The 43,404-nt window shown below is 28.3% G+C and carries 37 protein-coding genes (1 of these 37 cut by a window edge); 23 read left to right on the forward strand and 14 right to left on the reverse strand.

Annotation, left to right across the window (positions count from 1 at the left end):
• Both C4S76_RS11900 and C4S76_RS11905 read right to left on the reverse strand, forming a co-directional pair.
• Positions 1 to 149 carry the beginning of a dihydrofolate reductase family protein gene (locus C4S76_RS11900; protein WP_221404984.1) on the reverse strand. It extends 217 nt beyond the left edge of the window, so only the first 149 of its 366 coding nucleotides appear in the window; the start codon lies at positions 147 to 149; its stop codon lies beyond the left edge, outside the window.
• Positions 150 to 215: 66 nt separating this feature from the next.
• Positions 216 to 470 (reverse strand): hypothetical protein, encoded by a 255-nt coding sequence (locus C4S76_RS11905; protein WP_221404985.1) that lies wholly within the window; start codon positions 468 to 470, stop codon positions 216 to 218.
• Between the two features lie 813 nt (positions 471 to 1,283).
• Between C4S76_RS11905 and C4S76_RS04480 the strand changes: the two genes are divergently transcribed.
• Entirely contained in the window at positions 1,284 to 1,598 is a 315-nt protein-coding gene (locus tag C4S76_RS04480) for a CD225/dispanin family protein (RefSeq protein WP_181044055.1), read from the forward strand.
• Positions 1,599 to 1,613: 15 nt separating this feature from the next.
• On the opposite strand, the gene C4S76_RS04485 is transcribed toward C4S76_RS04480, so the two are convergent.
• Positions 1,614 to 2,021, reverse strand: a complete 408-nt coding sequence (locus tag C4S76_RS04485) for a DUF2752 domain-containing protein (RefSeq protein ID WP_105193076.1) — start codon at positions 2,019 to 2,021, stop codon at positions 1,614 to 1,616.
• Positions 2,022 to 2,112: 91 nt separating this feature from the next.
• Positions 2,113 to 2,466 (reverse strand): CD225/dispanin family protein, encoded by a 354-nt coding sequence (locus tag C4S76_RS04490; protein WP_105193078.1) that lies wholly within the window; start codon positions 2,464 to 2,466, stop codon positions 2,113 to 2,115.
• A gap of 124 nt (positions 2,467 to 2,590) precedes the next feature.
• Here C4S76_RS04490 and C4S76_RS04495 point away from each other — a divergent pair, with 124 nt between their 5' ends.
• From C4S76_RS04495 to C4S76_RS04510, 4 genes are all read left to right on the forward strand, one after another.
• Complete coding sequence (locus C4S76_RS04495) at positions 2,591 to 3,520, forward strand: dihydroorotate oxidase (protein WP_181044056.1); 930 nt, start codon at positions 2,591 to 2,593, stop codon at positions 3,518 to 3,520.
• A gap of 57 nt (positions 3,521 to 3,577) precedes the next feature.
• The gene (gene udk, locus C4S76_RS04500; RefSeq protein WP_105193080.1) at positions 3,578 to 4,198 is read left to right on the forward strand and encodes a uridine kinase; all 621 of its coding nucleotides are present in this window, start codon (positions 3,578 to 3,580) and stop codon (positions 4,196 to 4,198) included.
• Positions 4,199 to 4,211: 13 nt separating this feature from the next.
• The gene (locus C4S76_RS04505; RefSeq protein ID WP_105193082.1) at positions 4,212 to 4,568 is read left to right on the forward strand and encodes a septum formation initiator family protein; all 357 of its coding nucleotides are present in this window, start codon (positions 4,212 to 4,214) and stop codon (positions 4,566 to 4,568) included.
• A gap of 245 nt (positions 4,569 to 4,813) precedes the next feature.
• A complete protein-coding gene (locus tag C4S76_RS04510; protein ID WP_105193084.1) occupies positions 4,814 to 5,908 on the forward strand; it encodes an AI-2E family transporter in 1,095 nt (364 codons plus the stop codon).
• A 13-nt stretch (positions 5,909 to 5,921) separates the two neighbouring features.
• On the opposite strand, the gene C4S76_RS04515 is transcribed toward C4S76_RS04510, so the two are convergent.
• The gene (locus C4S76_RS04515; RefSeq protein ID WP_105193086.1) at positions 5,922 to 6,854 is read right to left on the reverse strand and encodes a DMT family transporter; all 933 of its coding nucleotides are present in this window, start codon (positions 6,852 to 6,854) and stop codon (positions 5,922 to 5,924) included.
• Between the two features lie 329 nt (positions 6,855 to 7,183).
• On the opposite strand from C4S76_RS04515, the gene C4S76_RS04520 reads away from it, so the two are divergent.
• From C4S76_RS04520 to C4S76_RS04540, 5 genes are read left to right on the forward strand one after another with little or no spacing between them, the layout of a single operon-like run.
• Positions 7,184 to 9,940: a TonB-dependent receptor plug domain-containing protein gene (locus tag C4S76_RS04520; RefSeq protein WP_181044057.1), complete on the forward strand. Its 2,757-nt coding sequence runs from the start codon at positions 7,184 to 7,186 to the stop codon at positions 9,938 to 9,940.
• 6 nt (positions 9,941 to 9,946) lie between these two features.
• Complete coding sequence (locus C4S76_RS04525; protein ID WP_105193090.1) at positions 9,947 to 11,206, forward strand: DUF4876 domain-containing protein; 1,260 nt, start codon at positions 9,947 to 9,949, stop codon at positions 11,204 to 11,206.
• 28 nt (positions 11,207 to 11,234) lie between these two features.
• Positions 11,235 to 12,425, forward strand: a complete 1,191-nt coding sequence (locus tag C4S76_RS04530) for a DUF4876 domain-containing protein (protein ID WP_105193092.1) — start codon at positions 11,235 to 11,237, stop codon at positions 12,423 to 12,425.
• Between the two features lie 6 nt (positions 12,426 to 12,431).
• Positions 12,432 to 13,958, forward strand: a complete 1,527-nt coding sequence (locus tag C4S76_RS04535; protein ID WP_105193094.1) for a DUF6850 family outer membrane beta-barrel protein — start codon at positions 12,432 to 12,434, stop codon at positions 13,956 to 13,958.
• Positions 13,959 to 13,971: 13 nt separating this feature from the next.
• Positions 13,972 to 15,108 (forward strand): cytochrome-c peroxidase, encoded by a 1,137-nt coding sequence (locus C4S76_RS04540; protein ID WP_105193096.1) that lies wholly within the window; start codon positions 13,972 to 13,974, stop codon positions 15,106 to 15,108.
• Between the two features lie 940 nt (positions 15,109 to 16,048).
• Here C4S76_RS04540 and C4S76_RS04545 read toward each other — a convergent pair.
• Positions 16,049 to 16,978, reverse strand: coding sequence for a hypothetical protein (locus C4S76_RS04545; RefSeq protein ID WP_146105682.1), 930 nt, complete (start codon positions 16,976 to 16,978; stop codon positions 16,049 to 16,051).
• A gap of 338 nt (positions 16,979 to 17,316) precedes the next feature.
• Positions 17,317 to 17,775, reverse strand: a complete 459-nt coding sequence (locus tag C4S76_RS04550; protein WP_105193100.1) for a DUF4268 domain-containing protein — start codon at positions 17,773 to 17,775, stop codon at positions 17,317 to 17,319.
• A gap of 104 nt (positions 17,776 to 17,879) precedes the next feature.
• On the opposite strand from C4S76_RS04550, the gene C4S76_RS04555 reads away from it, so the two are divergent.
• From C4S76_RS04555 to pafA, 9 genes are all read left to right on the forward strand, one after another.
• Entirely contained in the window at positions 17,880 to 19,055 is a 1,176-nt protein-coding gene (locus C4S76_RS04555) for a class I SAM-dependent methyltransferase (protein ID WP_245915791.1), read from the forward strand.
• A 102-nt stretch (positions 19,056 to 19,157) separates the two neighbouring features.
• The gene (locus C4S76_RS04560) at positions 19,158 to 20,462 is read left to right on the forward strand and encodes a serine hydrolase domain-containing protein (RefSeq protein WP_105193102.1); all 1,305 of its coding nucleotides are present in this window, start codon (positions 19,158 to 19,160) and stop codon (positions 20,460 to 20,462) included.
• 361 nt (positions 20,463 to 20,823) lie between these two features.
• Positions 20,824 to 22,272: an asparagine--tRNA ligase gene (asnS, locus tag C4S76_RS04565; RefSeq protein ID WP_105193104.1), complete on the forward strand. Its 1,449-nt coding sequence runs from the start codon at positions 20,824 to 20,826 to the stop codon at positions 22,270 to 22,272.
• A 417-nt stretch (positions 22,273 to 22,689) separates the two neighbouring features.
• On the forward strand, positions 22,690 to 24,156 hold the full coding sequence (gene rpoN / locus C4S76_RS04570) for an RNA polymerase factor sigma-54 (RefSeq protein WP_105193106.1): 1,467 nt from the start codon (positions 22,690 to 22,692) through the stop codon (positions 24,154 to 24,156).
• Positions 24,157 to 24,296: 140 nt separating this feature from the next.
• Positions 24,297 to 25,091 (forward strand): thymidylate synthase, encoded by a 795-nt coding sequence (locus C4S76_RS04575; protein WP_105193108.1) that lies wholly within the window; start codon positions 24,297 to 24,299, stop codon positions 25,089 to 25,091.
• A gap of 227 nt (positions 25,092 to 25,318) precedes the next feature.
• Positions 25,319 to 25,912 (forward strand): DJ-1/PfpI family protein, encoded by a 594-nt coding sequence (locus C4S76_RS04580; protein WP_105193110.1) that lies wholly within the window; start codon positions 25,319 to 25,321, stop codon positions 25,910 to 25,912.
• Between the two features lie 380 nt (positions 25,913 to 26,292).
• Positions 26,293 to 26,631, forward strand: coding sequence for a translation initiation factor (locus C4S76_RS04585; RefSeq protein WP_105193112.1), 339 nt, complete (start codon positions 26,293 to 26,295; stop codon positions 26,629 to 26,631).
• A 57-nt stretch (positions 26,632 to 26,688) separates the two neighbouring features.
• Complete coding sequence (locus tag C4S76_RS04590; protein ID WP_105193114.1) at positions 26,689 to 27,573, forward strand: nucleoside phosphorylase; 885 nt, start codon at positions 26,689 to 26,691, stop codon at positions 27,571 to 27,573.
• 86 nt (positions 27,574 to 27,659) lie between these two features.
• Positions 27,660 to 29,288 (forward strand): alkaline phosphatase PafA, encoded by a 1,629-nt coding sequence (gene pafA / locus C4S76_RS04595; RefSeq protein ID WP_105193116.1) that lies wholly within the window; start codon positions 27,660 to 27,662, stop codon positions 29,286 to 29,288.
• 814 nt (positions 29,289 to 30,102) lie between these two features.
• Here the strand turns inward: pafA and C4S76_RS04600 are convergent.
• From C4S76_RS04600 to trxB, 3 genes are all read right to left on the reverse strand, one after another.
• On the reverse strand, positions 30,103 to 31,524 hold the full coding sequence (locus tag C4S76_RS04600) for an amino acid permease (protein ID WP_105193118.1): 1,422 nt from the start codon (positions 31,522 to 31,524) through the stop codon (positions 30,103 to 30,105).
• Between the two features lie 96 nt (positions 31,525 to 31,620).
• Positions 31,621 to 32,241 (reverse strand): recombination mediator RecR, encoded by a 621-nt coding sequence (gene recR, locus C4S76_RS04605; RefSeq protein ID WP_105193120.1) that lies wholly within the window; start codon positions 32,239 to 32,241, stop codon positions 31,621 to 31,623.
• A gap of 24 nt (positions 32,242 to 32,265) precedes the next feature.
• Entirely contained in the window at positions 32,266 to 33,219 is a 954-nt protein-coding gene (gene trxB / locus C4S76_RS04610; RefSeq protein WP_105193122.1) for a thioredoxin-disulfide reductase, read from the reverse strand.
• A 454-nt stretch (positions 33,220 to 33,673) separates the two neighbouring features.
• On the opposite strand from trxB, the gene C4S76_RS04615 reads away from it, so the two are divergent.
• Positions 33,674 to 34,612 carry an HAD family hydrolase gene (locus C4S76_RS04615; RefSeq protein ID WP_221404986.1) on the forward strand — a complete coding sequence of 313 codons (939 nt, stop codon included), beginning with the start codon at positions 33,674 to 33,676 and terminating at the stop codon, positions 34,610 to 34,612.
• A gap of 1,104 nt (positions 34,613 to 35,716) precedes the next feature.
• On the opposite strand, the gene C4S76_RS04620 is transcribed toward C4S76_RS04615, so the two are convergent.
• Positions 35,717 to 36,895 (reverse strand): M14 family zinc carboxypeptidase, encoded by a 1,179-nt coding sequence (locus tag C4S76_RS04620; RefSeq protein WP_105193125.1) that lies wholly within the window; start codon positions 36,893 to 36,895, stop codon positions 35,717 to 35,719.
• A 303-nt stretch (positions 36,896 to 37,198) separates the two neighbouring features.
• On the opposite strand from C4S76_RS04620, the gene C4S76_RS04625 reads away from it, so the two are divergent.
• Positions 37,199 to 37,717 carry a helix-turn-helix domain-containing protein gene (locus C4S76_RS04625; RefSeq protein ID WP_105193127.1) on the forward strand — a complete coding sequence of 173 codons (519 nt, stop codon included), beginning with the start codon at positions 37,199 to 37,201 and terminating at the stop codon, positions 37,715 to 37,717.
• Positions 37,718 to 37,762: 45 nt separating this feature from the next.
• Here C4S76_RS04625 and rplS read toward each other — a convergent pair whose 3' ends face one another.
• The 3 genes from rplS to ychF form a co-directional block, all read right to left on the reverse strand.
• Positions 37,763 to 38,122, reverse strand: coding sequence for a 50S ribosomal protein L19 (rplS, locus tag C4S76_RS04630; RefSeq protein ID WP_105193129.1), 360 nt, complete (start codon positions 38,120 to 38,122; stop codon positions 37,763 to 37,765).
• A 167-nt stretch (positions 38,123 to 38,289) separates the two neighbouring features.
• The gene (locus C4S76_RS04635) at positions 38,290 to 39,078 is read right to left on the reverse strand and encodes a M48 family metallopeptidase (RefSeq protein WP_105193131.1); all 789 of its coding nucleotides are present in this window, start codon (positions 39,076 to 39,078) and stop codon (positions 38,290 to 38,292) included.
• Positions 39,079 to 39,326: 248 nt separating this feature from the next.
• The gene (ychF, locus tag C4S76_RS04640; RefSeq protein ID WP_105193133.1) at positions 39,327 to 40,418 is read right to left on the reverse strand and encodes a redox-regulated ATPase YchF; all 1,092 of its coding nucleotides are present in this window, start codon (positions 40,416 to 40,418) and stop codon (positions 39,327 to 39,329) included.
• Between the two features lie 125 nt (positions 40,419 to 40,543).
• Between ychF and C4S76_RS04645 the strand changes: the two genes are divergently transcribed.
• Together C4S76_RS04645 and C4S76_RS04650 are read left to right on the forward strand one after the other, a co-directional pair.
• On the forward strand, positions 40,544 to 42,295 hold the full coding sequence (locus tag C4S76_RS04645) for a VanW family protein (RefSeq protein WP_105193134.1): 1,752 nt from the start codon (positions 40,544 to 40,546) through the stop codon (positions 42,293 to 42,295).
• 245 nt (positions 42,296 to 42,540) lie between these two features.
• On the forward strand, positions 42,541 to 43,404 hold an 864-nt coding region (locus C4S76_RS04650), incomplete at its 3' end, for a phage late control D family protein (protein ID WP_181044058.1).

The following is a 43,404-nucleotide window of genomic DNA, read 5'->3' on the forward strand; positions in this document are numbered from 1 at the left end:
GATAACATCAGGGTTTCGATGCCGAAAAGTTCATATAGCTTTTCGGAAGCAAGAGCACAATCAAGGTTTTCATCTCCGGCAATGATATAGGAAATATTCAACCGTCGAAGAAAATCCTTATAGGCGTTCGACGATTTTCCGGTCAGCACCTCGATGATGTGAGCGGTTGGTCGGCCTTCGTCTTCGAAATCGCCGGATTCCCATCCGATTCTTCCCTAAGCATCCACCGACACATAATACATCGGAGCGTCTTTTACGGCTACAAAGTCTCCTTCGGAAACGACCGGAGCATTTCGGTCCAGATTCGGTTTATGATAAAAAGTAAAATTCTCATTGGTAGTAACCCGTCCGCACAGCCATACCTGCGGATTGTAGAAATTGTTGGTACGTTCGTACTCATGGTTTACGCCATTTGCGGCATCTGTTTCCATAAACGGCCCCGTAATCTTTCCGTCCACCGCCGTCATCATGTGGCAAATAATCCTCAGTCTCATATTCTCTGATTTTATTTATGTATCTCACTATAATGCAAAGAAAATGCAAAAACCATAAAGTAATTTTGTCTTTCAGCTCAATTTTATTTGCTGAAAAGATCTTGTACAAAAAGGCTTCATATTTGATGCAATCTTTTCTTATATGCCCAAGTACCTATGTTTTATTTGACGGTCAGTCCAAGCACTTTACCACTCCATTCGGTTTGCCGAAAAGCATTTATTCCTGCTTTCATCAAACAATTGCCGAATATATCGGATTTTTTGAATTATAATGTAGGTATCTTATCATAAAAGAGTCAGAATAAATTCCGGAGAAGTGAATGTTCGTTCTGATGAGATAAATGAATTGATAAATAAAGCCGAGGTTATTTTACAAACTCTGAACTCTAAATATTTATTTTAATAAGCATGTGATTTATGATTTTACTGATGTGCAATTAGGATACGATATTTTTAGAAGGGTTGATGAATGGAAAGAATATTGGCAAATTATGGATTTCTCAAACAAAAATAACTACAGATAGGTGATTTATCTAACTCCAAAAATTGAAGAAAGATAGTTACAAAATTTATTGCATATATTTGTCTTAAGAACTATTTGAATCTATGAAAATTAAAGCTTAACAAGGTTTTATGGTTATTTTTAAATCGTTTATGTTTCTCTTTTTACTCTTTCTTATTGATTGATAATCAATTAAATTCTATTTTTCTATATGGTTTACTTTACAAAAGTTAAAAAGATAAGAGATATTTTACTTTAATTAGTATCTTTACATAAATTTCATGATTATGAATCATAGTTCTTTTAATTCTGATAATTTTCAATTGAAAAGAATTCCTTACCTAAAAATCATTTTGTGTTGCTTATTATGTCTTCCTATAGGAATCTTATCTATTATTTTATATACTAAGTCCAAAATTTATTGGAAAAAAAATAAATATGAAAAAGCCTTAGAATTAAGTGATAAAGCTAAAGAATGGGCTATTAATGGTATAATGATAAGTGTAGTTTTATTTTTTTCTTATATTATACTTTCTTCTATAAATGTATTACCTAATTATGAGAAATATTTATTAGAATTAAAAGATATATTTTATAAATAAAATAAATTATAAAAATTATGGAGGTGGGGCTAAATAAATAAATGGTTTATAAGGAATATTTCTTAAAATTGTAAATAATATAACTATAACTAAAACTATAGTCCCTAAATCATTTGAAAACATAAATTTAGGTATATGATTATTTTCTTTTAAAATATATACTTTTATTACTACATAAAGAAGATATATAAAAAAAGGAAAGAAAATAATTAAAAAATTATATCGTAATGCCTGTAAAAATTCTCCGTGTAATAGGAGATGTAAAGCTCTTTGCCCACCACACCCTGAACAGTTATAACCTGTAACAATTTTAAATGTACAAGGAACACCCGAATGTGTATGTACTGGATCAGTAGAATAATAAAAGATTAGAACAATAGAACTTACCATAATTAGAAAGCTCCATACCCATATCCTTTTCATATTTCTTTTTTACTTTAACAAATAAAAGCTGGGATATCTTATAAATACTCCCAACTTCTATAAATTTTTAATTAACCTTTTAAAAAATTAATTATTTAAATTGATTAAAATAATTTTCATAGTAAGCTATTCCGTAAATAGAATAGATAACTAACTGAATTATTATATTTATAACCACTAAACCTAAGGATATAAAAGAAAAAATTTTCACATTTTTTGCAGCCTTCTGAGCACCATCATAATCTTGAGCATTGTATTTTGTTCTTACCTGAGAGGAATATACAATAGCAATAATCCCTAATATTAAACCAATCCAACAAGGAGAACAACAACCCAAAATTGTTGAAATTATCGCTAATGGAAGATTATTACTAGGCATAGGTGGCATTCCTGTAAAAAGATCTTCAGATGATTGAGACGGTTGCTCATAATTTTGATTTTCCATATAATTTAATTTTTGGCAAATATAACTTTTTCATTTATTTTATTTTATACAAAAATTAATAATTTAACTCCTGGTAACTTAATTTTATAATTTAAATTTTTAGATATTTGTAAAAATTTAATCCATGATATCCGTTGAGACTAAAATATCTAATAAAATTTTTGACAATTGTTTAATGAATGCTTCCGGTGCTAAGTGTATGACTTTTGAGGATCTTTCAAAACTTAAAAATTCAGAATCCGGAACCTGGATAACAAAAAGTTGTACAATCTCTTCTAGAGAGGGTAACCCCTCTCCTCGTTATGTAGATTTAAAACTAGGTAGCATTAACTCTATGGGGTTACCTAATTTAGGGTTTCAATTTTACTTAGACTATGTATTAGAAGAACATAAATTGGGTAATGATCATTTATTTTTCTCTATTGCGGGATTATCTTTGGAAGAAAATATGGAAATGCTTAATAAGATTAACAGTTCTGATTTTCAGGGTTGGGTTGAGCTAAATTTATCTTGTCCCAATATTCAGGGAAAACCTCAAACGGGTTATGATTTTGAACGAACAGAAGAAGTTTTAAATAAAATATTTTCATTTTATTCTAAACCTTTAGGTGTAAAACTTCCTCCATATTTTGATATGGTCCATTTTGAAATAGTAGCTGATATACTCAATCAGTATCCACTACAATTTGTAACTTGTATTAACAGTATCGGAAATGCATTATATATTGAAGATGAATCTGTAGTGATTAAGCCAAAAAATGGTTTTGGGGGAATTGGAGGCGCATATATTAAACCTACTGCTTTAGCCAATGTAAGAATGTTTTATAAATTATTACGAAATGATATTTCTATTATTGGCTGTGGTGGGGTTGAAACAGGTAAAGATGTTTTTGAACACCTTTTATGTGGGGCTTCTATGGTACAAATAGGAACACAGCTCATGAAAGAAGATATTTCTGTATTTTCAAGACTTTTAACTGAACTAAAAACAATCATGAAAGCCAAAAATTATAAGTCTTTAAAGGATTTTAAAGGAAAATTGAAAGAACTGTAACAATATTTTTTAAAATTCCATTTATAATTGTAAATTTATCATAAAATATATTTTTTAATGTTAACTATAGGTATTGCAGGAGGAACAGGATCCGGAAAGACAACAGTAGTAAATAATATTTTAAAACAACTAGACTCTAATCAAGTCAATGTCTTAACACAGGATAATTATTATCATTATAATCCTAATTTATCTTTCGATGAAAGAGTCAAACTTAATTATGATCACCCAAGATCTATTGATTTTGACTTATTACTTAAACATGTACAACAATTAAAATCAGGACTACCGATAAATGAACCTCTTTATTCTTTTATTACACACTCCAGAACAGAAGATGTAACAATGATTCAACCTAAGGAAATTTTAATCGTTGAAGGTATTTTAGTTTTGGCTGATACAGAACTGAGAAAAGAATTTGATGTAAAAGTTTTTGTTAATGCTGATTCTGATGAAAGACTCATCCGAAGAATACGAAGAGATATTCAGGAAAGAGGTAGAGATTTAGAAGAAGTAATAGAACGATATCAAACTACGTTAAAACCTATGCATGAAGAATTTATACAACCTTCTATGGCCTTTGCTGATATTATAATTCCAACAATGAAAAAAAATACTGTAGCTATTAATGTTTTAAGTTCTGTAATTAAAAATACTTTAAAAGTAACTCATAATTAATCATTAACCCACGATGTCACAGATTAATAAATCTACGAAAAAAATTACAATACTGGGTAAAAACTGGTATTCCAGTATGTATTTTATTATTTCCGTGATCTTTATTATCTGGATGTTATTTTTTGATACTAACTCTTATCTTACGCATAAAGAATTAAATAGTGAAATATCAAAACTGGAACATGAGAAAGAATATTATAAAAATAAATTAGACTCTGAAAATATACAATACAAAAATCTAAAATACAATAAAGAAGCGCGAGAAAAATATGCTCGTGAAAATTATTTTTTTAAAAAAAATAATGAAAATATTTTTATTATTATTAACTATGAGGATACTATAACCCCAAAAACCAAACCTAAAAAATAAATTTAGGTATGTATTATAAATCGAACCTTTTCTGATTTATTCGCGGAAAGAAAGATAAAAAAACAAAAGTAGATTAAAAGTCAAAAAAATAAATCATCAAGATTAAATTATAAAATAACATAAAACAAATCATAATTATATTAGACTTAATGGAATTATTAAAAAATGATTAAACTACTTTTAATAAAATAAAAACAAAACTTAAAAATTACTAGTGAAAACTTAAAAAGTTTTATTCAAATATAATGAATTACAAAGAATTAAGTAAGGGTATTATTAGTGCAGTAACTGTTATAGCTTTGACGGTCCTATTGGTATTTCTTCTATGGAAAATACGTTTTATTCTAGGTTATTTATTTATTGCCTTTGCTCTTTCTCTTATGGGCAGACCTATTATGAATTTTTTAAATGGAAAAATTAGAATTTCTAAAACTATTTCTGCTTTTATTACTATATTATTAATGTTCAGCATATTTTTTGCTTTTCTTTCTTTAATTATCCCTTTAGCTATTGAGCAAGCAGGTAATCTATCTTTACTTGATACTAATAAACTGCAGGCATCTATCACTGAACAAATTAAAATTATTGATGAGTCATTAAAAAACAAACATATCTATTTATTTGATGGAAATTATGCTAAATTGCTAACTCCGAAATATAAATTCAAAATTCATCAGGACACAATTCAAATTGGTTTTTCCATATTATCCAAAATAGGTATTTCTATATTTTCTATAGTTTTCATAACATTTTTCTTTCTTAGAGAAAAAGATTTATTCAACAAAATAATTGTTGGTGCCGCTCCGACAAAAGATATAAAAAAAGTAATTTTAGCCCTTTCTAATATAAAAAATTTATTAACCCGTTATTTTTTGGGTATATGTTTACAAATTTTTGCCATGTTTATTTTATACTTAATAATATTAGGAAGTTTCCGCATAGAAAATATGATTATTATAGCCATATTTTGTGCATTTTTTAATCTAATTCCTTATTTAGGTCCTTTAGTAGGTTTTTTTATTATAAACATATTAAGTATGAGTAGTATGTTTACTTTAGGTATGGATCTTAATTTACAAATATTTCCTAATATTATATGGATCAGTATTTTATATTTAATAGCTCAATTAATTGATAATGCTGTTTTTCAACCACTCATTTATGCAAAGAGTGTAAAATCACATCCATTAGAAATATTTTTAGTTATGTTAATATTCGGGGTTTTATTTGGAGCTATTGGAGTGATTTTTGCCATTCCGGGATATACAGTACTCAGAGTTATTCTAAAAAGTTTTTTCAACCGATTTAGGATTGTTCAAGCAATTACAAAAAATATTTAAAAATTTTTTACCTTTATTTACTCCGAATAATTTTTCTATTATTCAGATTAAGATAAATAATAGATCCTAAGAGCAAAACAACTGCAAAAATCTGTAAAGATGTTAGATAATACTTATTAACAAAGGTATCTATTAGAACAACCGTAAAAGGATAAGTCAGTTCAAATATAGAGGTTAATAATGCAGGGGTATTTTTTAAACCGACATAATAAACAAAAACTTCTGTCAATCCCCAAAACGAACAAAAAACAGCAAATAATAATAAAGATCGATTATCCAAAAAATAATTGATATCACTAATTAAATTACCGGATAAAATTACTAAAACTCCTACAATGATTGTTGTAAAGAAAAAACGATAAAAAGTACTAGTAAAAAAATCGTATTTATGTAAAATTTTTTTACCAAATACCAAAGAACTTCCATAAGAAAATGCAGCAAGTAATGAATAACAAATAGCTTGGATATTATTACTTTCCAACATCATGGGACTTTGAAATCCGAAAGCTAATAGGTAACTGGCTACCAAAGCCACCAAAGCAACTATAAAAAATTTGAGATTTGGCTTTTCTTTTAATATTATAATAGACATAGCTATAGCAAAAACAGGCTGCAATTTCTGCAATAATATAACTATACTCACTTTACTAAAGCCACTAAGTTGTAATGCTTTTACTATTGATAAAGTGCCTATAGTTCCTCCGAATAAAGCAATCAAAAATAAATATACATAATCATTCCAAGAAAATATTTTTAACATTTTATATTTTCTAAAACAAAAAACGGACAGAAATAAGGTAGGTATAAGATGAGCTACGAATACAATAAATTTAACATTATAAAAATGAAATATTTTGTAATACAAACCAATTAATATTCCTCCATCTATACCAAGCATTACAGAAGCTAGGATTATGAAAAAGGAACCTAAATATTTTTTATCCACTCCTATTTATTATAATTAAAATGAGTGCAAAATTACTCTAAAATATCAAAAAATAGAACAGAATAATTTCATAAAATTTATCTCAAATAATAAAAAATAAATTATAAAGTACTAATAGTAATGTATAGTTACTTAATAAAAAGAAATACAAATAAATATTATTATAATAATTATATTTTATATTATATATATGTTCTTTAGAAAAGGAATTTCAATTATTCATAATTTATTCATTTTTTTTGATTTTTTTTTAATAATACCTCATTTTAGAATACAAAATTTATATATTTGCTAATACTTATTTAGACTAATTAAAAGTAATGAGTTGTTTGAAATATATTTTTTTACTAATTTTTTTTCCTGGATTTATTTTCTGTCAGGAAATTAAAATAGAATTAAAACTAATAATAAAAGATGAAGAAAACAATTTGATCAATAATGCTAAAATTATTATCCAAGGTAAAGAAAATAAAACTATAACCTTTTATACCGATGAAAAAGGAAAAGCTGACATTCAAATTATTAAAGGTAAATATACATTATTCATATCTCATTCCAGATATGCTTCCTACAGCTCAGAGATTCAACTAAACGGAAATTTAACTCAAGAAATAAAATTAAAAACAAAAGAAAATGAATTAGAAACTATTATCGTAACAGCAAAAGAGTCAAAAGGTATCACTACAAAATCAATTATAGACAAAAAAGCTTTAGAACTTTTGCAACCTTCCAGTTTTACGGATGTATTGGAATTATTACCCGGAGGATTAGCAAAGGATCCTGAATTTACTTCTGTAAACCCTATTCAACTCAGACAAGCTAGTTCTGTTTCCGGATATAATACAAATTCTTTGGGGACGCTTTTTATGATTGATGGCATTCCTATCAATACAAATGCTGACCTTCAATATTCTCCCGATCCTTTGAATCAAACCATTACAAACGGACAGCGTTTTTCCAATCAAAGAAAAAAAACTACTTCTATCGGAATCGATATGAGAACGATTTCTACAGATGACATAGAAAAAGTTGAAATTATACGGGGAATTCCTTCTGTAGAATATGGAGATTTAACCTCTGGGGTTGTGAATATAACAAGAAAAAAAGGAGGAAATAAGTGGGAAGGAAGATTTAAGGCTGATGGGTATAGTAAACTATATTATATAGCGAAGGGATTTGAAATTCCTAAATATCAATGGAACATAAATGCAAGTATGGATGTACTTGATGCTAAATCAGAGCCTAGAAATACTTATGATACTTATAAAAGATATACAGCCTCACTCCGAAGCCAAAAAATATTCTCATTAACTTCTTCTCAACTAGTATGGGATCTTAATTTAGACTTTACCGGCTCTATAGATGACGAAAAATTTGATCCTGATACCGGTTATGATAAAATAGACCGATACAAATCCACTTATTATAAATATGGAATATCTAATAATTTTGAACTCTTATTGAAAAAAAAATGGATTAAAGATATTCAGTTAAGTACCTCAATTAGAGAAGAAGTTGACAAAATTGAGCAAATAAAGTTTATACAGCTGCCAGCTGTGGCTCCCCTACCCATATCTATGGACGAAGGTGCCTTTGACGGAATTTATCTAGATAAGAACTATGCATCTAATCTATATGTAGAAGGAAAACCCTTAGATGTATTTCTTAAACTAATATCAAATATGTATGCCAAAACTTTAGGTTTTAAACATAGCATATTAATTGGAAGTGATTGGACCTATTCTAAAAATAATGGTAGAGGTCAAATCTATAATCGTCTACAACCCCCTAATCTAAATATGGGTTCTTTCCCAAGAAGATATAAAGATATTCCGTCTATGTCTAAACTATCCTTATATGCAGAAGATAAAATAGGCTTCAATATTAATAAAAATCATTTCATTTTGAGTTTAGGATTACGATCTTTTAAAATGACTAATATGGATCATTCTTATAAACTAGCCAAAAGCTTTTTTTGGGAACCCAGAGCTAATTTCCAATGGTCTATGCCTCAAATGTTTATTCATAATAAAGCCTTTACTGTGGATATAACCTTAGGATATGGAGAACACAAAAAAGTGCCTACTTTAGAGTTATTATATCCGGATCTTCATTACATAAACTATACACAATTAAATTATTTTCATAACAATCCGGAGTATAGAAAATTAAACTTTCAAACTTATATTATTAATAAAGAAAACAAAGACTTAACGGTAGCTAATAATAATAAAAAAGAAATAAGATTTGATTTTAGTTATGATAACAACAACTTATCAGTAACAATATTCCGTGAAAAAATGACTTCCGGTTTCCGAACCATGACTTATTATAAACATTTTATTTATAAGAAATATATTACTGATAATATTGACCATATAAATATTACTGCTCCTCCTGATCTTACTAATCTGTCTTACGAAATAAAAAATGATTTTGCTACTTATACGAAAACAGAAAATGGAAGTACCACTGATAAAAAAGGAGTAGAATTCCAATATTCTTCTAAAAGATTTTCTATAATCAATACACGTTTCACCTTTAGTGGTGCTTGGTTTAACACTATTTACCGTAATAGTGTTCCCATGTATAAATCTTCAGATGTTATATTGAATAATGAAAAAATTCCTTTCGTAGGCCTATACAAAGATGATGACGGATATGAGTTGGAAACTTTTTCCACTAGTTTTATGGCAGACACTTACATTCCTATATTAAAAATGAACTTTTTAACATCTGTACAATGTTCATGGTATAATTTAACTGAATACATGAAAAAAGATCGATCTCCACTGTATTATATGGGATATGATGAGGTTTTACATCCTTATACGGAAGCTGACAAAAATGACACCTATCTGAAATGGTTATACAGAGATAACAATAATTTAGATTCTCGCAGAGTACCTCTTTCACTTAATATAAACCTAAAATTTTCAAAAAAAATGTATCATGAAAAAATAACCGTTTCCATGTTTGTTAATAAACTATATAACTATAATAAAAAATATGAAATATACGGAGTTGTACAAAGAAGATCTTCCTATTCCCCCTATTTTGGAATGGAAATTAATTTTAAACTATAATAAAATATGAAAAAATTCAAATATGGAAAAGAAATATTTGCTTTATTCTTAAGCATGCTTTTCTTGTTATACAACTGTTCAAATGATGACAGTTATACAGAAACAGAACAAAACAATTTTACAACCCATCTTTTATACCCTGAAGGTATAAAAGATGATGCTAAAGGAAACTTTACCCTCTTATTAAAAGAGAAAAACTCGGGAACTGAATACAAATTTGAAAATGAAACTGAAAAAAGCATTACTAAACACATTATTTCCGGAAATTATCAAATAAATATAGAAGGATATGTTGTAGTTGAAAATGACACTTTAAATGTTTATGGTCTAATAGAAAACATCCAAATAAACACTACAAACAATAACCTAACTATACCTCTTTATCTTAAAAATATCAACAAAGATGGAGATTTTGTTATTCAGGAAGTTTTTTTTACAGGAACAATATACCCTACCGGTAAAAAATACGACTCAGGAAAATATTTTAAAATCTATAATAACAGTAACCGAACCTTATATGCTGATGGTTTATTAATTTGCCTATCAGAATTTAACCCCTGGACTAAACGTGATGTAACCCCCAATATTTTTAGCAGTTCCTTTCCTGTTTCAGCCATACTAATGCTACCCGGGAAAGGAAAAGACTATCCGGTAGAACCAGGAAAATCCATAGTTGTTTGCGACAATGCCATAAATCATAAAACTACAAATCCTAATGCCTATAATCTGACTCCTGCTGCTGTTATTGGAAAAGCAGGTACTCAATATCTTTTTGAGTTTCCTAATACAGATAATCCAAAATTAGGAGAAGTAGATAATCCGGAAGTTCCCAATGCAAAAGTTATTTTCACCACCATGAAACTTAATACAGTTTATTTGCATAATAGAGGGGCAGAAACCTATGCCATAGCCCGGTTGGGAGAAAACATTTCCCTAAATGAATATCTGAATCAATACAAATATGATTATTCTTATTTAAATGAAGCAGGGAATATATTTAAAAGGTCAGTATATAAAATACCTAATGAATGGATTGCAGATGCGGCAAATGTAAGTACTCCGGGAAAACATAACTGGCTGGTTATTTCTCCCTCTATAGACAGAGGTTGGACCTATTGCTCTTTAAATGATAAAGATATTACAAGATTTGATACATGTATAAAAAGAAAAATTAAAGAAAAAAATGCTAATGGAATAGATATTTTACAAGATACAAATAATTCAACTGAAGATTTTATTCCCAGAGCTAAACTTTTTCTAAAATAATAATATATAACATTAAATAAATAAAACAATGAAATTAATTAACAAAATACTATTTAATATAGTAATTATTTTACTTTTTTTTTCCTGTTCTTCAGATGATGATATGGATATTTCTTCAAATAGCAAAACAAAAGTAGAATTAAGACTATCTTATCCTCAAGAAATAGATATTTCATCTCCTGTAAATTTTATTGTCTCATTTAAAGAAATAAATTCAGGAATAGAAACCCAAGTAGAAAGTAAATCTCCTATTTTAAATATCGATCTCATCAGCGGAAATTATAAAATATCCGTTGAAGGAGTTATTGACAATGATAAAGCCCCAATTAAACTAACCGGCATATTAGAATCCATATCTATTACAGGAGAAAATCAAATAATAGAACTTTCTGTACATCAATCCATAACCCAAAAAGGAGATTTAATATTTGAAGAAATTTATTATACGGGTAGTAAAAACTCGCTAACAGGAATCCCATACTTTGGCGACCGATACTTTAAGCTATACAACAATTCGGATTATGTAGTATATGCTGACGGATTACTTTTAGCTGAATCAGAATTTACAACTAATGATAAAAATGACTATTCTCCTAATATTATGGAACAAAAATTTGCGGCCGGAGGCATAATTATTTTACCTGGTAAAGGGAAAGATTATCCTATTCCACCAAGATCTTCCATAGTAATAGCAGAAAGTGCTAATAATCATAATGCAATAGATAAAAATTATATCAATTTAAGTTCTGCAAATTTTGAAATGTATAGTCCTTATGATGATGAAAGTGTAGACAATCCACAAGTACCTAACACTTCGGAATTGTTTAATTCTGTATCTATTGATAAAAAAGGAGTTAGGAGCTACGTGATTGCTCGTCTACCGGAAAATATGTCCAAAGAAACTTTTCTTGCAGAAAATAGTTACCATTATACATATAATGAATTTGGTTTTCTTATGGATGGAGATGCTATGGCCATTCCCAATAATTGGATTATAGATGCTGTTAATTTAAGTAATGGTAAAGATCCAGATTGGATTTTAACATCAACTTCTTTAGATAGCGGATGGACAACTTGCAGCCTTCATGAAGGAGATGAATCCAGATACGGAAAGAGTGTAAACAGAATAGTTACTACCCAAATACCTTATAAAATATTACAAGATACCAATAATTCTAAAAAAGATTTTAAATCAGGAAAACCATCATTAAAAAAGTAAACAAATATGACATATAGGAATAAAACATATTTTGTTATTTTATTATTGGTAAGTATATCTTGCTTTGGGCAAGTTATAGATACTTTACAACTTACTTTGACTGATAAATATGACTTCCGGAGCAATTTTTACAGATATCAAATAGAAAAAAATCCGGCCAATATGTTTTATTACAGGAATTTTTCTTTCTCAGAAATATTTAGCGAATATCACATTCAAAATTCAAATAAATATTATGAAGTTAATAAAGGAAAAGGTTTAGAAGGCATAAAAGTAGAAGTAGAATCATACCAAATACTATCTCCCCAAAAACATATAGTTTGGGGAAAAGCCTTTTATTCCAAAAATGTTATAAAAAAAGTAGTTTTAAATGAAAATTCCGACCTAGAAAATATATATCCCTATATATCAGCAGATAGCATTGGAGGAAATTTAAATAACGAAACTTATTTTTTTGAAGGTGGCTATTCTTATAAATCCGGAAAAAATATACTAGGTATTTTCGGACGTTACAAAGCACAACAAGAATATAGAGATATAGATCCCAGACCCAAGAATCTGGTGTCAGATTTAGATATTGATTTGGGGTACAGTAGAAATATCTTACATCAATATACTGTTTCGGCTAATATGGGATTTAAAAATTATACCCAAAACAATGATGTTAAATTTGCCAGTCTTGTAGGTAAACCTGTACTTTACCAGATGCTAGGACTGGGCAACTATAGTTATCTCTTTACAGGAAAAGTTTTTAATACTAGTTTTAGTGGTAATACATACAGAGGTGGAATTCAATTTTTTAATTCCGAAAAAAAGAATTTTTTCTTTTCTGCAAATATTGAAAGATTCAACAATAAAAAAGTAGAAGAAAACACCAATAGTAAACTAACACTTTCTAAGATTAAAGAAAATCTATACTATATTTCCTTAATAAAATTATTTGACCCAAGTAGTAATTATACCTTAGGGATTAGTATAAACGGTACTTACAAAGAAAGAAGCGGTACAGAATTTTATTACATAGATTTAGGTTCGCACATGGATTGTATAGATAAAAAACAACAATATTCTCATAAAAAAAGCGACCTAAATCTATCTTTTTTATATTCAAGAAAAATTGTTAACGGCTCCTACTCTATCAGCCCCTTCACTAATTTAATAAATGAAAAAGAAAAATATGTTTACCCCTATTCTTATCAAGAATTTTCCGACATATCTTGGGGTATAAACCTGGGACTAAATAAATCTTTTTCTTCGGGAACTCATTTTTTTATTTCATCCGCTGTAAGCTGGAAAGAATCTTTAAGTTCCGAAAATAAATTAAAAATGACAGGAATCCAAGATAGTTTTCAAAAACAGCTCAAAGATAATTTTGAATTTAAATCTTCAAATTATTTCAAAACAAACTTACAAGTAAAAGTATATTTCAAAATTTCTAATCTAAACTTGTTCGTAGACCAATCCTTACAATATACATTCTATCACCAAAAGCCTAATTATTCACAATCAATAAGTTTAGGATTAGTTTTTTAAATGTAAAACAGACATGAAAAACCTAAAGAGCATATTCTTAAAAATATTTTTATTAATAGTTATCCTTTTCTGCTTTTATAATTATAAAAGTCATACAGTTGATATAAAAGAAATCATAGAAAGCTATAAACAACCTTTGGAAAAATGGCCTTCACCTTTTATAGATAAAGGTATTCCATGGAAAGAATTTGAACCGCTTGAAATGGACACACTTTTCTATGAAACTCAGGAACAACCGGAAGTTATTTTAGGTAAAATGCTATTTTTTGATCCTAAACTTTCTTCCTCCAATCAAATTTCTTGTAGCAGTTGCCATGATCCGGAATTAGGATGGACAGACCATCGTAGTGTTTCTTTAGGGCACGACCATCAATTGGGAAGAAGAAATGCACCTTCTCTATACAATTCTGCTTTCAAAGATAAAATGTTTTGGGATGGTAGAGCTTCTAGCCTGGAGGAACAAATAGCGGGTCCTTTGGAAGCTCATAATGAGATGAGCTTTAATAAAGATCTAGTGGTAAAAAAACTTTCTAAAATAAAAGGGTATAAAAGTCTTTTTAAAAATGCTTACGGAAATGAAAAAATAACTTATGAACGTATCACTAAAGCCATAGCAGCTTTTGAAAGAACTATAAAAAGTCAACCCGGCAGGTTTGATAAGTTTATAAATGGTAATTATTCTACACTTACAGATAAAGAAATATATGGTATGCATATATTCAGGACTAAAGCAAGATGCATGAACTGCCATTATGGTAAATATTTTACTGATGAAAAATTTCACAACATTGGTCTTACTTATTATAAAAGAGAATTTGAGGATTTAGGGTTATATGAAACCACAAAAGATCCTAAGGATGTTGGTAAATTTAAAACCCCGTCTTTGAGAGATTTACTACTTACTCGCCCCTGGATGCACAATGGCTTTATGGATAATTTAACAGGCATCATTAATTTATATAATAATACTCTATTAATAAATAATCCTACTAAAGAACAAAAACTTAAAGATCCTATGTATCCGGTAATTGACTCTCTTATAATTCCTTTAAATTTAAAACAGGACGAAATTGAAGCTTTAGAATCTTTTTTAGAAGTCCTCTCTTCAAGTAGATATAAAATGCAAAGACCGGATTTTCCTAAAAAATAAATAAGTATTAATAATTAAATTAAAACCAAGATTATATTTTTAATATATTTTGTATTCCTTTTCTACGAAAAACGAAAAGTTACATAATTTTTAATTTATATACACTAAGTATAAAATTGATTAATTTTTTTGGTGATAAATACACAATATCAATTTCGATTTATGGTAAGTATGTAAAAATTAAACCAATGTGTTCGATAAAAAACTTTTGAAAGAACAATAGATTTTTTTTATTGTTATTGTATCCTTTTCAAGATTTTTTTCAAAGTATATATAGATAAAATAAATTAAAATATATATAATATAATAATGATATATTTTACATTTAAATAATATAAATACGATGTTAAAAAAGATATAGATATTATTTATATTCGATTTAATACACATTTAAGATCAAATTTATTTAATTATATTTCAAAAAATAAATAAAATAGAAAATGAATCTTTCTATATGAAAATAAAAATAATTACATTTGATGGGTTTTTAAGGAAATATATTGAAAATAAGAAGTGCCTTATTTAGTTAAAATTGCATGATTTTAAACAATTAGATATTCACAGCCTTACTAAAAAATTTTTAAAATATGTGTTCTCATCTTTATGTATTCTGGTCCTTAGCGATAATTACTAAATATGGATGCAACTCGCTTCCTTTTTATTTAATAACAGCTTCTTTGGTTGCAAGAAGAATATAAATGTAAAAATATGAGCCAAATTGGTTTTATTGTTGGTATCGTTATTGTGATTGCGATATATATGGTATATCGTAAAAAAAATAAGCAAGATGAGGAGAAATAACATTACCAAATTTCTAACAAAGGGGAACTTCTCCCCTTTTTTAACTTTAACTCTCATAAAAAATTAAAAAAATCTCCCAAAAAATATTTTTTAGGAGATTTATCTATCTTTCTTTTAAATATTTACTTATAGCATACTTTTATTTAACAATATAAGCATTCATCTCTCCAAATGAAGGTTTGCGCTTTGTTAGCATATCAATTTTATTAAAATCACAAGATTGCTTATTCTGCCTAATGACTCCAATTCTTACATCATTAAAGCGATTGTTTAACTCATAAGATATTAATTTATATGCACGTGCCTTATCTGTCATTATCTGAAGGGAATCAAAGCTGGATTTGATATTCATCAGTTCATTTTTAAATAATGGACAAGAGTCAATTATATCTTGGGGTATAAATTCATAAGCTGGTAAATTACTAAGTTTATATTTTTCTGATTTTATGAAACCTTCAGGTAAGTCTATTCCTTTATCTTTCACATACTCAAGAAAATCATGCTCACGAAATATTTTAGATTTGAATAATGTTTTTATATACTCTTCCATTAATTTCTTTTCTTTTTCGTCTACTTTACTATTAATATCGACAAAAGGATGATCCATATCAAAATGCCAATAATATTGATATTGCTCTATAAATAATGTATTACTGATTAAGAGGAAAGGTACATTTATAGTATCTCCATTTGGTTTAACATAAGGGTATAAATAATCATCTGTATATTTCAATTTATCTTCAGTTACATTTTCAGCACCTTTTACCAAATAAATTTCATGATAAAGATAATAATTACTCAATGTAGGGTTTATAATACAATTTTGATCATTGGGCTTTACAAAAAAATTAACTTTCTCACCATTGTATGTCATTGAATGTTTTCCAAAATCTAAAGTTGTCGTAACTGATGAATTACTTGGAATCTTATAATCTTGTTCATCTATCTTTACAGTGATAGTAGCAGAGGTTGGATTGTCTATTATAAAAGATTTTGAGCTTACTTTGGGGGTTGTATCGCAACTTACCAAGAATATAATAATAGCTAAGTAAAAGAATGAATTTTTCATGAGCATATTTTGTTTTTTTAAGTATAGAATAGTTGTTTTGTACAAATAGAAATACAAAGGTAGTTTTTTTATTTCTATTCATCCATGCTCTTTATTCCATTAATTAAAGCAATATTGATAATCTTGCTGATTAAATTTCAGATAAGTCGATAGATTGAGTTTATATATATTAAAGTAAAAAATAATATAAAAAGAATTAAAATGTATGATGTTTTTAATAACTAAACATATATCAATAAATTAATTATTTAATCTATTTTTATGGAATGATTAAACTTTAATACTTAAACTTTTAACAGAAAAAATACCCTTATTTAGCATAATACTTTATTTGCGATTTATTCCAACAGAAAAGCCTCTTTATAATTACTCCAAAAATTATCGAGGGCCAATAAATTTTCTTTGCAAAATGAAATAATTTCCCCCCAATCTGTTTCTCTGAAAATACTTATATTTTCTTTAGTTATTCCTATAGTACTTATAATTTTTCCTTGTTCATCATAAACTCCAAAATTCCATATCCATTTTTCATGCAAATATGTAGTTAAAATATCTTGAAACATTTCAAACTTTTCATAAATTTTTTGTTGAATTTTTGTATCTTTTGAAGAAATTTCTATAAAAACAGAGGCAGAATGATTATTTACTTTAATTCTGAAATATAAATCTTTAATACCAGTTTTATAATTTAACCAGTTAACTTTTGCTCCTCTATTCGAGGGTTGTAATGACATATATTGTCCAAAAGATATCCAAAATCTTTTTTTTCTCTGATATGCTTCTTCCTTAGAATACATAAAAAATAAAATCAATTAATAAAAACACAAATATATAATATCTCTCATTTATTAAATTAGTGCCTAAATATATAGTATTTTAGCAAAAAATTCAGATTAAAAAAGTGATAAATAAAAATTTATTGGATAAAGAGGTGCAAAAATATATAACAAATAACCTTTCTTCAGATTTATCAGAAATTAGGTTAAAAAAATCTCCATTTAAAAATGTTACCTCTCTGGAAATTGTTCAACAAATACAAGGAAAAAAAATTGCCCTAACCAAATTTCCTTTCTTAAATAAACAGAAAAATATTATCTATCCACCACATATTAACCTAGAACAAGCCTCATCTCAAAGCACAGCTTTATTTAAACAAAAAATAATAAAAGGCGAAAAAGGAATTGATTTGACTGGTGGAACCGGAATCGATAGTTATTTTATCTCAGAATATGCAAAAGAATTTTATTTTATAGAACCTGATGTTAATTTAATGGACCTTGTTATTCATAATTTTCATGCTTTAAATCGAGCTCATATTAACTTTATAAATAATACAGCTGAAAATTTTCTAAATCAAAATCAAGATTTTTTTAATTTTATTTATTTAGATCCTTCGCGTAGAGACGAAAATAAAAATAAAAAATTTTTATTGGAAGATCTCTTTCCAAATATACTCCAAATACGTGATATTTTAACTAATAAATCCACTAATGTATATATTAAATTATCACCTCTATTGGATATTCAAAAAACCATTGAACAACTTAACCTTTCAGATATTTATATACTGGCAGTGAAAAATGAAGTAAAAGAATTACTGGTTAAATTAAACCCGCAAACCTCTTTCAATACAAATCCCCATATACATTGTTTTAATTTGGAAACTTTTCAACCTGAATTTTCTTTTTATAAAGATGAAGAAAAAAATATAACTAATGTTGTTTTTTCTTCGCCAGAAAAATATTTGTTTATGCCTAACAATTCTATTTTAAAATCTGGAGCTTTTAAACTTATAAGCCTACGTTTTAATCTGAAAAAACTACACCCAAATACACACCTGTATACTTCGGATAATTTTATTGAGAATTTTCCAGGAAGATTTTTTGAAATAATTGAAACTGATTTTTCACCTTCAAAAAACATTCACAATAAATATAATATTATTAATCGTAACTATCCGTTAAATACGGAACAAATTAAAAAAAAATATTCTATAAAAGAAGGTGGAGAAAACTATATTTTTTTTACCCGTACAATTAATAAAAATATTTGTTTTCTTGCTAAACGAATTATTTAATAATGAATGATCATAGATATAATAAATTTATTTTTTTTTATAATTTCATTAGTAAAATATTAACATTTTAAATTATAACTTGCATTTTTTAAAAGAAAATCCATGCACAAAAAAAACTTGTTATTATTTATTTGTATTTGTATACTTAATTTAACTTTTTTTAGCTGTAAAAAATCAACAAATAAAAATATTAATACTTTAAATACTACTTTTCCTGGATTTCATAATATAAACTTCAATACTATTTTTACCCAATCTGAAAACCATGCCTCTAATGATAACTTAATTAAAAATCGCCTTAATAATTACTTTTCTCAAATATGGGAAGGAAAAAAGCTAAGCGGAGGAGTTTTAATAGCCAGGGGAAATACAATATTATTAGAAAAATATACAGGATATACCGATGTTAATTTAAAAAATCCTATTACCTCTACTACCCCCATGCATATAGCATCCGTAAGTAAAGTAATTACTTCTTTAGCTATATTGAAATTAGTTGAGGCAAAAAAATTAACTTTAGATCAAAAAGTAAATACTATATTACCCTCATTTCCCTATTCCGAAATTTCTGTTAAAGATTTACTTTCCCACAGAAGCGGATTACCTAATTATGCTTATTTAGTCGATGATCCTAAGATATGGGACAAGAAAAAAGAACTTACAAATAATGACATATTACAAATATTCACTACATATAAACCAGAGCTTTTATCACAACCAAACACCCATTTTTCATACTCAAATACCAATTTTGCTTTATTAGCATTAATTGTTGAAAATATTACTAAAAAGAAATTCCCTGAAGCTTTGAGCTTAATGATTTTTAAACCTCTAGGTATGAATCATTCATATGTCTTTCAAAAAAAGGACTTTGCTACAGCTACCCCTTCCTACTATGCTAATGGAAAAGCTTATAAATTTGATCATTTGGATTTAATATATGGCGACAAAAATGTATATACCACTCCCGAAGATTTGTTCAGATTAAGCCAGGCTATGTATGCCCCAAACTTTTTAAATAAAGATTTACTAAACCTTATGTTTACTCCTTACAGCAAAGAAAAAGATGGGGTAAAAAACTATGGGTTAGGTATGAGAATGAAGATTCTTAAAAATGGAAAAAAAATTACTTATCACAATGGATGGTGGCATGGAAGTAATGCTGTTTTTGTTCATCTTATTGATGAAAAAGTAACCATAATAGCTATAGGTAATAAATTTTCAAGTTCCGTTTATTCTGCTTTTAAATTAACTAGCCTATTTGGGGACTATCCACTCCCGATGGTAGAAACTGATACTTATAAATCTGATTCTATTAATATCTTATTAAATAAAATATTGGATACAAAAGATAATTCAAGTCTAGGAAATACGAATGAAGATACAATTTCCATCATACATAAATAAAAATATTTCATACTTTCTAAATGTGCAAAATAAGCATAACTTTATGCTAAAAATAGAACATTTATGATATACTGAAATTTATGTAGCTATAAAATTTGTGTATAATTTTAAATTATAAATATTAAAATAAAAAATCCGTTTTTAGACCTAATGCTTTACCAGTTATAAATGCTTTAACAAAAAGGAATTTAAAACAAAATTTTAATAACTGTATTTTATTATTTAGAATAAAAATTTATCTAATGGAAAGTTTTTATTTATAACTACTCAACATAGCCAAATAATCATTCAATCTTTTCTTTATATCTAAAAAATAACACAAAAATATTTATCTTTGCACCTTAAAATATATAAAAATTCCATGAAAATTTATAGTATCAAACAATTGTTATCTAAAGGAAAAAAAGCCCTACACGAAGAGGTTACGGTTAAAGGATGGGTACGTTCATTTCGTTCTAACCGATTTATCTCTTTGAATGACGGTTCAGGAATAAATAATCTTCAAATAGTTATAGATTTCAATAATTTTGATCCTACTATTTTAAAACAAATTACAACCGCATCCTCAATTCGAGTAGAAGGAACTGTTACAGAAAGTGAGGGTGCTGGTCAGGAAATTGAAATAATTGCAAAAAAAATAAAAATTTATGGATATGCAAATCCTGAAGAAGTTCAGGAAACAATTCTACAACCTAAAAGACACTCATTAGAAAAATTGAGAGAACAGGCTCATTTAAGATTTAGAACCAATACTTTCGCAGCTATAATGAGGGTCAGAAATGCACTGAGTTTTGCCATTCATCAGTATTTTAACCAAAATGGATTTTTTTATATAAATACACCTATTATAACAGGATCTGATGCTGAAGGAGCTGGAGAAATGTTCACCGTAACCAATTTTGATTTAAACCACCTGCCTAAAGACAATCAAGACAAGGTAGATTTTTCTCAAGATTTTTTTGGTAAAAAAACCAATCTTACCGTATCCGGACAATTAGAGGGTGAAACTGCCGCTATGGGGCTTGGGAAAATATATACTTTTGGACCTACTTTCCGGGCTGAAAACTCTAATACTACAAGACACTTAGCTGAGTTTTGGATGATAGAACCGGAAATGGCTTTTTATGACTTGGAAAAAAATATTGACCTTGCTGAAGATTTTTTAAAATATTGTATACAATATGCTGTTGACCATTGTAAAGACGATTTAGATTTTCTTAATAAAAGATTTGAAGAAGAACAAAAACAAAAACCTAAAGAAGAAAAATCCGAACAAAATTTACATGAAAAATTAGAGTTTGTACTTAATAATAAATTTATAAGATTAAGCTATACGGAAGCTGTAGAAATTCTTAAAAAATCAAAAGCTAATCAGAAAGGAAAATTCAAATATCCTATTGACGAGTGGGGAGTGGATCTACAATCTGAACATGAAAGATATTTAGTAGAAAAGCATTTTAAATCTCCAGTAGTTCTATTTGATTATCCGGCTAAAATTAAAGCTTTCTATATGCGACTAAATGAAGATCAAAAAACTGTTCGAGCAATGGATGTATTATTTCCTGGCATTGGAGAAATAATTGGAGGTTCGCAAAGAGAAGAACGTCTAGAAATTCTAAAGCAAAAAATGAATTCATTAGGAATGGATGAAAAAGAACTAAACTGGTATCTCGATACACGAAAATATGGAACAGTACCCCATTCCGGTTTTGGACTAGGATTAGAAAGACTGATTTTATTTGTGACAGGAATGAGCAATATCAGAGATGTTATACCTTTCCCTAGGACTCCAAATAACGCTGATTTTTAAAGAAACAATAAAAAAAAGATGTTCAAATTGAACATCTTTTTTTATGAGTTTTTTTACAATAATAGATTGTTAAGATAACTTAATTTTTACTTCAATTTTTAAAGAACTTTCCATTAAAATTTTTCATCAAATTATATTATTATCCTCTATTCTCTGTTAAATAAGTATAATATAAGTACTACATATTAATCTTATAATTATTAACTTACTCTATACTATTAATGAAAATTACTTTTAAATATATAATTATAAATTCAAAATATTAATTTTTATCTATTTTTAATAATATACCATCAAACTAAAAATAAAATTGATATAAAATAATTTATTAATACAATAATTATACCCGTATTTGTATCTTATCATTTAATAATGTAAATTTGATTTAAATTATTACTCAATATAAATAATAAGTCTATGTTAAAACAGGATTTAAGACTAAAACAATTATTAAAATTATCTCCGCAACAAATACAACTAATGAAGCTGGTTCAACTTCCTACTTTAGCTTTTGAAGAAGCTGTAAAACAGGAAATAGAAGAAAATCCGGCTCTGGAAAATGATGCGCAAGATGATTTTTATGATTCTGATGATCCATATGATACAAATGATTATGATGAATCTTCTGAAAATGAAATAATTGAAGCTCCTTATATCAATATAGATGATTATTTAAGCGATGATGAAATTCCATCTTATCGAACTCATTCTAATAATTATAGTGATGATGATGATGAAAAAGAAATACCTTATGCTCAGTATGAATCATTTCATGAACATTTAGAAAATCAATTACATACATTCAGATTAACAAAAGAGGAACAAGAAATTGCTGATTTTATTATAGGTAATCTGGATGATGATGGATATTTAAGAAGACAATTAAGTTCTATAGTAGATGATCTTGCTTTTACCCAAAGCATTTATACAGATATAAAAACCGTTGAGAATTTATTAATTAATTATATTCAAAAATTAGATCCTACCGGAGTTGGTGCAAGAGATTTACAGGAATGCCTTTTATTGCAATTAAAATCTCGCAATCAAACTAAAAGCGTCATGCTTGCCTATAGAATTATTGATGAAATGTTTGATGCTTTTTCTAAAAAACATTACAACAAAATACAACAGAAATTTTCTATTTCTGAAGATGAATTAAGGGATGCCATTACAGAAGTTGAAAAACTTAACCCTAAACCAGGTAAAGCTTTTACTAATAATTCAAAAAATACAGATCAGATAATACCTGATTTTACTATTAAAATTGTAAATGGTAAATTAGAATTTTCCCTAAACGGAAGAAATGCTCCTGAATTAAAAGTCTCCAGAGAATATTCTGAGATGTTTGATACATACAAGAACACAGAAAATAAATCAAAAGAACAAAAAGATGCTGTAATGTTTGTTAAACAAAAACTTGATTCTGCAAAATGGTTTATTGATGCAGTAAAACAACGTCAACAAACTTTGTTTGTTACTATGAAAGCCATTATGGATTATCAAAAAGATTATTTTTTAACCGGAGATGAAGAATTAATTAAACCTATGATTCTTAAAGATATATCTGAAATAACCGGATTAGATATTTCTACTATTTCCCGTGTAGCAAATAGTAAGTATGTAAATACTCCTTATGGTACTTTACTAATTAAAGATCTCTTTTCTGAAAGCCTCACAAATTCTGAAGGAGATGAAGTATCTACTCGAGAAATTAAAACTATATTACAAAACGTCATTGAAAAAGAAGATCCTAAAAAACCATTAACAGATGATAATTTAATGAAAATTTTAAATGACAAAGGATATAATATAGCGCGAAGAACTATTGCAAAATATAGAGATCAACTAAACATTCCGGTGGCAAGACTTAGAAAAAAAATTTAAACTTTACTTACTCAAAAATATATAATACAAATTAAATTGGTAAATATTTCTAAATATTGTATATTAAATTACACTATAATTTAAAAATAATACAAAAATTATTCACATAAATAATTTTTACATTACTTAATAATATCATTATGCAAGCCTATTTAAATCTTTTACATCATATATTAGATCATGGTACAGTTAAAGAAGACCGAACCGGAACCGGTACAATAAGTACTTTCGGATATCAAATACGCTTTAATCTACAAGAAGGATTTCCTTTAATTACTACAAAAAAAATACATCTTCGTTCTATTATTTATGAATTATTATGGTTTTTAAAAGGTGATACTAATATAAAATATTTACATGAACATAAAGTGCGAATTTGGGATGAATGGGCTGATGAAAATGGTGATTTAGGCCCTGTCTATGGACATCAATGGAGAAGCTGGGGAGCTCCTGATGGTAAACACATAGATCAGATTTCGGAAATTGTTAATCAAATAAAAAATAATCCAGATTCCCGAAGAATTATTGTTTCTGCCTGGAATGTAGCAGATATCCCTAATATGGCTTTAGCACCTTGCCATGCCTTATTTCAATTTTATGTTGCTCAAGGAAAATTATCTCTTCAACTTTATCAAAGAAGTGCAGATGTGTTTTTAGGCGTTCCGTTTAACATTGCTTCTTATTCATTATTATTACATATGATGGCACAAGTTTGTAATTTAGAAACAGGTGAATTTGTACACACTTTTGGAGATGTACATATATATAGGAATCATATAGATCAGGTAAAATTACAATTAACCCGTGAACCAAGACCTTTACCAATTTTAAAAATAAATCCTGAAGTCAAAGATATTTTTGACTTTACCTATAATGATTTTTCAATTGAAGGTTATAATCCTCACCCTCATATCAAAGGTAAAGTAGCTATTTAAAATCAAAATTTATTTTTTTTATATAATATCTATTAATTTTATTTTATATGAATTTTATCACATTTTAATTTTTAAAAATTATATTTCGTAGATTTGCCATGTGTGTTAAAATTCAGCTAAAAAACTCCAAAAGAAATGCTAATTAAGATAAAAAGGCTCATATCTTTTAGAATGAGCTTTTTTTATTTAAATCATATAATTATAATAAACATATAATTTTCGATTTTATGAAAGAAGTTTCTATTTTACTTTTTAAGGATTTTGAAACCTTAGATGTATTTGGTCCTGTTGAAATTTTTGGAAGGCTTAAAGATGTTTATTCTGTTACTTTCTATTCGTTAAATGGCGGAATCATACAAAATTCACATGGAGTTAGTTTAGAAACAGTTTCTTTAGAAAAAATATTACAAGGTACAGATATATTTTTGATTCCCGGTGGTAGGGGAACTCGTAAAGAAATAAATAATATACCATTGCTTGATATAATATTACAAATATCTCAAAAAAGTCAATTCATTCTTACTGTATGTACCGGAAGCGCTTTATTAGCAAAAACAGGTCTTCTCAATGGAAGAATTGCAACATCCAATAAAAAAGCATTTCAATGGGTAATATCAAATAATTTAAATGTCAAATGGTTAAAAAAGGCCCGCTGGACTAAAGATGGGAAATTCTATACTTCATCCGGAATAAGCTCCGGAATGGATATGGTTTTAGGCTTTATTTCTGATTTACACGGAGAAAAAATAGCAGATACTATAGCTTCTGAAATTGAATATAATTGGCAAAAAGATAAGACTATTGATAATTTTTCTATATAGTTGTTTTACGATATTTAATTCTAAACTTCATAATTTTTATTTAATGTATTTTTTTAGATATTTGGTCTAAAATAACAATTTTCATTATATATTCTTTTATAATATAATTTTTTTTATGATTTATAGCTTCTAAATCCCTGAAGTGATTTTATATAATTAAGAATAATTTTAAGTATTCTTTATTTTCTCATAAATCATTAAATGAAAAAATCTTAATTTTAACTTACTTGGAAACAAATTTAATTTTGTGAAAAATTACTTCAAAATAAAAAAAATAATCATTACTTTATGAATATGATTACATTTATTAAAACACTTTCTTTCAAAAAGAAACAATACAAAAAATAATAAATTGTAAATTCGCATTAAAATATAATACAATGGACTTGCAAGATCAGCTTAAAAAATTATTTCCTGATCATCAGTTTCAGGAAGATCTTCCTGAATTACAAGCAGAAGAAAAAAAAATATTTCTTCAGAAAGAACCTATTCTTTGCAAATATGAAAAAAAAGGAAGAAATGGAAAACCGGTTACAATTCTTGAAAATTATAATGGTACAAATGAAGATTTAAAATTATTGGCTAAAGATATCAAATCAAAATTAGGAGTAGGTGGATCTGTAAAAGAAAATTCAATTGTTATTCAAGGAAATTACCGAGATAAAATTATGGATATACTAAAAAATAAAGGTTTTAATGCAAAACGTGTTGGTGGATAACTTGAATATCTCCCCTCTATTTTATAATTATTTAAACATACAATATCTAATAAAAAAATGGCAAGTAAATTATCGAGTTCTGAATTGGTATTAAATCCTGACGGAAGTATTTATCATTGTAATATAAAACCCGAAGAATTAGCAGATACTATCATTCTAGTTGGGGACCCAAACCGTGTTTCTAATGTATCAAAATACTTTGATACGATTGAAACTCGTTCACAAAAAAGAGAGATCATCGTTAATACAGGTATACTCAATCATAAAAGGTTAACTGTTATATCCACAGGTATGGGAACTGATAATATTGATATAGTCCTTAACGAACTGGATGCTTTAGCCAATATTGATTTGAAAAAAAAGGAAATTAAACCAATTCGTAAACCATTAACATTTGTACGTTTAGGAACTTCCGGTGCAATTCAGAAAGATATTCCTGTTGATACAATAGTTGCTTCCACTCACGGACTAGGTTTTGATGGGTTAATGAGCTTTTATGCAAATACAGAATCTTTTTATGAGAATCCTATAGCTAAGGAGTTTATTATACAAACAAAATGGAATCCAAAAAGAGCTTTACCCTATTTAGCAGAAGGATCTGAAGAATTACTGCATTTAATGACAGAAAATTCTAAAGTTATATTAGGGATTACAGCTACAGCCATTGGGTTTTATGGACCTCAAGGAAGAATATTACGTTTAAATTTAGATAATGAATCTATGAATGAGCAATTAACTAAATTTACATATAATAATAATCGCATTACAAATTTTGAAATGGAAACTTCGGCTATTTATGGATTATCGCATCTTATGGGACATAAAGCCCTTTCTTTAAATACTATAGTAGCTAACAGATATTCGGGTACTTTTAGTAAAGATCCCTATTCAGCCATTGATTCAATGATTCAATTTGCCCTTGAAAAACTCACAAAATTTTAATATATATTAATTTTATATTTTTTAACCATTAGTTTTATTTCATTTAAAATTTAATTATTAATTTTTTCCAAAAACAAAAAAATATAATGAACATAAAAAAAATAACCGTTTTATTACTTCTTAATTTTACATTATATTCATATGCTCAAATTGAAAGACCTAAATTGATTGTAGGCATTGTTGTTGATCAAATGAGAATGGAATATTTATATAGATTCGGTCCTTATTTCTCAAAAAATGGTTTTAATAGATTAATAGATAAAGGGTATTTATATACTAACATGCACTATAATTATGTACCTACACATACCGCCCCCGGACATGCCTCTGTATATACCGGAACTACACCTGTAAATCATGGGATATTGGGCAATAGTTGGTACATAAGAAATTCCAAAACAAAAATATATTGCACAGAGGATTCTACAGTAACCCCACAAGGTAATCCTGAGAAACCAGAGGAAGGATTAATGTCTCCAAAAAATTTACAATCTACAACTATAACAGATGAATTAAGATTAGCCACAAATTTTCGAGGAAAAGTATTTGGAATTAGTATGAAAGACCGAGGAGCCATATTACCTGCAGGTCATTTTGCTAATAGAGCATATTGGTTATCTAATAATGGAAATTTCATTTCCAGTTCTTTTTATGGGAAAGATTTTCCCCAATGGGTTAATTCATTTAATAATGAAAAAAAATATATGAAATATATTAATGAAGGATGGAAACTACTGAAAGATCAAACATTTTATCAAGAAAGCTTAACCGATGAAAATCCTTATGAAATTTTATCCATAAATAAAGATAATAAAGCTATTTTCCCTTATAATTTAAAATCTGCTTATGAAAAAGATGGAGCTAAAGTTTTAAAATCTACTCCTTTTACTAACAATATGATTGTTGATTTTGCCAAGGAACTTATACAAAAAGAAAATTTAGGACAGGATAATGATACAGATTTTTTAACTCTTAGTTTTTCCGCTACAGATGTTATTTCCCATCAAACGTCTCCCAGATCAATGGAAACTGAAGATACATACTTGCGTTTAGACCTTTTAATCGCTGATATTCTTTCCTATTTAGATACAAAAGTTGGAAAAGAAAATTACTTACTTTTTTTGACGGCTGACCATTCCGGAGCAGAAAATCCTTTATATCTTCATGATAAGGGATATGAGGTATTTTCTTTAAAAAGAAAAGAAATAGAACAAAAATTGAAAGATTTTTCTTTAAAAACTTATGGTAACGATTTTATATCAACATATTATAACCAAAATGTGTATTTTGATGAAGAAGCAATCAAAAAAAACAGTATAAACAAAGAAGATGTATTTGAAACATTTGCTGATTATATAGAAACTTTTCCGGGAGTAAAAAGAACCTATACCGAAAAACAAATACTTAATGCTTCTGCTACTGACGAACATGGTTCTATGATTTTCAGAGGATATGACAAGACACAAAACGGACAAATTTATGTGTTATTAGATCCTGCCTATATGGAATATATGATACAAGGTACTTCACATGGAAGTTCTTATACTTACGATACTCATGTTCCGGCTATATTTTATGGTTGGAAAATACCACATGGAATTAATCATAACAAAAAATACATTACTGAAATAGCTCCTACTATTTCACAAAAAATAAGTATTACTTTTCCTAATTCAACATCTGCACAAATACTCTCAGAAATTTTAGAAAAATGATTAAAATAACATAAATTAAAATCAACTACTTCATTTTGAGAAGTAATCGTTAACAAATGGTTCTCACTATTTTGATTAAGGAAAATTGTGCTAACATTGCCATAATTTCAGGTTCAGGTATCTCAAAGGTATAATCTTCTTATGTTTATCCTAAAAAATTAATCCAGAAGGCAAACCTACCATTGGTTACAAGTTTATGTAAGTCCATTAGAAACCTGAAATAAGACATATTTATCATTATTAAGGAGCTTTAATATAAATTTTAAAAAGCTTAATAATGTAAATCTGTATGCGTTTCTTGCATTAGAAAAATTTCCTCCATTTACTAAATAACCTAAAAAACAAACTTATACTTTCTATTAAATCGATATAGAAATTCATATATTTATCTGTAGAAGTACCAAATTATACCAGCAACTGTTCTTACCTCATGGACAATTGCGAAGTTGTTCCTACACCTTTAGTATCAGATAGTATCAGAGGTTAACTCTTACAAATCACTCTGAGTTCTATATATAATTTTATATAACCATTAAACATTTCATTATTTATATGTATTTTATAGAGAGATGATTCAAATACTTATACTCCTCCTATTAGATGAAACTAAGTAACCATTTATTTACTGATCCAGTGTTAATAAATAATCCTTATTCCTTTTTTCCGCCTCTAAATAAAGAATTTGTTATGAACTATGCATATAATTACTGACTCGGAAATAATATCCTCATGATATACAAAAATTCTATAATATTTGAATTTCTTTTTATTATAAATTAAATTTAAAAATCAAAATATAAATCAAATAAAAAAATTACTTTTGTTTTTTATTTTGTTGAACAAATTTATAACCTATAAATAAGATAATTAACCAAACAGGAATTAATTCTACAGATAATTTCATACCAGTAAGCCACATAATTATCAATATACCTATTAGAAATATTAAGCATATATAATTTGTAACAGGATAGCCGAAAGATCTAAATTTCGGTATTATTCTATCTTTATTTTTAGATTTCCTGAAAAATAAGTGGGTTAAACTTATCATTATCCAGTTAATAATTAAAGTGGATACAACGAAGGACATTAAATATTCTAGTGCTTCTTGAGGTATTAATTTATTAATAATAACACATATAGCAGCAAAAACAGCTGATATAAGAATAGCCATGATAGGAACATGATTTTTATTTAAACGAGATAAAAACTTCGGAGCATTACCTTGAATAGATAATCCATATAACATTCGGCTATTGCAATATACACTACTGTTATATACTGATAAAGCAGCAGTTAAAACTACTAAGTTTAAAATATTTGCTACAATATGGGTGAAATAAATTGTAAATCCGGCAATTGTAAATCGAAAACCTTTTAAAGTATTAAAAACAGTAACAAAAGGGCTACTGTCAATTGTAATTTCTCTCCAAGGAGAAAGTGAAAATAAAATTATTAAAGCACCTACATAAAAAATCAAAATTCGATATATAACTTGATTAGTTGCTTTAGGAATGGTTTTTTCCGGATGTTCTGCTTCTGCAGAAGTAATACCTATAAGTTCCAAACCACCGAATGAAAACATGATTATAGCCATAGCCGCCAACAATCCCTGATATTTTCCATTTTCATTCATTGAAAAAAAACCTTTTGGAAAAAAACCTTCATCATTCCAAAGATTGGCTATAGAAGCATGGGGTCCGCCTGTACCGCTAAGTAATAAATAACAGCCAAATACTATCATTGCAATAATAGCTATAACTTTTATTATTGCAAACCAAAATTCGGCTTCTCCATATATTTTAACATTTGCCAAATTGATAGCATTTATTATCAAGAAAAAAAATAAACTGGAAACCCATAATGGTATATGAGGCCACCAAAATTGTACATAAGTGCCTATAGCTGTTAATTCAGCCATACTTACGAAAATATACAATATCCAATAATTCCAACCAGAGATGAATCCTGCAAACGGTCCCCAATATTTATAGGCAAAATAACTAAAACTTCCTGATACCGGTTCTTCGACTACCATTTCCCCCAATTGGCGCATAATCATAAAGGCAATAAATCCGGCAAAAGCATAGCCTAAAATAACCGAAGGTCCTGCCATAACGGCTGCAGGTCCAATTCCTAAAAATAATCCTGTACCTATAGCACCACCCAAAGCTATTAGCTGAATGTGTCGATTAGTAAGTCCTCTTTTTAAATTTTTTTTTTCTTTTGTTTCCAAATGCTGTCAAATAAATTCCTACAAATATAAGCATATATAGGAGGTTAAAAAATTAAAAAAACCTGAAGTAATCACTTCAGGTTTTTTTAATTTAAATCAATCTTTTTTTATATTTTGATGATAAGGAATTCTATTTTGAATCGATCTTATTAAAGTAAGTTCATCTGTATATTCTAACTCTTCACCTATACCTATTCCTCTTGCTATGGTTGTAAATTTAATTTCGGTATCTCCTAAAATTTTGTAAATATAAAACATAGTTGTATCTCCTTCTATAGTAGCACTTAAAGCAAATATGATTTCTTCTACCTTTTGTTCTTTTATTCGTTTTAATAACGGAGTAATACACAAATCGGCAGGGCTTATTCCTTCCATAGGAGATATCTTTCCTCCCAGCACATGATATTTTCCTGTATATTGATGTGTACTTTCTATAGCCATTACATCCCGTATATCTTCAACTACACATATAATTTTATCATCACGATATATATTAGAACAAATATGGCAAATATCTGTATCAGAAAGGTTATTACAAATTTTACAATGTTTTATTTCATTTACTAAATTAGACAATGCTTTTGTTAAATTTTCTGTCTGAATTATGGGTACATCCAACAAATGAAGTGCTAACCTTAAAGCTGTTCTTTTTCCTATTCCGGGTAATTTTGAAATTTCTTCTACAGCCTGTTCTAATATTTCACTGGAAAAATTCATGAAGTTATGAAAACCTTAAACAATTTAATGGTTATTAAGTATTAAATATTTTTCTGCATCCAAGGCTGCCATACAACCAGAACCAGCAGCTGTAATAGCCTGTCTGTAATGTTTATCTGCTACATCACCTGCCGCAAAAACTCCGGGAACATTCGTTTCTGTTGAAAATGGTTTTACCTGAATATATCCGGTTTCATCCATATCAATTTTTCCTTGAAATACTTTAGTATTAGGTTGGTGACCAATAGCTATAAATATACCATCTACTTCTAATACGGTTTGTTCATTGGTTTTATTATTTACTACAACTGCCCCGCCCACTAAATTGTTTTCTCCTTTTAAATCAACAACTTCATGATTATACATTAGTGTAATATTTGAGGTTTGGACTAATCTTTCCTGCATAATTTTAGAAGCTCGTAAATAATCTTTTCTAACAACCATATAAACTCTTTTACATATTTTAGCCAAATAGGTAGCCTCTTCTACAGCTGTATCTCCTCCTCCTACTACTACTACATTTTTTCCTCTGTAAAAAAAACCATCGCAGGTAGCACAAGCAGAAACTCCTCCTCCTTTATATTTTTCTTCAAAATCTTTACCAAGATATTTTGCACTTGCTCCTGTTGATATTATTACAGTTCTAGTTTGATATTCCTTCCCCGAGGAAGTTATTACTTGATGAATATCTCCTGGATTTTCTCCAAAAACTATTTCAGTTACTGTATCTACAATTAACTTTGTACCAAATTTTTCAGCTTGTTTTTGAAGTTGCAACATCATTTCCGGGCCTGTAATTCCTTCCGGATACCCTGGGAAATTTTCCACTTCCGTAGTGGTAGTTAATTGTCCGCCTAGTTCCATACCGGAAATTAAAACCGGATGTATTTCGGCTCTTGCTGCATAAATTGCAGCTGTAAATCCTGCGGGTCCTGACCCAATAATGATAGTTTGTAAAATATTGTTATCTGTTGACATTTAATTATTTTTTATTATTGAATTTAAACGAAATTACAAAATTAGTGATTTAGATATATTTTTGCTTTATATATTTTTCAGATACTACTATTAATAAAATCTTTGAAGTATTATTTTTAATTAATAGCTTAAACAACTAATAAATTTGTTTCACTATTTTTAACTACATTGATTTATCATTATATATTTAGCGGAAAAAAATATAGTTTGTTATTAACCATAATTACTTACTATTATTTTGCTTGCTTGTATTTAAGAAAGAGTGGTTAATGAAAAATTAAAAGAAAACTGAAAAAATATAGTACAAACTTTATTATCTACATAATTGAAATTGAATAATAATAATTTCTTATAAAATAAATTTTAATGATTAAAATATAAACATTAGACAATAAAATAGCACATAAATATATTTGTTCGTAATTTTACAACCTAATATATGACAAAATTAAGTATGAAAAAATTAATCCTAAATTTTTTTTTATGGTTTGCTCTATTAATACCATCTTTTTTTCAATCACAAGCTTATAGGAAAATATACGGCTTTTCTGATGAAATAAATCAGCGTCTGGAATCTTTTCTCAATTCAACACTCACAAAAACAGAACGTAAAGTCGCTGTATTTGACTGTGATGGTACACTCTTAGGACAGTCTCCTTTTTACTTATCTGAAGAAGCAATTTATAGTTATGCGAAAGATAACTATTACGGGAAAACAGATGCTAAATCTAAAGAAAAAATGAAATATATAGATGAACTTATACACCCTAAAGAAGAATATGGATATTTGCAAAATAGTTTAAATTTTCTTTCGGGGATGTCTCCTTATGAAATTGAACAAATAGGTATGAACACCTATCAACAGAAATTTCAAGGAAAATTCTACCCAGAAATGAAACAATTATTAGCTAACCTTAAAGAATATGGCTTTGAAATATGGGTTGTAACTGCTTCAACAGAATTATTATATCAGGGATTTATCAATTATGAACTAGGAATTCCTAAAGAAAGAATTATAGGAATGAAATCTGTAATTTCTTCTGACAATAAAGTAACTAATAAACTGATTATCCCATATCCTCAAGATAATGGCAAAGCTGAGGCTATTAATACATATATTAAAACCCTACCTATGATAGTTGGAGGAAATAGCCGTGGAGATATGGAAATGATGAATTTGGCAACAGATTTAAAAATTATAGTTAATCCTGACAATTTAAAGGTAGAAAAAGGAAAATATTCAGGAGCCATGAATGGATATACTGTTAAGGAATATTGGGAGAAAGATCCAAATTGTATAAGTGTTTATACTAATGATATTAGAATAGGAAATATTAAGTATATTACGGAAGAAAATGGTATTAAACCTAATAGGGAAAATCCTAAAAAATAATTTTTTAAAATAGATTTTTTGATTTATATTTAAATATTCCAACAAAAATTATAAATTAATCATTCATACCAATTAACCATTTTTTTCAAACTTAATATAATGGTAATGCAGAAACAATAGTTGAATCTTTTTTCATGTAATTTATAAATTCTTGGTCAAATAATTTTACACCCTCTTGCGTAAAATGATTTGAATCATAAAAATACTGAGTTGATATATCTAAAATAGTATTAAAAATATAATAGGGTCCATAAGAAGAAAATTGCTTGTCTATATCACGATTATTAGTAATTGAATTAAATAAATTTTTAGTTACAGGAGTCTATATTAAAATAAATTTATATTATTTTTTTAATAAGTGTAATTATTTTTTTATCGTGTCTGCTTCTTTTAAACGTGTATAAGTATATCCTTCTGTTCTAAACTTAAATTGTAAATTTTATTGATATAAAATAGGTAAAAATGTTCCCCGTATAATTAAAAGTAAACAATAAGTAACCATAGAAAAACCTAAAAAATATATAGTTTTAGTAAGAAATCTTATTATTTGTTTATTGTTAAACATTGTTTATAAATATTAAAATTGACAATAAATAAATGGTGATCTTTTTATTTACATATACATAAAAATTAAGAAAATAATAAATGAATAAATGAACCATCTGATTATAAAATTTCAATTATTACCCAATTTCTCTAAAGCATAATTATTTTATCTTCCTATTCATTCTATAATTAAAAAAAATATAAATATAAAAACTACAATTATTCTAAACAATTTCTTCCTATCCTGTATAAAAGGAACTGTGAATAAATCTGCATTAAATATTTTTGAAATATAAGATACAGCATGATGTAAATTTTCTGATCTAAAAAATATCCATGCAAAGGTAATAATAATAAAAGTTAATAAAATAGATGTAAATTCTTTTAAAGAAGGTAGTTTTTTTAAAAGAAAAAGATTCTAAATTTTTAATTTTTTATTGAAAACAAACCAATATAAAATAAATACTATTAGTAAAAAAACTGCATAGTTAAAAGAAATAAAAAAACATCTAATAATTAATATTCTAAATATACTTATAAATATAAGTATTATTTTATTTATGCTATTGATTCCAACTTATTCCCATTAACTATCACCCATTCATCTAATTGAAAATCTGCCTCCATATTTATTTTAGGATACTTATTATTTTCAGAATAAAATCTTCTTCCTTCTGCATTAATTTCTTTATGTCCATATAAAAAAGATAAATCTCCTATCTCTTCAATTTTGGCTACAAAAGAAATATCCGCTTCTTCAGGAAATATGAACTCTGAGTACTGAATAGCTATATCAACCGTATTTTTTACATCTTCAGATAAAGCTACATTTCTATAAATTATATCATAAAATGAAACTGAATTTTCGGGGATTTCTAAATAATCTTTATAATTATCTTTCCAAGTAGATTTATCTTTAAGCGCAGAATGTAAAGCTGTAATTAAGGCTAAAGTAAAATATTTTCTTGTTTTCTGTCTGTAATAATCATTAGGATAATGTCCTCCTTCGAATAAAAGGGTCGGAATTCCTAACTTTTGAAAATTATCTCCAACGGAACGCGGATAAAATTCATCGGAATATCGGGCAATTTTATTAGGTAATATTTTTGTTATTTCTTTATATATAGAAGCTATTATTCCCATAGATTGTTTTCTTATTTCTGTAATTTCTCTATCTTCTGAAACAGAAGGCGACAAAAACGACAATGTAGCTGAATGGTTTGTTGTCCCTACTCCATAGATAGTTCTTTGATCATGAAGATTAAAAGCTAAATCATAGATTTTCTCTTTTACAAGATTTTTTAAAATTCGGATTTCAGGAGAAGCTTCTGCTAAAAAATCACGATTTACATCTATATTCATAATATTCCTTCGCGTCCAGATTTCTGATCCGTCCGGATTTAGCATTAAAACTATATCTAATGTAAATTTTTCGATAATCTCTTTTGCTAATTTATTTTCGTTTTTTAAAAATTTTAATAAATCTAAAACACTCAGTGTTCCTGTAGTTTCATTACCATGCATTTGAGTCCACAGAAGAATATTCTTTTTACCAACCCCTATAGATAATTTAAAAATAGGTTTTTTACAAACAGAATATCCCAACAAGGTTAGATTCTCTTTATAATTTTTTACTAGGAAGTCATTTAATTTTTTAGGATTGACATATCTGTTATTGAAAATTTCTTCAACGTCTAAATTTTGCTCTAGATCAACGATTTTTAATTCTGTGGACATAAGATACTTTTTTACAAATATATTCAAAAATAGAAAGTTTTCAATTATTTACATTTGTAAATTACAAATGTAAATAATTGAAATGTTTTTGATAATGAAAACTATGTCGTTTTGTCTGAAAAAAATAGATATGCTTATTTTATATAATTTAAATTATTGTTTACCAATAAAATATATTTAATTATTTAAAGATTGCGTTAAAGTAAGGTTTAGATGTTTTTATGTAAGTTGTTGAGATATTTTAATTAATTTTGCATAAAAACTAGTGTGTTACATATGTAACTAAATATACAAATGTAAAATATGGAAATTAACAAAAGAATAATTGCATTAATAGAAATCTTAGGATTAACACCTAGTGAATTTGCCGATAAAATTCAGGTACAACGATCCGGAATTTCTCATATAACTTCAGGAAGAAATAAACCTTCCTTAGATTTTTTGGAAAGTACTTTACGTTGTTTTCCTGAAATAAATTCTGACTGGCTAATATTAGGAAAAGGGAAACCTTTAAAATCTCAAAATAACGAAGATAACAGCTCAATAAAAACAGAAGATGCTTCTTATTTAGAGCCTATTGAAACTCTCTCCTCTCCTCTCCTTTTTCCTTTAGATGATGACAATAGGAAATCTGAAGAACAAAACCCGGAGAAAATAATAAAGTCTACTTTTAATGAAAATGCTACCAATAGTAACAAAATTGAAGATTCTCATAGTAATGAAAAATTAAATAAAGAAAATACAAACGAAAAAGAAATACAAAAAATTATAATTTTATATACAGACCACAGCTTTGAAGTTTATAAAAACAAAAAGGACTGAAAATGAATTTTCAGTCCTTTCGTTATATTATAAAGAATAGTAAATCTATGCTTCTTTTACTCTTGCATCTTTAATTCTGGCTTTTTTACCTCTTAAATCTCTAAAGTAGTAAATTCTAGACCTACGAACTTTTCCTTTTCTGTTTACCTCTATTTTTTGTAGAGCTGGCATATTTATAGGAAATACTCGTTCTACCCCTACATCTCCACTCATTTTTCTGATTGAAAAAGTTTTTGTAGCCCCTGTTCCTTTTACCTGTATTACTACACCTTTAAAAAACTGGGTTCTCGTTTTATTACCTTCTTTAATTTCGTAATAAACAGTAAGAGTATCCCCTGCATTAAATTCAGGAAATTCTTTTTTTGCAATGTACTTATCCTGTACATATTTAATTAATGGTTCCATGTATTATTATATGACTTATTTACCTTGAGTAACATTCACGTCTTTCGTCAGAGGTTAATCAATTCGGATGCAAAAATAATCAATTATTTTAATTTTACAAAAAATTAAAAAAATAAAACTACCGGCTAGCCGGTAGTTTTATTTTTTTATTATTATAGAGTATTTATTTATTTTTTACTATCTTTTTTAATTTTACTTTCTACTCTTTTTACTCGTTTTTCACTATCCGGATGGCTAGAAAATATCTTAGTTCCGGTACTTTTATCTGCTCCGGCTTCTTTTTCCAATTTTGCAATTTTTTCAAAAGCTGTAGCCAGAGCATGCGGATCTTTTCCATTAGCTACCATAAAAGTGTAGGCATAATCATCTGCAGCTGATTCCTGGGTTTGAGAAAACTGCGCACCGGTAAGTTCAGTTGCAATATCACCTAAATCAGAATTTACCAAATCCGCTACAGAACCTGTAGTAGATCCGGCATATTTTGCAGCAGCAGCTGTAAGAAGAGCCTGTTTATATGCTTTTTTGGAATGCCCTAATTTCACATGTCCTATTTCATGTCCTATAATTCCTAATATTTCATCATCAGTCATCATATCCATTAAAGAAGAAAACACTCTAACACTCCCATCCGGACTTGCAAATGCATTAACATCTATTACATAATATACCTTATAATTAAGTTTTAATCCGTCATAATTTTTATAAGGGCCGAATATTTTTTCTAAACGATCTGCATAGGCCTTTTTCTTTTTATCTTTATCTTTGGTTGAACATGTAGCATTATGTTCATCCATCCATTTTACCGATGCAGCTGCAGCATCTTGTACCTCTGCATCTGTAACAGTAAGAGCTTTTGCTGCAGTGGATAAAGCTTGGATTTTTCCTTTATTCAGTTGTGCATTAAAACCTGCTATAGTTAAGCAAGCCATTGACATAGTAAGTAAGATCTTTTTCATAAACAATTTAATTATTGGGTACAAATATGTAATTTTTTTTTTATTTCACCAATAATTAAACAATGAATAATTTTCAATTTCTTAAAGACTGAAATAATAATTATTAAAATAAAAACAAAAAAATAGCTATTTAATTAACAAATAGCTACAAATATACAAATATAAGATAAAATACTTATTCTTTTTTAATAATAAAAAATCAACACTAATACTAATCTTAGTAAATTGAAACTAAGCCCAAGGACAAGCTATACATTAAAACGAAAATGCATAATATCTCCGTCCTTTACTACATATTCTTTTCCTTCTACTGATAGTTTTCCTGCTTCCTTAACCTTGGCTTCAGAACCATACTTTACAAAATCATCATACGCAATAACTTCAGCTCTGATAAATCCTTTTTCAAAATCCGTATGAATAACCCCTGCTGCCTGTGGTGCCGTCCATCCTTTTTGTATGGTCCAAGCTCTAACTTCTTTTACTCCTGCCGTAAAATAAGTTTGAAGATCTAACAAATGATATGCCTGACGAATTAAACGATTTACGCCCGGTTCTTCCAATCCTAATTCTTCTAAAAAGATCTGCCTTTCTTCATAGGTTTCCAATTCAAATATATCTGCTTCTATCTGGGCTGCCAATACAATAATTTCAGCTTTTTCATTTTTTACTTTTTCTCGTACTTTTTCTACAAATTCATTCCCGCTCTTTGCTGATTTTTCATCAACATTACATACATATAGAATAGGTTTGAAAGTAAGTAACTGTAAGTCAGCCACAACTGGACCGGTAATTTCATCCGTTTCATATTCTCTGGCATTGCGTCCTTCTTCTATAAATTTCTGTAGTTTCTCTAAAACGGAAACTATTAACTGCTCTTCTTTATTTCCGGCTTTTGCTGCTCTTTTAGATTTTTCAAGTTTTTTCTCTATAGTCTCAAGGTCTTTCAGTTGTAGCTCTATATCAATAATCTCTTTGTCTCTCACAGGATCTATACTCCCTTCCACATGAGTAATATTATCATCCTGAAAACATCGTAAAACATGAATAATGGCATTCGTTTCCCGTATATTTGCTAAAAACTGGTTTCCCAAACCTTCTCCTTTGCTGGCACCTTTCACCAATCCGGCTATATCTACAATTTCCACCACTGCAGGCACCACTCTTTCCGGAATTACCAGTTCTTCTAATTTATTTAATCGAAGATCTGGTACTGATACGGTACCCACATTGGGTTCTATAGTACAGAAAGGATAATTGGCCGACTGAGCCTTTGCATTGGATAAACAGTTAAATAAAGTAGATTTTCCTACGTTGGGTAAGCCCACAATTCCACATTTCATATTTTGAAAAATTTGTGCAAAGATAAAAATATTTTATTCTTGCCCACATAGCTTCTTTTTTTAGATTTTATTATAATATTTTTTATGTATTTTTGGTCGTAAAAAGTTCTTAACTAAAGTCTACTATGAACAAAAAATTAATACTGGCAAAAAAACATAATTTATATCGTAACACTCTTTTTACTACCAAAACCTGCCTATTATCTGCCCAAAGAATGCTAAAAAATGCTCTGGAAGGAAATAAAAAATTTCCTGATAAAAATGAACTTATAGACCTACCGATTATTTCCGCATCAGAAAGTTACTTATGGAATGCGGACGACCAGGAAGATAATTGGATCCTTACTGCAGGCAAAATCCAGAATTTAAGACTGGCAGCCCGGAATATTAACGGAGTGGAAATTCCTGCCGGAGAAATTTTCAGTTTTTGGAAATATATAGGAAACCCCAACTTCGGTAAGAGATTTGTTACCGGAAGAGAAGTAAAAGAAGGCTGTATTGTTCCTACTAAGGGCGGCGGCTTATGCCAACTTTCCAATGCTTTATATGATGCTGCTTTAAAGGCTGATTTTCAAATTATAGAGCGACATAGGCACTCTCAGGTGATTGCCGGTTCATTAGCTGAAAAAAATCGCGATGCTACTGTAAAATGGAATTATATAGACCTGCGTTTCCGCTCCAATTTTCCATTCCGTATAGAAGTTCAAATGACCGATAGCCGGCTGATGGTTGTATTTAAAAGCTCACAAAAAAATAATCCAGAACTCAACACAAATTATAAAGAATTTTTTAAAGCTTCTTCAATAAATGACTGTTATTCCTGCGGAAACAAAGCCTGTATATTACATAATGGTAAAGAAAAAATAAAAAATACCGGAAAAGTTACCTATATACTGGATGAGAAATGGATCGAATATGAAAAGTACCTGGAATCGGTTATTAATGAAAATGATGTTGTTCTCCTTCCTTTTACGCCCGAAAATAAATTGAAAAACAGTAAAAATTGCTGGAATTTAAAGGGAAAAAATATTCAAACTTGTTCTATTCCTTCCCTACGTCGGATTCTGAATTTCAAAATACATAAAGGAAAAAATCCTTTTGAACTGGCGCTTGCTGAAGATCAAAAAATTTGCCGTAAAATGGCTAAATTGATCCCAATAGAAAGTACTCATTTAGTAGTTTCACAAAACCTACTTCCTTTTTTATATAAAGATTTCCATACTGCAGGAAGAACGTTAGATGTTCTTATGTACCGTTTGCCAATAGAAATTTTACAGAAAAAGCTGGATGTAGCTTTCAGTACCTATTCTGAAAGTCCTACCCTGCATGACTTCAGAGCGTCCGTATCCATATGGAGCCTTGAAAATGAGGCCCTGAAACAAGCCCATAAAATTATTACCCCTCATACTCAAATAGCTAAATTATTTCCTTCTAAAAGTCATTTACTCACTTGGCATATTCCACAAAAAAAGATACATAAGTCCCCTGAAGGGAAAAAAATTTTGTTTCCTGCTTCATCTTTAGGCAGAAAAGGAGCCTATGAAATGCGAAAACTCATAACCGAACTGGGGCTTTCGGTAGTTATTGCAGGAAAGACCATAGAAAAAAATGATTTCTGGAAAAATATAGAGGTGGAATTTGCCGATAATGATAATCTGTTCCATAATATAGCTCTTCTTGTCTATCCTGCATATATTGAACACCACCCTCAACTTTTACTGGAGGCTATTTCTTTAGATATTCCTATGATTATTACAGAGGCTTGCGGAATTGAACCGGGCAAAAATATTACAGTAGTTCCTACCGGAAATTATGCCGAATTGAAAAAAGAAGTATCTAAATTTCTTTCTCTTCACCCAATTTTCCAATCTTTTTAAAATTATTTATTGCTTTTTTGGTTGTCAACAAAAATATAGAATCCCTTTATCCATAATACATGAGCAGGAATGTTGTTATACAAACCGAACAGAATCCTTTCATAGAAAGCAATACATAAAAAAAATAATTAAAAAAAAGTTGCCCGTATATTAAAATAAATCCTATTTTTGCTTATCTCATTATGAGGTTAATAATGATTAATTATTTAGTTATTTAATAAAAAACAACTCAAAAACCTAGCTTTATGTCAGATTCATTATTTCCGGAGCCAGAGGAACTGCCTTCTTCCCCCTTCAAAATCCTGAGCCAGGAAGAAATTGCCCGCCAACAATCCCTACAGGGCATAATTGCTACCTATGGCGGAAGCCGCGAAAACCAATACGGCGACTCTCCCTTGGTAAGCGTTTTTGTACAAATATCAGGAGAAGCAAGATTCACCCACACGAACTTCCGCCTTCAAATCCGCCAGAGGGTTAATTCCCACGATACCTTTGAAATGCTCTGCGATCCCGATGAGTACGGAGAAAACCAAGCCTACCTGTTAGAAAACAGCCGTAAAGATTTAGGCAAGCGCATAACCTTTACCTTCAAGCAATGGGGAAAAAGCTGCTCGTTGTTTACCGGTGTACTTACAAGCATTTCCACCCGCAAAAAAGATGGAATCAAACAAATCGTCCTGCAGGGAAAATCGCCCTCTATCCTGATGGAAAACGGGTCTCATTGCCGCAGCTTCGAGAACCAGAGCCTCGAAGAAATCATCAAAGAAGTCATCCGCGACTATCCCCAAAACCTTATAAATTTCACAATCAACCCCAACCATAAAGAAAAAATCCCCTATATAGTACAATATAACGAGACCGATTTTGCCTTTATCCAACGTTTGGCGGCACGTTACGGAGAATATTTCTACTATGACGGCAGCCGCTTTATCTTCTCTCCCTGGGGCGGGAAGATCACCGAACTGATGGAAGGAGAAGATGTCTATGATTATGAATTGAAAATGGAGGTACAGCCCCAGCACTACCACTATAGCGGATACGACCCCAAGCAGTCTCAGAGCTATAGCGTAGACTCTTCGGGGCAGTCGGTAGAAGCTTCACAAAACCCC

Origin of the sequence: Apibacter adventoris, from assembly GCF_002964965.1 — a bacterium.
In the GTDB taxonomy this organism is placed as follows: domain Bacteria; phylum Bacteroidota; class Bacteroidia; order Flavobacteriales; family Weeksellaceae; genus Apibacter; species Apibacter adventoris.

Excerpts from the sequence above, each read along its gene's own strand:
- C4S76_RS11905 (WP_221404985.1), bottom strand. The coding sequence starts at position 470 with ATGATGACGGCGGTGGACGGAAAGATTACGGGGCCGTTTATGGAAACA.
- C4S76_RS04480 (WP_181044055.1), top strand. The coding sequence starts at position 1,284 with ATGAATCATAGTTCTTTTAATTCTGATAATTTTCAATTGAAAAGAATT.
- C4S76_RS04485 (WP_105193076.1), bottom strand. The coding sequence starts at position 2,021 with ATGAAAAGGATATGGGTATGGAGCTTTCTAATTATGGTAAGTTCTATT.
- C4S76_RS04490 (WP_105193078.1), bottom strand. The coding sequence starts at position 2,466 with ATGGAAAATCAAAATTATGAGCAACCGTCTCAATCATCTGAAGATCTT.
- C4S76_RS04495 (WP_181044056.1), top strand. The coding sequence starts at position 2,591 with ATGATATCCGTTGAGACTAAAATATCTAATAAAATTTTTGACAATTGT.
- udk (WP_105193080.1), top strand. The coding sequence starts at position 3,578 with ATGTTAACTATAGGTATTGCAGGAGGAACAGGATCCGGAAAGACAACA.
- C4S76_RS04505 (WP_105193082.1), top strand. The coding sequence starts at position 4,212 with ATGTCACAGATTAATAAATCTACGAAAAAAATTACAATACTGGGTAAA.
- C4S76_RS04510 (WP_105193084.1), top strand. The coding sequence starts at position 4,814 with ATGAATTACAAAGAATTAAGTAAGGGTATTATTAGTGCAGTAACTGTT.
- C4S76_RS04525 (WP_105193090.1), top strand. The coding sequence starts at position 9,947 with ATGAAAAAATTCAAATATGGAAAAGAAATATTTGCTTTATTCTTAAGC.
- C4S76_RS04530 (WP_105193092.1), top strand. The coding sequence starts at position 11,235 with ATGAAATTAATTAACAAAATACTATTTAATATAGTAATTATTTTACTT.
- C4S76_RS04535 (WP_105193094.1), top strand. The coding sequence starts at position 12,432 with ATGACATATAGGAATAAAACATATTTTGTTATTTTATTATTGGTAAGT.
- C4S76_RS04540 (WP_105193096.1), top strand. The coding sequence starts at position 13,972 with ATGAAAAACCTAAAGAGCATATTCTTAAAAATATTTTTATTAATAGTT.
- C4S76_RS04545 (WP_146105682.1), bottom strand. The coding sequence starts at position 16,978 with ATGAAAAATTCATTCTTTTACTTAGCTATTATTATATTCTTGGTAAGT.
- C4S76_RS04550 (WP_105193100.1), bottom strand. The coding sequence starts at position 17,775 with ATGTATTCTAAGGAAGAAGCATATCAGAGAAAAAAAAGATTTTGGATA.
- C4S76_RS04560 (WP_105193102.1), top strand. The coding sequence starts at position 19,158 with ATGCACAAAAAAAACTTGTTATTATTTATTTGTATTTGTATACTTAAT.
- asnS (WP_105193104.1), top strand. The coding sequence starts at position 20,824 with ATGAAAATTTATAGTATCAAACAATTGTTATCTAAAGGAAAAAAAGCC.
- rpoN (WP_105193106.1), top strand. The coding sequence starts at position 22,690 with ATGTTAAAACAGGATTTAAGACTAAAACAATTATTAAAATTATCTCCG.
- C4S76_RS04575 (WP_105193108.1), top strand. The coding sequence starts at position 24,297 with ATGCAAGCCTATTTAAATCTTTTACATCATATATTAGATCATGGTACA.
- C4S76_RS04580 (WP_105193110.1), top strand. The coding sequence starts at position 25,319 with ATGAAAGAAGTTTCTATTTTACTTTTTAAGGATTTTGAAACCTTAGAT.
- C4S76_RS04585 (WP_105193112.1), top strand. The coding sequence starts at position 26,293 with ATGGACTTGCAAGATCAGCTTAAAAAATTATTTCCTGATCATCAGTTT.
- C4S76_RS04590 (WP_105193114.1), top strand. The coding sequence starts at position 26,689 with ATGGCAAGTAAATTATCGAGTTCTGAATTGGTATTAAATCCTGACGGA.
- pafA (WP_105193116.1), top strand. The coding sequence starts at position 27,660 with ATGAACATAAAAAAAATAACCGTTTTATTACTTCTTAATTTTACATTA.
- recR (WP_105193120.1), bottom strand. The coding sequence starts at position 32,241 with ATGAATTTTTCCAGTGAAATATTAGAACAGGCTGTAGAAGAAATTTCA.
- trxB (WP_105193122.1), bottom strand. The coding sequence starts at position 33,219 with ATGTCAACAGATAACAATATTTTACAAACTATCATTATTGGGTCAGGA.
- C4S76_RS04615 (WP_221404986.1), top strand. The coding sequence starts at position 33,674 with ATGAAAAAATTAATCCTAAATTTTTTTTTATGGTTTGCTCTATTAATA.
- C4S76_RS04620 (WP_105193125.1), bottom strand. The coding sequence starts at position 36,895 with ATGTCCACAGAATTAAAAATCGTTGATCTAGAGCAAAATTTAGACGTT.
- C4S76_RS04625 (WP_105193127.1), top strand. The coding sequence starts at position 37,199 with ATGGAAATTAACAAAAGAATAATTGCATTAATAGAAATCTTAGGATTA.
- rplS (WP_105193129.1), bottom strand. The coding sequence starts at position 38,122 with ATGGAACCATTAATTAAATATGTACAGGATAAGTACATTGCAAAAAAA.
- C4S76_RS04635 (WP_105193131.1), bottom strand. The coding sequence starts at position 39,078 with ATGAAAAAGATCTTACTTACTATGTCAATGGCTTGCTTAACTATAGCA.
- ychF (WP_105193133.1), bottom strand. The coding sequence starts at position 40,418 with ATGAAATGTGGAATTGTGGGCTTACCCAACGTAGGAAAATCTACTTTA.
- C4S76_RS04645 (WP_105193134.1), top strand. The coding sequence starts at position 40,544 with ATGAACAAAAAATTAATACTGGCAAAAAAACATAATTTATATCGTAAC.